This window comes from Paeniglutamicibacter cryotolerans (genome assembly GCF_014190875.1).
Lineage (GTDB): Bacteria > Actinomycetota > Actinomycetes > Actinomycetales > Micrococcaceae > Paeniglutamicibacter > Paeniglutamicibacter cryotolerans.
Window position 1 is genome coordinate 2,694,122 of record NZ_JACHVS010000001.1, and the last position, 57,671, is coordinate 2,751,792.

The 57,671-nt window shown below is 64.8% G+C and carries 53 protein-coding genes and 1 tRNA gene (1 of these 54 cut by a window edge); 39 read left to right on the plus strand and 15 right to left on the minus strand.

The annotated features are described in order from the left end of the window. Nucleotides 1-10: 10 nt before the first annotated feature. The 3 genes from E9229_RS20090 to E9229_RS12405 all read right to left on the minus strand — a co-directional run bounded on the left by E9229_RS20090 (nt 11) and on the right by E9229_RS12405 (nt 4,672). The gene (locus tag E9229_RS20090; RefSeq protein WP_372342882.1) at nt 11-85 is read right to left on the minus strand and encodes a 50S ribosomal protein bL37; all 75 of its coding nucleotides are present in this window, start codon (nt 83-85) and stop codon (nt 11-13) included. Between the two features lie 109 nt (nt 86-194). Beyond that, nucleotides 195-797: a GDSL-type esterase/lipase family protein gene (locus E9229_RS12400; RefSeq protein ID WP_183511615.1), complete on the minus strand. Its 603-nt coding sequence runs from the start codon at nt 795-797 to the stop codon at nt 195-197. 122 nt (nt 798-919) lie between these two features. Continuing rightward, nucleotides 920-4,672, minus strand: coding sequence for a multifunctional oxoglutarate decarboxylase/oxoglutarate dehydrogenase thiamine pyrophosphate-binding subunit/dihydrolipoyllysine-residue succinyltransferase subunit (locus E9229_RS12405; protein ID WP_183511616.1), 3,753 nt, complete (start codon nt 4,670-4,672; stop codon nt 920-922). A 458-nt stretch (nt 4,673-5,130) separates the two neighbouring features. Here E9229_RS12405 and E9229_RS12410 point away from each other — a divergent pair, with 458 nt between their 5' ends. Genes E9229_RS12410 through E9229_RS12430 form a run of 5 tightly spaced genes read left to right on the plus strand, consistent with a single transcriptional unit; the run spans nt 5,131 to nt 10,272 of the window. Next, complete coding sequence (locus E9229_RS12410) at nt 5,131-6,459, plus strand: hemolysin family protein (protein ID WP_183511618.1); 1,329 nt, start codon at nt 5,131-5,133, stop codon at nt 6,457-6,459. Beyond that, on the plus strand, nt 6,456-7,547 hold the full coding sequence (locus E9229_RS12415; protein WP_183511619.1) for a hemolysin family protein: 1,092 nt from the start codon (nt 6,456-6,458) through the stop codon (nt 7,545-7,547). The genes E9229_RS12410 and E9229_RS12415 overlap by 4 nt, the downstream gene beginning before the upstream one ends. 40 nt (nt 7,548-7,587) lie before the next feature. Then, the gene (locus E9229_RS12420) at nt 7,588-8,547 is read left to right on the plus strand and encodes a metal ABC transporter solute-binding protein, Zn/Mn family (RefSeq protein ID WP_183511620.1); all 960 of its coding nucleotides are present in this window, start codon (nt 7,588-7,590) and stop codon (nt 8,545-8,547) included. Between the two features lie 34 nt (nt 8,548-8,581). Next, the gene (locus E9229_RS12425; RefSeq protein ID WP_183512043.1) at nt 8,582-9,379 is read left to right on the plus strand and encodes a metal ABC transporter ATP-binding protein; all 798 of its coding nucleotides are present in this window, start codon (nt 8,582-8,584) and stop codon (nt 9,377-9,379) included. Between the two features lie 5 nt (nt 9,380-9,384). Further along, complete coding sequence (locus E9229_RS12430) at nt 9,385-10,272, plus strand: metal ABC transporter permease (protein WP_183511622.1); 888 nt, start codon at nt 9,385-9,387, stop codon at nt 10,270-10,272. Nucleotides 10,273-11,286: 1,014 nt separating this feature from the next. On the opposite strand, the gene E9229_RS12435 is transcribed toward E9229_RS12430, so the two are convergent. Then, nucleotides 11,287-11,724, minus strand: coding sequence for a Fur family transcriptional regulator (locus tag E9229_RS12435; protein ID WP_183511623.1), 438 nt, complete (start codon nt 11,722-11,724; stop codon nt 11,287-11,289). Nucleotides 11,725-11,884: 160 nt separating this feature from the next. Between E9229_RS12435 and E9229_RS12440 the strand changes: the two genes are divergently transcribed. Continuing rightward, nucleotides 11,885-12,541: an MBL fold metallo-hydrolase gene (locus E9229_RS12440; protein WP_183511624.1), complete on the plus strand. Its 657-nt coding sequence runs from the start codon at nt 11,885-11,887 to the stop codon at nt 12,539-12,541. Here the strand turns inward: E9229_RS12440 and E9229_RS12445 are convergent. After that, a complete protein-coding gene (locus E9229_RS12445; RefSeq protein WP_183512044.1) occupies nt 12,538-13,635 on the minus strand; it encodes a PLP-dependent cysteine synthase family protein in 1,098 nt (365 codons plus the stop codon). The two genes, E9229_RS12440 and E9229_RS12445, sit on opposite strands and share 4 nt — an antisense overlap. Nucleotides 13,636-13,748: 113 nt before the next feature. Between E9229_RS12445 and E9229_RS12450 the strand changes: the two genes are divergently transcribed. The 3 genes from E9229_RS12450 to E9229_RS12460 are packed head-to-tail and all read left to right on the plus strand — an operon-like array spanning nt 13,749 to nt 16,184. After that, the gene (locus tag E9229_RS12450) at nt 13,749-14,630 is read left to right on the plus strand and encodes a sulfurtransferase (protein WP_221184452.1); all 882 of its coding nucleotides are present in this window, start codon (nt 13,749-13,751) and stop codon (nt 14,628-14,630) included. A 6-nt stretch (nt 14,631-14,636) separates the two neighbouring features. After that, nucleotides 14,637-15,749 (plus strand): NAD(P)-dependent alcohol dehydrogenase, encoded by a 1,113-nt coding sequence (locus tag E9229_RS12455; protein WP_407671364.1) that lies wholly within the window; start codon nt 14,637-14,639, stop codon nt 15,747-15,749. 9 nt (nt 15,750-15,758) lie between these two features. Beyond that, the gene (locus E9229_RS12460) at nt 15,759-16,184 is read left to right on the plus strand and encodes an HIT family protein (RefSeq protein ID WP_183511627.1); all 426 of its coding nucleotides are present in this window, start codon (nt 15,759-15,761) and stop codon (nt 16,182-16,184) included. Here the strand turns inward: E9229_RS12460 and hrpA are convergent. Beyond that, nucleotides 16,181-20,146: an ATP-dependent RNA helicase HrpA gene (gene hrpA, locus E9229_RS12465; protein WP_183511628.1), complete on the minus strand. Its 3,966-nt coding sequence runs from the start codon at nt 20,144-20,146 to the stop codon at nt 16,181-16,183. The two genes, E9229_RS12460 and hrpA, sit on opposite strands and share 4 nt — an antisense overlap. 409 nt (nt 20,147-20,555) lie before the next feature. Here hrpA and E9229_RS12470 point away from each other — a divergent pair, with 409 nt between their 5' ends. The 3 genes from E9229_RS12470 (at nt 20,556) to E9229_RS12480 (ending at nt 23,382) form a co-directional block, all read left to right on the plus strand. After that, on the plus strand, nt 20,556-21,554 hold the full coding sequence (locus E9229_RS12470; RefSeq protein ID WP_183511630.1) for an ABC transporter substrate-binding protein: 999 nt from the start codon (nt 20,556-20,558) through the stop codon (nt 21,552-21,554). Between the two features lie 104 nt (nt 21,555-21,658). Beyond that, the gene (locus E9229_RS12475) at nt 21,659-22,588 is read left to right on the plus strand and encodes an ABC transporter permease (protein ID WP_183511631.1); all 930 of its coding nucleotides are present in this window, start codon (nt 21,659-21,661) and stop codon (nt 22,586-22,588) included. A 2-nt stretch (nt 22,589-22,590) separates the two neighbouring features. Continuing rightward, on the plus strand, nt 22,591-23,382 hold the full coding sequence (locus tag E9229_RS12480; protein ID WP_183511633.1) for an ABC transporter ATP-binding protein: 792 nt from the start codon (nt 22,591-22,593) through the stop codon (nt 23,380-23,382). Nucleotides 23,383-23,567: 185 nt separating this feature from the next. Here the strand turns inward: E9229_RS12480 and E9229_RS12485 are convergent, their stop codons facing one another. The 3 genes from E9229_RS12485 to E9229_RS12495 form a co-directional block, all read right to left on the minus strand. Next, the gene (locus E9229_RS12485) at nt 23,568-23,936 is read right to left on the minus strand and encodes a hypothetical protein (RefSeq protein ID WP_183511634.1); all 369 of its coding nucleotides are present in this window, start codon (nt 23,934-23,936) and stop codon (nt 23,568-23,570) included. A gap of 166 nt (nt 23,937-24,102) precedes the next feature. Beyond that, on the minus strand, nt 24,103-25,605 hold the full coding sequence (gene cls, locus E9229_RS12490; RefSeq protein WP_312855679.1) for a cardiolipin synthase: 1,503 nt from the start codon (nt 25,603-25,605) through the stop codon (nt 24,103-24,105). A gap of 101 nt (nt 25,606-25,706) precedes the next feature. Beyond that, nucleotides 25,707-27,191 carry a carboxylesterase/lipase family protein gene (locus E9229_RS12495; protein WP_183511635.1) on the minus strand — a complete coding sequence of 495 codons (1,485 nt, stop codon included), beginning with the start codon at nt 27,189-27,191 and terminating at the stop codon, nt 25,707-25,709. A gap of 175 nt (nt 27,192-27,366) precedes the next feature. On the opposite strand from E9229_RS12495, the gene E9229_RS12500 reads away from it, so the two are divergent. Further along, nucleotides 27,367-27,729 carry a response regulator transcription factor gene (locus E9229_RS12500; protein ID WP_183511636.1) on the plus strand — a complete coding sequence of 121 codons (363 nt, stop codon included), beginning with the start codon at nt 27,367-27,369 and terminating at the stop codon, nt 27,727-27,729. A gap of 157 nt (nt 27,730-27,886) precedes the next feature. Here the strand turns inward: E9229_RS12500 and E9229_RS12505 are convergent, their stop codons facing one another. After that, nucleotides 27,887-28,315, minus strand: a complete 429-nt coding sequence (locus E9229_RS12505; RefSeq protein WP_183511637.1) for a hypothetical protein — start codon at nt 28,313-28,315, stop codon at nt 27,887-27,889. A 154-nt stretch (nt 28,316-28,469) separates the two neighbouring features. Then, a tRNA-Arg gene (locus E9229_RS12510) sits at nt 28,470-28,545 on the minus strand. A gap of 219 nt (nt 28,546-28,764) precedes the next feature. On the opposite strand from E9229_RS12510, the gene argS reads away from it, so the two are divergent. The 22 genes from argS to E9229_RS12620 all read left to right on the plus strand — a co-directional run bounded on the left by argS (nt 28,765) and on the right by E9229_RS12620 (nt 51,929). Continuing rightward, complete coding sequence (gene argS, locus E9229_RS12515; RefSeq protein WP_183511639.1) at nt 28,765-30,405, plus strand: arginine--tRNA ligase; 1,641 nt, start codon at nt 28,765-28,767, stop codon at nt 30,403-30,405. A 4-nt stretch (nt 30,406-30,409) separates the two neighbouring features. Then, the gene (lysA, locus tag E9229_RS12520) at nt 30,410-31,828 is read left to right on the plus strand and encodes a diaminopimelate decarboxylase (protein ID WP_183511640.1); all 1,419 of its coding nucleotides are present in this window, start codon (nt 30,410-30,412) and stop codon (nt 31,826-31,828) included. Nucleotides 31,829-31,834: 6 nt separating this feature from the next. Continuing rightward, entirely contained in the window at nt 31,835-33,121 is a 1,287-nt protein-coding gene (locus tag E9229_RS12525; RefSeq protein WP_183511641.1) for a homoserine dehydrogenase, read from the plus strand. Then, nucleotides 33,122-34,222: a threonine synthase gene (thrC, locus tag E9229_RS12530; RefSeq protein WP_183511642.1), complete on the plus strand. Its 1,101-nt coding sequence runs from the start codon at nt 33,122-33,124 to the stop codon at nt 34,220-34,222. Nucleotides 34,223-34,236: 14 nt separating this feature from the next. Beyond that, complete coding sequence (gene thrB / locus E9229_RS12535; RefSeq protein ID WP_183511643.1) at nt 34,237-35,172, plus strand: homoserine kinase; 936 nt, start codon at nt 34,237-34,239, stop codon at nt 35,170-35,172. 330 nt (nt 35,173-35,502) lie between these two features. Further along, nucleotides 35,503-37,629, plus strand: a complete 2,127-nt coding sequence (gene rho / locus E9229_RS12540; RefSeq protein WP_183511645.1) for a transcription termination factor Rho — start codon at nt 35,503-35,505, stop codon at nt 37,627-37,629. A gap of 121 nt (nt 37,630-37,750) precedes the next feature. Further along, nucleotides 37,751-38,833, plus strand: coding sequence for a peptide chain release factor 1 (prfA, locus tag E9229_RS12545; protein WP_183511646.1), 1,083 nt, complete (start codon nt 37,751-37,753; stop codon nt 38,831-38,833). A gap of 15 nt (nt 38,834-38,848) precedes the next feature. Beyond that, nucleotides 38,849-39,700 (plus strand): peptide chain release factor N(5)-glutamine methyltransferase, encoded by an 852-nt coding sequence (prmC, locus tag E9229_RS12550; protein WP_183511647.1) that lies wholly within the window; start codon nt 38,849-38,851, stop codon nt 39,698-39,700. Between the two features lie 21 nt (nt 39,701-39,721). Then, nucleotides 39,722-40,414: an L-threonylcarbamoyladenylate synthase gene (locus E9229_RS12555; protein ID WP_183511648.1), complete on the plus strand. Its 693-nt coding sequence runs from the start codon at nt 39,722-39,724 to the stop codon at nt 40,412-40,414. A gap of 157 nt (nt 40,415-40,571) precedes the next feature. After that, the gene (locus E9229_RS12560; protein WP_312855681.1) at nt 40,572-42,458 is read left to right on the plus strand and encodes a polysaccharide biosynthesis protein; all 1,887 of its coding nucleotides are present in this window, start codon (nt 40,572-40,574) and stop codon (nt 42,456-42,458) included. Continuing rightward, a complete protein-coding gene (locus E9229_RS12565) occupies nt 42,455-43,486 on the plus strand; it encodes an MraY family glycosyltransferase (RefSeq protein WP_183511650.1) in 1,032 nt (343 codons plus the stop codon). Before E9229_RS12560 ends, E9229_RS12565 begins: the two co-directional genes overlap by 4 nt. Nucleotides 43,487-43,627: 141 nt before the next feature. Next, nucleotides 43,628-44,119, plus strand: a complete 492-nt coding sequence (locus E9229_RS12570) for a hypothetical protein (RefSeq protein ID WP_183511651.1) — start codon at nt 43,628-43,630, stop codon at nt 44,117-44,119. After that, nucleotides 44,112-44,342: an AtpZ/AtpI family protein gene (locus tag E9229_RS12575; protein ID WP_183511652.1), complete on the plus strand. Its 231-nt coding sequence runs from the start codon at nt 44,112-44,114 to the stop codon at nt 44,340-44,342. The genes E9229_RS12570 and E9229_RS12575 overlap by 8 nt, the downstream gene beginning before the upstream one ends. Nucleotides 44,343-44,430: 88 nt before the next feature. Further along, the gene (gene atpB / locus E9229_RS12580; protein ID WP_183511653.1) at nt 44,431-45,237 is read left to right on the plus strand and encodes a F0F1 ATP synthase subunit A; all 807 of its coding nucleotides are present in this window, start codon (nt 44,431-44,433) and stop codon (nt 45,235-45,237) included. A gap of 92 nt (nt 45,238-45,329) precedes the next feature. Then, the gene (locus E9229_RS12585; protein ID WP_183511654.1) at nt 45,330-45,545 is read left to right on the plus strand and encodes an ATP synthase F0 subunit C; all 216 of its coding nucleotides are present in this window, start codon (nt 45,330-45,332) and stop codon (nt 45,543-45,545) included. Between the two features lie 63 nt (nt 45,546-45,608). Then, the gene (locus E9229_RS12590) at nt 45,609-46,163 is read left to right on the plus strand and encodes a F0F1 ATP synthase subunit B (RefSeq protein WP_183511655.1); all 555 of its coding nucleotides are present in this window, start codon (nt 45,609-45,611) and stop codon (nt 46,161-46,163) included. Then, complete coding sequence (locus E9229_RS12595; protein WP_183511656.1) at nt 46,163-46,975, plus strand: F0F1 ATP synthase subunit delta; 813 nt, start codon at nt 46,163-46,165, stop codon at nt 46,973-46,975. The genes E9229_RS12590 and E9229_RS12595 overlap by 1 nt, the downstream gene beginning before the upstream one ends. A gap of 117 nt (nt 46,976-47,092) precedes the next feature. Next, on the plus strand, nt 47,093-48,730 hold the full coding sequence (gene atpA / locus E9229_RS12600; protein ID WP_183511657.1) for a F0F1 ATP synthase subunit alpha: 1,638 nt from the start codon (nt 47,093-47,095) through the stop codon (nt 48,728-48,730). Nucleotides 48,731-48,799: 69 nt separating this feature from the next. After that, a complete protein-coding gene (locus tag E9229_RS12605; protein WP_183511658.1) occupies nt 48,800-49,693 on the plus strand; it encodes a F0F1 ATP synthase subunit gamma in 894 nt (297 codons plus the stop codon). Between the two features lie 52 nt (nt 49,694-49,745). Next, complete coding sequence (atpD, locus tag E9229_RS12610) at nt 49,746-51,203, plus strand: F0F1 ATP synthase subunit beta (RefSeq protein ID WP_183511660.1); 1,458 nt, start codon at nt 49,746-49,748, stop codon at nt 51,201-51,203. A gap of 2 nt (nt 51,204-51,205) precedes the next feature. After that, complete coding sequence (locus E9229_RS12615) at nt 51,206-51,490, plus strand: F0F1 ATP synthase subunit epsilon (RefSeq protein ID WP_183511661.1); 285 nt, start codon at nt 51,206-51,208, stop codon at nt 51,488-51,490. 22 nt (nt 51,491-51,512) lie between these two features. Continuing rightward, nucleotides 51,513-51,929, plus strand: coding sequence for a DUF2550 domain-containing protein (locus tag E9229_RS12620; protein WP_183511662.1), 417 nt, complete (start codon nt 51,513-51,515; stop codon nt 51,927-51,929). Nucleotides 51,930-52,027: 98 nt separating this feature from the next. Here the strand turns inward: E9229_RS12620 and E9229_RS12625 are convergent, their stop codons facing one another. From E9229_RS12625 to nucS, 3 genes are all read right to left on the minus strand, one after another. Further along, entirely contained in the window at nt 52,028-52,231 is a 204-nt protein-coding gene (locus tag E9229_RS12625) for a cold-shock protein (protein WP_183511663.1), read from the minus strand. Nucleotides 52,232-52,424: 193 nt separating this feature from the next. Beyond that, nucleotides 52,425-53,669 (minus strand): N-acetylglucosamine-6-phosphate deacetylase, encoded by a 1,245-nt coding sequence (locus E9229_RS12630; RefSeq protein ID WP_183511665.1) that lies wholly within the window; start codon nt 53,667-53,669, stop codon nt 52,425-52,427. 24 nt (nt 53,670-53,693) lie between these two features. Then, nucleotides 53,694-54,389, minus strand: a complete 696-nt coding sequence (nucS, locus tag E9229_RS12635) for an endonuclease NucS (RefSeq protein WP_183511666.1) — start codon at nt 54,387-54,389, stop codon at nt 53,694-53,696. Between the two features lie 92 nt (nt 54,390-54,481). Between nucS and E9229_RS12640 the strand changes: the two genes are divergently transcribed. From E9229_RS12640 to E9229_RS12650, 3 genes are all read left to right on the plus strand, one after another. Continuing rightward, entirely contained in the window at nt 54,482-54,826 is a 345-nt protein-coding gene (locus E9229_RS12640; protein ID WP_183511667.1) for a hypothetical protein, read from the plus strand. A 325-nt stretch (nt 54,827-55,151) separates the two neighbouring features. Then, a complete protein-coding gene (locus E9229_RS12645; RefSeq protein WP_183511669.1) occupies nt 55,152-55,319 on the plus strand; it encodes a hypothetical protein in 168 nt (55 codons plus the stop codon). Nucleotides 55,320-55,594: 275 nt separating this feature from the next. Continuing rightward, complete coding sequence (locus E9229_RS12650) at nt 55,595-55,795, plus strand: hypothetical protein (RefSeq protein WP_183511670.1); 201 nt, start codon at nt 55,595-55,597, stop codon at nt 55,793-55,795. Between the two features lie 224 nt (nt 55,796-56,019). Here the strand turns inward: E9229_RS12650 and E9229_RS12655 are convergent, their stop codons facing one another. After that, a complete protein-coding gene (locus tag E9229_RS12655) occupies nt 56,020-57,309 on the minus strand; it encodes an AI-2E family transporter (protein WP_312855682.1) in 1,290 nt (429 codons plus the stop codon). A 210-nt stretch (nt 57,310-57,519) separates the two neighbouring features. Between E9229_RS12655 and E9229_RS12660 the strand changes: the two genes are divergently transcribed. Continuing rightward, nucleotides 57,520-57,671: the 5' portion of a hypothetical protein gene (locus tag E9229_RS12660; protein WP_183511671.1), read on the plus strand. Its footprint extends 1,525 nt past the window's final position; only the first 152 of its 1,677 coding nucleotides appear in the window; the start codon lies at nt 57,520-57,522; the stop codon falls past the right edge of the window.

The following is a 57,671-nucleotide window of genomic DNA, read 5'->3' on the forward strand; positions in this document are numbered from 1 at the left end:
ATGGGGATGCTTAGGTGTTGGGGCGCTTACCGTGGTTGGCTCCGCCGCGCTTGCGGTCCTTGCGCTTGCGTGATCGCTTGCTCATGGTTGCTCCTTTTCATGGATGCCTTTTAGGTCGGATCCAGTCTCGCACAGGAGCACATGTGATTCCTAACACGTCAGTCGTGTGGCGTCGTGTCGTGAGCGGCCCGTCATCAGGGACGTGGTTCGGGCAGGCCCAACCAGGAATACCAGCCGCGGTGCAGAACAAGCCAAGCCATGAGCCCGTATCCGGCCTGGCCCGGCAAGCCGCCGTTGGCTGCGAGGTCAGTTCGCCATTGGGCATGATTAAGCAGGGGAGTGAACGTATCGACGTAGTGGTGGTGCCTGCGTGTGGCGACATCCGCGAAAACGGTGGAGAGCTCACCCAGGCGGCGGTTGCGCTCATCGTCCAATCCGGGAGCGGGGCCAACAACGATGGCCTTGATGCTCATCTGAGAAGCGGAATCGAGGATGTTTGCCAGGTTCAGCCTGCTGCGAGCGGTGGAAAGCCCTAGGTCAAGGTCGCGGTCCGACAATGCGACAACGAGACGGTTTTCGCAGTTATCTCCGAAACGCCGGGATGCCTCATCGAACCACCGCGAGGCAAGAGCCTCGGAACCTTCTCCCGGAGCGGCCAACGAATAACTCTCGAAGCGGGTCTCGTCGCTGGTTGTCCGGGCCAAAACACGGCCGTACCAGCCAAGAGCCCGCGGGTCGCCATGGCCGGCGAGTAGTTCGTCGCCAATGGCGGTAAGGCGGATGGTGCGGTGTTCCACAAATGACCTTTCTAGGGGTTCTACGCCCACCTTAGCAGTCAGCCAAGTGAGGAAGGGACGGAACACATTGTGTTCCGTCCCTTCCGTCACGCGTTTATTCGTCTTGCTGTGGTACCCGGCGCTTAGCGCTGGAAAGCCTGCTGCAGCAGGATGGACTGCTCAACCTCATGTCGCTTGTGCGTACCGGTGGAGGTGGCTGCAGAGGCCGGGCGCGAGGCGACCCGTACGGTGCGGTCCAGTTCCGGAAGCAGATTCAGCGCAATGAACGGCCACGGGCCCTGGTTCTCGGGCTCGTCCTGTGCCCAAACGATTTCCGCGTTCGGATACTTGGCCAGCTCGGCGCGGATCTCCTCGAGGGGCAGCGGGTAAAGCTGCTCGACACGGATGATAGCGGTCTTCGTGTCATTGGCCTTCGTCCGGGCCGCGGCCAGGTCGTAATACAGGCGGCCAGAGACCAGAAGCACTCGATCGACATCGGCCGGGTTCAGGTTACCCTGATCGGCGATGACCGACTGGAACGTGCCCTGCGTGAAATCCTCGACCGACGAAGCGGCGGCCTTAAGGCGCAGCAGCTGCTTCGGGGTGAAGATGACCAAGGGCTTGCGCGGACGGGCATAGGCCTGGCGACGCAGCAGGTGGAAGTGGTTCGCTCCCGTGGACGGGTTGGCAACGACCATGTTTTCCTCGGCGCACATCTGCAGGAAGCGTTCGATGCGTGCGGAGGAGTGGTCCGGGCCCTGGCCCTCGTATCCGTGCGGCAGCATGAGCACCAGCGAGGAACGCTGGCCCCACTTCTGCTCGGCGGAGGAGAGGAACTCGTCGATGACCGTCTGGGCGCCGTTGACGAAGTCGCCGAACTGGGCCTCCCAGAGCACCAGGGCGTCCGGACGCTCGACCGAGTAGCCGTATTCGAAGCCCATGGCCGCGTATTCGGACAGCAGGGAATCGTAGATCCACAGTTTTGCCTGGTCGTCGGACAGGTGCAGCAGAGGGGTCCACTCTTCGCCGTTGAGGCGGTCGTGGAAGACCGCATGGCGCTGCACGAAGGTACCACGGCGCGAATCCTGGCCGGCAAGCCGGACCGGCACGCCTTCCATGGACAACGAACCAAAGGCGGCCAGCTCGGCGAAGCCCCAGTCGATGCCGCCTTCGCGGGACATCTTCTCGCGGCGTTCCAGCAGGACCTTGAGCTTCGGGTGGACGGTGAAGTCCTCCGGGACGGCCAAGTGTGCTGCTCCGATGTGGGCCAGCGTCGCCGGGGAGATCGCCGTGGGGTTCTCCGTCGGCAGCGCAGCCTCGTCGTTACGCTGTGCGGTGGGCAGTTCCAGGTCGTGCACCGAGGTGGCGCCGGTGGGAATGACCGGGATGGGCGAGGTCTGTGCGGCGTGGGTCTCGGCGAAGACCCGCTCCAGGCGTTCCTGGTAGTCGCGCAGAGCCTGGTCGGCTTCGTCCTGCGTGATGTCGCCGCGGCCAACCAGGGCCTCGGTGTACAGCTTGCGGGTGGAGCGCTTGGCCTCGATCAGGTTGTACATCATCGGCTGGGTCATTGAGGGATCGTCGCCCTCGTTGTGGCCGCGTCGACGGTAGCAAACCATGTCGATGACGACGTCCTTGTTGAACAGCTGGCGGTATTTGAACGCGAGCTGGGCAATGCGGACGACGGACTCGGGGTCATCGCCGTTGACGTGGAAGACCGGCGCCTGGACCATCTTCGCGACGTCGGTGGAGTACACCGAGGATCGCGAATTGGACGGCGAGGTGGTGAATCCGACCTGGTTGTTCACGACAACGTGGATGGTGCCGCCGGTGCGGTAGCCCTCCAGCTGCGAGAGGGTCAGGGTTTCGGCTACGACGCCTTGGCCGGCGAATGCGGCATCACCGTGTACCAGGATCGGCAGCACGTTGAAGTTGCCTTCGCCCTGGTCCATGCGGTCCTGCTTGGCGCGCACGATGCCCTCGAGGACCGAGTCGACGGCCTCCAAGTGCGACGGGTTGGCGGCCAGGTAGACCTTGGTCTGGTTGCCCTGGTCCGAGGTGAATTCACCCTCGGTGCCCAGGTGGTACTTCACGTCGCCCGATCCCTGGACGGAACCGGGGATCTGGGTGCCTTCGAATTCGCGGAAGACCTGTGCATAGGTCTTGCCGGCGATGTTGGTCAGCACGTTCAGGCGGCCGCGGTGGGCCATGCCGATGGCAACCTCGTCCATGCCCTGGTCGGCAGCGTCGGAGATGATGCCGTCGAGCAGCGGAATCAGCGATTCTCCGCCCTCGAGGGAGAAGCGCTTCTGGCCGACGAACTTGGTCTGCAGGAAGGTCTCGAAGGCCTCCGCGGAGTTCAGTTTCGACAGGATGCGCAGCTGCTCTTCGCGGGTCGGCTTGGAGTACTTGTGCTCCAGCTCGTCCTGGAACCAGTGGCGCTCGACCGGGTCCTGGATATGCATGTATTCGATGCCGGTGGTGCGGCAATAGGCATCGCGAAGCACACCGAGGATATCGCGCAGCAACAGGCGGTCCTTGCCGCCGAAACCGCCGGTGACCCACTCGCGGTCCAGGTCCCACAGCGTCAGGCCGTAGGTCTGGATGTCAAGGTCCGGGTGGCGTCGCTGGACGTATTCCAGCGGGTTGGTGTCGGCCATGAGGTGGCCGCGCACGCGGTAGGAGTGGATCATCTGCTGGATCCGGGCGATCTTGTTGATCTGCAGGTCGATGTCGACCTGGTTGTCGACGGACCAGCGCACCGGTTCGTACGGGATCCGCAGCGCTTCGAAGATCTCGTCGTAGAAGCCCTGCTCGCCGAGCAGCAGGGACTCGATCAGGCGCAGGAACTCGCCCGAACCGGCACCCTGGATGACGCGGTGGTCATAGGTGGAGGTCAGCGTGATGACCTTGCCGATGCCCTGCAGGGCGACGGTCTTCGGGCTGGCGCCGCGGAATTCGGCCGGGTACTCCAGCGCGCCGACGCCCACGATGGTGGCCTGGCCCTTGGACAGGCGCGGCACCGAGTGCACCGTGCCGATGCCACCAGGGTTGGTCAGCGAAACCGTGGTGCCGGCGTAGTCGTCGGCCGTCAGCTTATTGTTGCGGGCGCGCTTGATCAGTTCCTCGTAGGTGTTCCAGAACTCGGAGAAGGAGAGCGTCTCTGCCTTCTTGATATTCGGAACGGCCAGCATGCGGCTGCCATCGGGCTTTGGCATATCGATCGCGATGCCGAAGTTCACGTTGGCTGGCTGGACGGCCATGGGCTTGCCGTCGATTTCCTCGAACGTGACGTTCTGCGAGGGGAAGAGCTTCAGCGCACGGATCACGGCGAAGCCGATGATGTGGGTGAAGGAGACCTTGCCGCCGCGGGCGCGGGCCAGGTGGTTGTTGATGACCACGCGGTTGTCGATCAGTGCCTTGGCCGGAACGGCGCGGACGGTGGTGGCTGTCGGAACCGTGAGGCTGGCTTCCATGTTGGTAACGATGGCCTTGGCCGGACCGCGCAGCGGGGTCTTCTTGGACTCGCCCGCGGTGGCGTTGACGGCCGCGCTCTTGGGCAGCTGTGCCGGAATGGCCTGGGCCTTGGTGATGGGCGCCGGGTTTGCCGGTGCCTTTGCGGCTATCGGGGCGGCCGGAAACGCCGGGGTTTCTGCCGGGCGTGCCGAGGTGGCGGCATTGGCGGCGCGAGGGGCTCCGGTGACCGGAGCGGCGGGTGCCGGTGCGACAGGTGCGGCGGGAGCGGCAGCTGCGGGTGCGCCGTCGAGGGATTCGAAGATCTCCCACCACTTCTTGTCTACTGAATTCTTGTCCTTGAGGAACTGCTGGTACAGCTCATCGACGAGCCATTCGTTCCCACCAAACTCTTCGGTCAGTCGGTGGTGCGATTGATCTGGCACGGTTTTACGCCTCTTCCCTGATTGCCGATTTGTCTTCCATGGTCCTGCGTCGCGATGGGGTGTGCGCAGACGCGGGCATGGTCCTAGACCTGCCGTCCAGTCTAGTGACTAACCGGGCCCCGGTGTTAATTTATGCGGCGCGCATCACAATTGAAATTAGTCAGGGGTTCCCGATCCGGGACCCGTAGGCAGCGCAGTGCCCTGCCGGGGGTGCCTGTGCAGGTCATCCGGAGGACACCATCAAAGTGTTCCGATAGACTGTGATCCTTATGGACAGTCACTCTCGGTGCCGGCCAGCCGCGTCACAGCGCAGCGCCGGCAAATCACGTCTCTGCTTGCCCAGCTCATCCGCTTCCGCCTTGGAGCCTTCCAGATCAGGTCATCCCCGATGCCGTCAGCTTTCGAAGTCCAGGCCGTCGCGCATGCCCTACCCCGTTGCACCGGGGGTGGGACGCTAAATGGAATGGCTCCTACTCCTACTCGGCCTGCTGCTGATTCTCGGCACCGGCTTCTTCGTCGCAGTCGAATTCTCACTTGTTGCACTGGACCAATCCACCGTGCAACGTGCGGTGGACGAGGGTGATGCGAAGTCCGCCGCCCTGCTGCGCTGCCTCAAATCGCTATCCACCCAGCTTTCCTCATGCCAGCTGGGCATCACCCTGACTACCTTGTTGACCGGCTATGTAATCGAACCGTCCGTCGGAAAACTGCTGCAGGTACCGCTACGGGCGCTGGGGCTGGGTGACAGCGCCGTACCGGTCAGCCTGATCGTCGCGATGCTGTTGGCCACCCTGCTTTCAATGGTCATCGGCGAACTGGTGCCCAAGAACCTGGCCATTGCCAAGGCCTTCGAGATCGGGCGCGCCGTCGCCGGACCCCAACTGATCTTCACCGCCGTGTTCAGGCCCGCGATCGTCGTGCTGAACGGCTTTTCCAACAAGGTGCTTCACCTGTTCGGGCTGGAGGCCAAGGAGGAGATCTCCGGGGCCCGCAGCCCGGCCGAGCTTGCATCGCTGGTGCGCCGCTCCGCCGAAATGGGAACGCTCGATGCCGACACGGCAAATTTCGTGAACCGCACGCTGCGCTTCTCGGAGCGTTCGGCCGCCGATGTCATGACGCCGCGGATCAGGATGCAGACGGTACACAAGGACGCCTCGGTCAATGATGTCATCGAGCTGGCCCGACGCACCGGCTATTCACGCTTCCCCGTGGTCGATGACTCTGCCGACGACATCCAGGGCGTGTGCCATGTGAAAAAGGCCATCGGCATTCCCCGCGGCAAGCGTGACAGGCTGGTGGCCGCCAACATCCTTTCAGACATCATTTTCGTTCCCGAAACCGTCCATCTGGACACGTTGATCCAGGAGCTGCGCGAGGCGAACCTCCAAGTTGCCGTGGTCCTGGATGAATACGGGGGGACGGCCGGCATGGTCACGTTGGAGGACCTGATCGAGGAAATCGTCGGTGAGGTGTCCGACGAGCATGACCGGGCGCTGGTTGGCGTGTTGCAATCGGCGTCGGGCAATTGGACCTTCCCGGGCCTGCTGCGCCCCGACGAGCTGGTGGAAAAGGTGCCTGGGCTGCAGATCCCGGACGACGCCGCCTATGAAACGGTCGGCGGGTTCCTGATGTCCGAGCTGGGGCGCTTGCCCGAGGCCGGGGACCGGATCGAGATCCCTTCCGGGGTCCTCGTCGTTGAATCCCTTGATGGACGCCGCGTGGACCGGGTCCGCTACGAACCGACCCCCGAGCCGCAAGACTCCGAGCACGAGGGGGAGTCCAAGTGAACGACTTCATGGGACTCTTCTGGCTCGTCGTGCTCCTGCTCGGCAACGCCTTCTTCGTTGCTGCCGAATTCGCCGTGATGAGCGCCCGGCGCAGTCAGATCGAACCGTTGGCCGATGCCGGCAACAAGCGCGCCAAGACCGCGCTCAAGGCCATGGAATCCGTGTCGCTGATGCTGGCAGTCTGCCAGCTCGGCATCACCGTGTGTTCGCTGCTGATCCTGAATGTCGCCGAGCCGGCGATCCACCACCTGCTGGCGGCCCCGCTGCATCTGTTGGGTATGCCGGAGGCACTGGCCGGGAGCGTAGCTTTTGTGCTTGCCCTGCTGACCGTCACGTTCCTGCATGTGACCTTCGGTGAAATGGTGCCCAAGAACATCTCGGTCTCCCTGGCCGACAAGGCGGTCATGCTGTTGGCGACACCACTGTTGTGGCTGTCCAAGGCGGTGTATCCGGTAGTGGTGTCCCTGAACTGGATGGCCAACCGTTTCCTGCACCTGCTCGGCGTCCAGCCGAAGGACGAGGTCAACTCCAGCTTCACCCGCCAGGAGGTGGCCACCATTGTTGCCGAATCGACCCGCAGTGGGCTGGTCGAAGACGATAGCGGGCTGCTCTCCGGTGCCCTGGAATTTTCGCAGTACACCGCCGAAATGACCATGGTGCCGCTGGGGGAGCTAGTGACTCTGCCGCTGGGAACCACCGTGGCGCAATTCGAAAAGGCGGTCAGTCGAACCGGATTCTCACGCTTCGTGATGGAGGGACCGGACGGCACGCTGGCCGGTTACCTGCATATGAAGGACGTGATGAACCTTCCGGACTCTCGTTACCACGACCCGATTTCGGTCTCGAAATTGCGTGCGCTGGGCAATATGCGCGCCGCAGAGGAGATCGAGGACGCGTTGGTGGTCATGCAGCGCAACGGATCGCACCTCTCCCGGGTGATCAGCCCGGACGGGGTGACGCTCGGCGTGCTGTTCCTGGAAGATGTACTTGAACAGCTGGTCGGGGAGATCCGCGATGCGACGCAGTCCCAGGGGCTGCGTCGGCAGAACGAATCCGGTGATAATGAAAATGACTCGCATTTGAGTTAGAATGGAAGCAATGATTCGACAGCTTCCGAAGGGTCCGCAGATGGCCCGCTCCCTCCGCACCGTCGCAGCCCTGGCCGCACTGCTCCTGGTGAGTGGCTGCGGCGGCGGTGCCGTAGCATCCCCGCCCACCCCGGAAGCCGGGGTGGGCGGGATCCGCGTGGTGGCTTCCACCAGTGTGTATGCGGATGTGGCCCGGGCTGTCGGCGGTGACCGGGTCGATGCCACTGCGATCATCGACAAGACCTCCCAAGACCCGCACTCCTATGAGGCGACGGTCCGCGACAAACTCGCCGTCTCCAGGGCGGATCTGGTCATTGCCAATGGCGGTGGATACGACGTGTTCATCGACGCCTTGGCAGGGTCGCTGAAGCTCGCACCCGACACCATCATCTCGGTCGTGGGGCTCGATTCCGAGGCGCATGACACCCATGCGGAAGGATCCTCGGCTGAGGCCGCGTCCGGCCACGACCACGGGGGAGCCAATGAACACGTCTGGTATGACCCCCATGTCGTGGCCGAGCTTGCCGACACCCTGGCCGCGCGATTCTCCGCCCTGGAGCCGGAATTTTCAGAGCGCTTTGCCGCGAACGCCCGGAAATTCTCTGCGGGCACGGAAAAAATCGAGCGCCGGCTCGAAAACCTGACCGCCGGAGGCGGCTCGAAGAGCTTCGCGATGACCGAACCCGTCCCTTATTACCTGCTGACCGAGGCTGGCATGAAGGACGCCACCCCGGAGGGGCTGGGCGAGGCCATGGAATCTGGCGGAGACGTGCCACCGCTGCTGCTCAAGCGGCTCTCGGACGGACTGCGGTCAGGGGCCTACGACGTGTTTGCCTACAACTCGCAGACCTCCGGCCCGCAGACCGAGGCGGCGCGCAAGGTCGCTGAACAATATGGGGTCCCCATCTTGGACTTCACCGAAACGCTTCCCGCCGGCGACAGCTACCTGTCCTGGATGAACGACAACGTTAACCACTTGGAGGCCGCACTTGAACACTGAGACCAACCCGAGGCCCACAGTGGCGAAGACGGGCGTGGAACCGGTGGTGCGGCTGCGTAATGCGGGGCTTCGCTTTGGAGAACGCGTGCTCTGGTCCGGGCTCGACCTTGATATCGCACCCGGAGAATTCCTTGCGGTGCTCGGGCCCAACGGCTCGGGAAAGTCGTCCATGGTGAAGACCCTGCTGGGCCTGCAACCGCTGACCAGCGGCACGGTGGAAATCTGTGGCAAGCCGGTCACCCGCGGTTCACGGCTGGTCGGGTCCATCCCGCAGCAGCAGCATTTCGCCCCCGACACTCCGCTGCGTGCCAGGGACCTGGTCGCCTTGGGCATCGACGGACACAAATGGGGTCCACGCATCTTCCATAAGAAGCTGAACCGCAAGGTCGATGAGCTGCTCGAGCGGGTCGGGGCCACCAGCTACGCCGACCGTCCGGTAGGCGTGCTCTCCGGCGGCGAACAGCAGCGGCTACGCGCGGCCCAGGCCCTGAGCGATGATCCGCGGCTGCTCCTGTGCGACGAACCGCTGCTCTCGCTGGACCTGCACCATCAGCAGGCAGTGTCCTCGCTGATTCACTCCGAGGCCTGCGACAAGGGTGCCGCCGTCGTCTTCATCACCCATGAGATCAATCCGATTCTGCAATATGTGGACCGCGTGTTGTACCTGGCCGGAGGCCGATTCCACATCGGTGCTCCGAGCGAAGTCATGACCTCCAAGGTGCTCTCCGAGCTTTACCAGTCACCCATTGAGGTCTTCGAGTCCCACGGTCGCATTGTGGTCGTCGGGATGCCTGATGCCGTCACCCACCAGCACCCGGTCGAAGGGGAATAAGTCCAGTGGACTTCAACGAAATCCTGAAAACCGTCTTCAGTTTCGAGGACTACGCTGAACTGCTGCCGCTGGTGGTCAATTCGTTGCTGGCCGGTGCCCTGCTGGGGCTGGTCGGTGGGCTGGTCGGCGTGTTCGTGATGATGCGCGACATGGCCTTCGCCGTGCACGGCATCGCCGAACTCAGTTTTGCCGGTGCCGCCTTCGCGCTGCTGATCGGCGCCAACGTGGTTGTCGGTTCCCTAGTGGGTTCCATTGCCGCATCGCTGGTGCTGGGACTGATGGGTGCGGCGGCCAAGGACCGTAACTCGATCATCGGGGTACTCATGCCCTTCGGCCTGGGCCTGGGCATCCTGTTCCTCGCACTCTACGAGGGCCGCAGCGCGAATAAGTTCGGCTTGCTGACCGGTCAGATCGTTGCCGTGGACCAGGTCCAGCTCGGACTGTTGGCCCTATGCGCCGTGGTGGTGATCGTCGGGCTGGTCGCCATCTGGCGGCCGCTGATGTTCGTTTCTGTCGACCCGCAGGTGGCAGCGGCCCGAGGCGTGCCCGCGGCCAAGCTGTCCGTGGCGTTCATGCTGCTCCTGGGCCTGGCAGTCGCCCTGTCGATCCAGATCGTCGGTGCGCTGCTGGTGCTTTCGCTGCTGATCACTCCCGCCGCCGCTGCCGTCCGAGTGACGGCTCGCCCGGCGCTGACCATCGTGCTCTCGGTGGTCTTTGCGATGGTTTCGGTCGTTGGTGGCATTCTGCTGGCCTTGGCCGGACGGTTGCCGATCAGTCCCTACGTGACGACGATTTCGTTCCTGATCTACGTGGTCTGCCGGGTGATCGCTTGGCGCCGGGAGGTGGCCGGCAGGCGTGAAAAGCAGCCCGCCGCGCTTCCGGTCGCGGTGTAGCGTAGCCGGGACCAAGGGCAGTGCCGTTGTCGTAGTTGCACCCAGCCACACCGGGTGCATTCCTCGCCTGACATGTGGTTTACCCGTTCGGGCATAGGCTCGTCCACAAGGATTCGCCGTACAAAAATACCCGCCGTTGCCATGGCCAGCTTGCTGGTAATGGTGGGAGCGGAAGTCGTCGCCCTGTGCAACACTCTGGGCACACGCAAGGGCCGGCTGCAGCAGTACCGCGGTGGCAAGTGCAAGACCGTTCAAACGGTGTCCCCGAAAAGGGGAAATGCGGCCAATCAACCGGGTGGCTCACGACGCCCACGGAGCTAGCCACCGCTACGGTGAAGTATCGGGCCATATACCTGCCACGGCCATTGAAAAGACCTGAACATGCCCATCGGCCACGATCAGGCAGGTGAATCCCAAACAATACACCGGATACATCCAGGCCTCCTGCGACGAGATGAAGGCGCATTATCCGAACCAGGTAATTGTCTATGGACACCGGGAAACCATGGGGTGCACCATTCTTCGAAGCAGTGCCCGCTTTCCCCTTTTCGGATTGAAATGCCGCCTAACTATCCGCGGGCTCCGGCATGAAGTTCGTTGTACTCCATGAAGGTGCACATATCAGGACCTTCAAAGTCAGCGCCAAGAAGCATGGAAGAGGTTACATCAACAAGGGCGAGCGCCGGCTGGACAAGGTCTACCGGACGCGTAGCGGACAAGGCATCGAGCATCTTGCCGACCCCATGGCGTGGGCCATGGGCGGGGGAGAGGCTATAGCCAGAGTTGTTCCGGAGTCCGAGGAACGACAGCGAAGCGGGTCCTTGCGGGGAAAATGCATTAGCAGTATTGCGGCCCGGCGAACGGGGTACTCACTGGAACCTGACGTTCAAATTCCCGGGTCGCCACCTTCCCAGCGCTAGTGAGCCGCCATGCAGCCGGCCTGTCGGCAGCGGACGGGACCGCACTACTTACGATACGGCGTAGGGCCGGCCAACGGGTCGGTTCAGCCAACGACTATGCTGCACCGGCGGCTGCCGTGGCCGTGCAGGCTGGGCACAAACCGTAGATCTCCACCGTGTGCGAGGGATCGGAGAACCCGTTTTCCCGGGCCACTCGCGTCGCCCAGGCCTCAACCGCCGGAGCCTCGATCTCGACGGCCTTGCCGCACTTGCGGCAGACCAGGTGGTGGTGGTGGTGCTCGGCCCGGCACTGGCGGTACATCGCCTCACCCTCCAGGCCACGCAAGACGTCGACCAGGCCGTCTTCGGCGAGGGACTGGAGCAGCCGGTAGACGGTTGCCAGCGAGACCTTCGCTCCGTCGTCCATCAACCAGCGGTGCAGTTCCTGGGCACTGACGAAATCATCGACCATGCCCAGCGCGGCTGTCACTGCCAAACGCTGTTTAGTGACACGCTGTTCGCTGCCACGACGTTCGGGAGCCGGTGTGCTCATCGGTGCGATACTCCTTGGAACGGGGCGGGATTGCCTGGGCTGGTGCGGGGACGGAGCCGGGGACAAACCCGGTTGCCGCTGCCTCCAGCCTACCAGCGGGCCATGTGGGAACCGGGTTGCGACGGTAGCCCCAGGCCGTGCCCGCCAGTACGCTGATGCCATGAACATCACGAAATTTGGGCATGCCTGCGTTCGCATCGAACAGGCCGGCAGGGTATTGGTGATCGATCCCGGGAGCTGGAGCGATGCGGCTGCGGCGCTTGCCGACGTTGAGGCCATCCTCATCACCCACGAACACGCCGACCACCTGGACCGGGAAACCGTGCTGCCCCTGCTTGCAGCCACCCCGGACATGGCGCTGTACGCGCCGGCAGGACTTGCCGCTACGCTGCGATCCGCCGAGCCGCGGGCCGCGGAACGGATCATTGACGTGGTTCCCGGCACAGAACTTCGGGTGGCGGGCCTGTCGGTACGGACCTATGGCGGACAGCACGCGGTGATTCACGGGCTGCTGCCGGTGGTTGACAACATCGGCTACCTGATCGATGGCAAGCTCTTCCACCCCGGCGACAGTTTCGTGGTGCCCGACGGCGTTGCCCCGACGACACTGTTGATCCCGCTGCATGCGCCTTGGGCCGACGTCGGATCGACCATCGACTACCTGATTGCCATGCGCGCCGCACTGGTGTTGCCGATTCACGACGCGCTGCTCAATGAGCGCGGGCTGGCGTTGGTGTCAGGGCTCCTGGAACGCTTCGGCCAGCGCTATGGCAGCCGGTTCGAGACCTGGTCAACAGGAGACAACCGCGAGATCTAGTGCCCGCCCCAGACCCCGGTTTCGAGAAAGGCGTCGATGACTCCGGTGTAGGGTGCCGGATCGATGCCACCGGCGGCGAGCCATGAGTCTTGGCCGTAGGTATCGGCGTAGCGTTCGGATCCGTCGCAGATCAGCGAGACGACCGAGCCGGTGCGGCCCTCGGCGCGCATCGAGGCGATCAGCTGCCAGGTCAGCCACAGGTTGGTTCCGGTCGATGGGCCAGCGCCGAGCCCGGCCCATTCCTGCAGATGGCGCATGGCTGCCACTGCGGCACCGTCGGGCACCGTGTGGATGGCGTCGATTACCGAGGGGATGAAGCTGGGTTCCGGCCGGGCCCGGCCGATGCCCTCAATGCGGCTCGCGCGACCGGACACGGCGCGCGGATCGCCTCCGTCCGCCCAAGCATGCCAGGCGGTGGCGAAGACCGAGCCTTCGGGGTCCGCGACCGCCAGCCGGGCATCGAGGCGGTGGTAGCGCAGGTAGCGCCCGATGGTCGCCGAGGTACCGCCGGTGCCGGCGCCCACGATAACCCAGGCCGGGACCGGATGCTCCTCCATGCGCAGCTGCTCGAAGATCGATTCGGCGATGTTGTTGTTACCGCGCCAGTCCGTGGCACGCTCGGCGTAGGTGAACTGGTCCATGTAGTGTCCGTTGGTTTCGGATGCCAGCCGTTCGGCCTCCGCATAGACGGCGGACGGATCCGAGACCAGGTGGCAGCGGCCTCCGAAGCCCTCGATCAGTTTGATTTTTTCGGGGCTGGTGGTGGCCGCCATGACGGCGATGAACGGCAGGCCCAGCAGCCGGGCGTAATACGCCTCGGAGACCGCGGTGGAGCCTGAAGAGGCCTCCACGATCGTGGTCCCCCCGGTGATCCAACCGTTGACCAGTCCGTAAAGGAAGAGCGAGCGGGCCAGCCGGTGCTTCAGGCTTCCGGTCAGGTGTGTCGACTCGTCCTTGAGATAGAGGTCGATGCCCCAATGCGCGGGTAGCGGGAGACGGTGCAGGTGGGTGTCGGCGGAGCGGGCGTTGTCGGCGTCGATCAAGCGCACCGCACGGTCGACCCAGGCCCGGGTCGCTGTATTTGAAGCTGAAATGTTGTCCACCCCCACCACACTAGTCGCGCCCGGGGGTCCCTTCAGCCAGCGCCGGGCGGCGTGGTGCACAATGGGTGGCAAGCGGATCACCCGGCATGAGGGAGAAACTGATAATGAAGCAGGACCAACTGATCGGGGCCGGGGAACTGGCCCGGCTGCTCGAAACACCGGCCCGCATCGTGCTGCTGGACGTGCGCTGGGCGCTCGGGGATCCGAACGGGTTCGAGCACTATGTGGCCGGGCACCTGCCCGGTGCCGTGTTCGTGGACCTGGACACGGAGCTCGCCGGATGCGCATCAGCGGCTGCCGGGAGGCATCCGCTGCCCGATCCCGGGGACTTCGGTCGGGCCGTGGCCCGGTGGGGCATCGGCTGCGGTGACGTGGTGGTGGCCTACGACGATTGGGGTTCGATGGCTGCGGCCAGGGCCTGGTGGCTCTTGCGCCATGCCGGGATCATCGGGATACGGGTGCTCGATGGAGGACTCGGCGCCTGGAAACGCGCCGGCCTCCCGCTGGAGGCCGGCAAACCCGGGCCTGTTTCTCCGCCGGCTGACCCGGTGGACGTCGGATGGGGGCAGCTGCCGGTTCTGGATATCGAGGCTGCCGCTGCCTTCCCGGGACAGGGTGTGCTGCTCGACGCCCGGCCTGCGGAGCGCTTCAGGGGAGAGGCCGAGGTCCTTGACCCGCGCCCGGGGCACATCCCGGGGGCACGTAATGCGCCAGCCCTGGCCAACTTGGATGCCGAGGGGCGCTTCCTGCCGGCTGCCGTGCTGCGCGATCGCTACGCCGGGCTGGGCATCACCCCCGAAACCGGCCCGGTGGGCTCCTATTGCGGCTCCGGGATCACCGCGTCCCACCAGCTGTTGGCGCTGGGCATCGCCGGGATCCAGGGCGTGCTCTATCCCGGATCCTGGTCGCAGTATGCGGCTGACCCCGGGCGTCCGGCCGAGCTGGGCGATCCGGGCGGGCTGGCCAGTACCGGCACCAAGGCGTAGGTTCGAATCATGATTGGTCGACCCGTCCCGCCGCCGCGCGGTTCCCAGCCCCGTTCCTCCCGACCCTCGAGCGTCGGGGCCATGGGCATTGCCGAACCCGGGGGGCCGCTGGTTCCGCTGCGCGTCGAGCGCCGGGCGGCCGGGCCCCGCGATGTGCTGATCGACATCGAATTCTGCGGCTTGTGCCATTCGGATGTACATGCCGGTCGCGGGGAGTGGGGAGCGCGGACGCTGCCGCTGGTGCCAGGGCATGAGATAGTCGGCATCGTGCGGACCGTCGGGCCGGAGGCCGACGATTTCCGGGTGGGGGACCGCGTGGGCGTGGGGTGCCTCGTGGATTCCTGTCGCGACTGCGAACAATGCGATGCGGGGCTGGAGCAGTTCTGCGGCGCATCGGTGGGGACCTACGGGGCCCGGAATACGCGCACCGGCGAGTATACCCAGGGCGGCTATGCCAGTTCCATCGTGGTCGATTGCGCCTACGTACTGCGGATTCCGGACGGGCTTGACCCGGCTGCCGCCGCCCCGCTGCTCTGCGCCGGGATCACCACCTATTCGCCGATGCGCCACTACGGAGTGGCGGCGGGGGACCGGATCGGCGTATTGGGCCTGGGCGGGCTGGGGCACACGGCGGTGAAGATCGGGGCCGCGATGGGCGCCGATGTCACGGTGTTCACCTCCAAGGAATCCAAGCGGGCAGCCGCCTTGGAGCTGGGAGCCGCGAGGGTGGTGGTGACCGGCGACCAGGAAGCCATGGCCGAGGCATCTGACACGCTGTCGCTGCTCATCGATACCGTGGCGGCGCCGCACGACCTGGGTCCCTTCCTGGCCACGCTGCGCAGGGACGGGGCGCTGATCCAGCTGGGCCTTCCCTCCGGCCCGATGCCGCCGGTGGACGTGGGGCGGCTGATCTCGCGCCGTCTGCGCTACGGTGGTTCGCTGATCGGCGGGATAGCCGAAACCCAGGAGATGTTGGACTTCTGCGCCGAGCACGGGGTGGTCTGCGACGTCGAGGTGGTGGGCGCGGATGCGCTGAACACTGCGTGGGACAGGATGGTTGCCGGTGATGTGCAATATCGTTTTGTGTTGGACGCCGGAACCCTCCGCGCGACGAACTAAGGAGCATCAGTGAGCACGTTGTTCACCAAGATCATCAACGGGGAGATCCCCGGCCGCTTCATCTGGAAGGACCCCGAGCTGGTCGCCTTCCTGACCATCGGCCCGATCACCGACGGACACACGCTGGTGGTGCCCCGCGCCGAGGTCAACGAATGGACCGACGCCCCCGAACTCATGGCCAAGCTCACGGTCGTAGCCGGACACATCGGCCGCGCGCAAAAGCGGGCCTTCGGTGCCGAGCGCGCCGGGCTGATGGTCGCCGGATTCGAGGTCCCGCATCTACACGTGCATGTGTGGCCGACCAATTCGCTGGCCGACTTCGACATCTCGCGGGCCGATGCCAACCCGGATCCCGCGAAGCTCGATGCCAACGCAGAAGCGCTGCGCGCTGCCCTGCGCGAGGACGGCTTCGACGAGGTCGTCCCGACGGCCTAGGACAGCGCGCCGCCGTCCCTGATGGCGGCGCGGATGCGCTTCTCGGAGACCGAGTAGGCGGTACCCAGTTCCTGGGCGAACTGGCTGACCCGGAACTCCTCGATCATCCACTTCACCTTCGCCAGTGCAGGGGGCGTCCCGGTGCCGGGAACCAGCTTCTCCAGCGCGGCGTCGTAGTCGTCCTCGAGGGCCTGGACGGCAAGCATTGCCGCGTTGTCGCGGTTCACGTTGCCGGCCTCCAGCTTGTCCAGCCGCTTTTCGATGGCCAGCACATAGCGCGGCAGCTGGGCGAGCTGGGCGTAGCCGGTGCGCGCCACGAATCCGGCGTAGACCAGTTGCGAGAGCTGCATCCGGATATCGCCCAGCGCGTTGACCAGCGCCAGCGACGAGGCCTTCTTGATCCGCTTTTCGATGCGGCGCACGCTCGAGAGGATCTTCTCCACGATGGCGGTGACCGTGAAGACGGTGTCGATCAGCTCGGCGCGCACCTGCTCGTAGATGGACTGGAAGGACGCCGGGTTCCAGGGCAGCTCCTCGGGCAGTAGTTTGTCCACCGCCGCCATCGTGCAGTCCTGGATCAGCGATGCCACCGAACCATGCGGGTTCTGCGTGAAGACCAGTTTTTCCTGGTTGCTCAGATGGTCCAGCACGTAGCGCTCGGGGGAAGGGACCTTGAGCAGCAGCAAGCGGATGACGCCGGCCCGGTGGGCGGCGAGCTGCTCGTCGGTGTTCCGGAAGACGGTGAGCCGCACGGAATCCCCGGCGTCTGCCAGCCCCGGGTAGGCAGTGACCTGCTGCCCGGAGATCGTCGTGACGACCTTGCGTTCGATGACGCCGTCGTTCCCGAACCCGGTATCCCAGTCCCTGAGCCCGTCGCGCTCCCAAGGCGAGGGGCCCCCCGGTCCGTGGGGAGCCTTGGACTTGGCCTTGCCGGTGGCGGCCTTGAACGCCGCGGCCTTCGAAGGACGGGCCTCCTTCGGGGTGGCCGGCACCTCGGAGAGGCCGAGCGATGCGGCAAGCGCCGCGCGGTTCGCCGCGGCCAGGGACTGCTGCAGGTAGCCCAGGTCCTTGGACTCATCCAGGATCCGCGCCGAGGAATCGATCACCTGGAAGGAAGGCTTCAGGTGCGCCGGGACCGCATCCCAGTTCCACGAGCGGGGCGGTATGACCACGCCCTTGAGCCGGCGCAGGACGAGCTCGAGGGATGCCTCCAGCTCGTCGGTGGCCGGGTCGAAATCTGATTCCAACGTGGCAACCGCCAGGCGCGCCACATCGGGGGCCGGCACGAAGTTCTTGCGCACGGCCTTGGGCAGGGACTTGATCAGTGCCGTGACCAGCTCCGTGCGCAATCCCGGGATCAGCCAGCGGAAGCGTGCCGGATCGAGCTGGTTCAAGAAGAGCACCGGTACGCGGACGGTGACCCCGTCCGATTCCCCGGCCCCGGCAACCGGGTTGAAGTCGTAGGACAGGTCAAGGTCCAGCGAGCCGTGCTTCCACGTGCGCGGGTAGGCGGTGGTGTCCAGTTCTTCGGCGTCTGCCTGCAGCAGGGCATCGGCGTCGAAATCGAGCAGTGTCGGATGCTCTCGCCGGGCCTCCTTCCACCAGGTATCGAAGTGCCGCTCGGAGACCACCTCGGCGCCGATGCGCGCGTCGTAGAACTCGAACAGGTCCTCGTCCGAGGCGCGCAGGTCGCGCCGGCGCATCCGGGTTTCGAGTTCCTCGATGTCTTCGAGCAGTGCCCGGTTGCGGTGGAAGAACTTGTGGTGGGTTTTCCAGTCGCCCTCCACCAGGGCGTGCCTGATGAACAGTTCGCGGCTCAGCACCGGGTCCACGCGCCCGTATTGGATGCGCCGGGTCGGGATGACGGGCAGCCCGAACAAGGTGACCTTCTCGTAGCCCATCACGGTGCCCATCTTGCGCGACCAATGGGGTTCCGAGTAGCTGCGCTTGACCAGGTGCGGCGCGACGGACTCGACCCATAGCGGGTCGAAGCGCGCGGCGGTGCGGGCCCAGAGCCGGCTGGTTTCCACCAATTCGGCAGCCATCACCCAGTCCGGGGACTTCTTGAACAGCGCCGAACCGGGGAACACGGAGAAGCGGGTGCCGCGCGCGCCCAGGTAGTCGCGCTTGCGCTCGTCCCAGGAACCGATGTGGCCCAGCAGCCCGGAGAGCAGCGAGATGTGCACCGGCTCGTGCTTCGCCACCGGATCCACCGGATCGGGGGAAAGCACGATGCCCAGCGGCTTGGCCAGCTGGCGCAGCTGGGAGAACAGGTCCTGCCATTCGCGCACGCGCAGGTAGTTGATGAACTCGTTCTTACACAATCGGCGGAACGCGGAGGAGGAGAGCTCCTTCTGCTGTTCCTGCAGGTATCCCCAGAGGTTCAGCAGCCCGGTGAAGTCGGATTTGTCGTCGCTGAAGCGCTTGTGCAGCTCGTTGGCGCGCTGGCGCTTGCCGGTCTCTTCGGAGGGGCGCTCACGCGGGTCTTGGATACTCAGGGCGGCGGCGAGCACCATGACCTCCTTGGCGCAGTCGCGCTTGCCGGCCTCCACGATCATCCGGCCCAGGCGCACGTCCACCGGCAGCTGGGCGAGCTTGCGCCCGACGATGGTGATGCCCGCGTCGCGGCCCTCCTGGACGGCTCCGAGTTCGCGCAGCAGGGAGACGCCATCGGTGACGGCTTTCGCGTCAGGGGCCTCGACGAACGGGAAGTCGGCGATGTCCCGGGCGCTTTTGACCACGCCCATCGCGCTCATCTGCAGGATCACCGCTGCCAGGTTGGTGCGCAGGATCTCCGGATCGGTGAACTCCGGACGCGAGGCGAAGTCCTCCTCCGAATACAGCCGGATGGCGATTCCGTCGCTGACGCGCCCGCAGCGTCCCGAGCGCTGGTTGGCGCTGGCCTGCGAGACCCGTTCGATGGGAAGGCGCTGGACCTTGGTGCGGTGGGAATAGCGCGAGATGCGGGCTGTGCCGGTATCGATCACATACTTGATGCCCGGCACCGTCAGCGAGGTTTCGGCGACATTCGTTGCCAACACGATGCGTCGCTTGGAACCGGGGTGGAAGACGGCATGCTGTTCGGCCAGCGAGAGCCGGGCGAACAACGGCAGGATCTCGGTACCGGTCAGGCGCTTGTTGGTCTGTACCCGGGCCCGCAGGGCCTCGGCCGCATCGCGGATCTCGCGTTCACCGGAGAAGAAGATCAGGATGTCGCCCGGGGCCTCGGTGGCCAGTTCGTCCACCGCATCGCAGATGGCATCGAGCGGGTCTCGGTCCTCGACGGCGTCATCGGGATCCAGTTCGTCATCGTCCATGCCCTCGGCAGGGTTCAGCGGGCGGTAGCGCAGCTCCACCGGGAAGGTGCGCCCGGAGACCTCGATGATCGGGGCCGGAACGGGCTCGCGGGACTCGGCGCCAATCGCGGCGGGGGAGGCAAAGTGCTGCGCAAAGCGCTCGGGGTCGATGGTCGCGGAGGTGATGACCAGCTTCAGGTCGGGGCGTTGGGGCAGCAGCTGGCTGAGGTAGCCGAGCAGGAAGTCGATGTTCAGGCTGCGCTCGTGGGCCTCATCGATGATGATGGCACCGTACTTCTTGAGCATCTTGTCGTGCTGGATCTCGGCCAGCAGGATGCCGTCGGTCATCACCTTGACCCGGGTTCCACGGGAGACCTCGCCGGTGAAGCGGACATGGAAGCCGACCTCTTCGCCGATGGTGGTGCCCAGTTCCTCGGCGATGCGCTCGGCCACTGTGCGCGCGGCCAGGCGGCGCGGCTGGGTGTGGCCGATCATGGCCTTGGTGCCGTAGCCGAGCTCGAGCAGCATCTTGGGCAGCTGGGTGGTCTTGCCGGATCCGGTTTCACCGGCGACGATCACGACCTGATTGTCGCGGATCGCCTCCATGATGTCGTCGCGACGACCGGAGACGGGAAGGGATTCGGGGTAGGAAATGGTGATCGCCATGGTTCTCCCAGTCTAGCGAGGTGCCGGCCAGCACCGATGCACCGGGGGTTGGCGGGAGCTGTCCCCTGCCCCTCCGGGGATCAAACTGATCCGGTGGTCACCGGCACGCCGAGATGATTGGTCAAGTCGATGTCAAACGAACAGCCGTTAGCCCCCGTGAAACGCGTACAAAAACCGACAAATAGCCAGATTTTAATCAAAACCGTCCATGAGATGTAGTCATTTTCGAACAAAGGATCTGGATATTGCCGAAGCATGGACACAATGTGAGATGCTTCACAGGTAGGATCTAAAGCGTTCGTGGTGCGACGTCCGGCAACGGATTTCGTTTGACTGAGATCGCGAACAAGCCCGGCCCAACGTCGTTGAAAACGGGCGGAACTCGCACGTCGTGAAAGGTATTTCTTTAATGAAATTTGCAAAAACTGCCAAGCTGTCCGCCGGCCTCTTCGCCGTCGCCCTCCTGGCAACCGCATGCGGAGGTGCCGGGGATAGCCCGGCAGCGACCCCGGATGCAACCAAGCCGGTCAAGATCGGCATTTCGCAGATCACCAAGCACCCGTCCCTTGACCAGGTGCGCGAGGGCTTCATCAAGGGCCTGGCCGACGCCGGTTACAGTGGCGACAAGGTTGCCCTGGACATCCAGAACGCCCAGGGCGACCAGGCAACCAATGCCTCCATCATGGGCAAGTTCGCCGCCGACAAGCTGGACCTGGTCATGGCCATCGCCACGCCGACCGCCCAGGCTGCAGCTTCTGCCATGCAGGACACACCGATCGTCTTCTCCGCAGTCACCGATGCAGTGGCGGCCAAGCTGGTCAAATCCGACGCGGAGCCGGGCGGCAACGTCACCGGCACTTCGGACAAGAACCCGGTGAAGGAGCAGCTGGAGCTGCTCAAGGCGCTGAGGCCCGAGGCCAAGACCGTTGGCATCGTCTACTCCTCGGCCGAGGTGAACTCCGAAGTCCAGGTAAAGATGGCCAAGGAAGCCGGCGCTGAGCTCGGCCTCGAAATCAAGGAAGCCGCGATTTCTTCCTCCACCGAGGTCCAGCAGGCAGCCCAGTCGCTGAACGTCGACGCCTTCTATGTGCCGACCGACAACGCTGTCGTTTCGGCCCTCGAAGCACTGCTCCAGGTCTCCTACGACAAGAAGATCCCGGTCATCTCCGCCGATGGTGAGTCCGTCGAACGTGGCGCCACCGCCACCTATGGCATCAACTACGAGAAGCTCGGTGAGCAGACCGCCGCCATGGCAGTGAAGATCCTCAAGGGCGAGGCCACACCGGCAACAATGCCGGTCGAAACCCTCGACGATGTGGAGCTGTACCTGAACGTCGACGCCGCGGCAAAAGTTGGAATCACTTTCCCGGCCGACATGCTTGACAAGGCAGTCAACCTCAAGAAGTAGCACTACCTCTGCAGTATCTGGCCCCATAGGGCCGACAACGGTGGCCGGCCGGAAATCTCGACCGGCCACCGTCCCAATTCATTTCGAGAAACGCAAGGATCCCCATGATCACCGCGGTTGAATTAGGCCTGATCTACGCGATCATGGCACTCGGGGTCTATCTGACCTTCCGCATCCTGGACTTCCCCGACCTGACGGTTGATGGAAGCTTCACCACCGGCGCGGCAGTCGCCGCCGTCGGCATCGTCAACGGCATCAACCCGCTGGTGGCCACGCTGCTGGCGTTCTTCGCCGGAGCCGCAGCCGGTACCGTCACCGGACTGCTGCACACCAAGGGCAAGATCAACGGTCTGCTGGCCGGCATCCTGACGATGATTGCCCTCTATTCGATCAACCTGCGCATCATGGGCAAGGCCAACGTGCCGCTACTTGGCGAAACCACGTTGATCACCCCGCTGCGTGACGGGAAGATGCTTGGCACGGTCTTCTCCGTGGCGATCTTCTTCGCCCTCGCGCTGCTGGTGAAGTTCGCCATCGACTGGTTCCTGCGCACCGATGTCGGGCTGGCCATGCAGGCCACCGGCGACAACGAGGAAATGATCCGCAGCTTCGGCGTCAGCACCGACAACCAGAAGATCCTGGGCCTGGCCCTGTCCAACGGACTGGTGGCCCTCTGTGGTGCCTTCATCGCGCAGTACCAGGGTTTCGCAGACGTCGGCATGGGCATCGGCCTGATCCTGATTGGACTGGCATCGGTCATCATCGGGCAGGCGATCTTCGGTTCGAAGTACATCTGGATCGCCACGCTCGCAGTGATCCTCGGCGCCGTACTCTACCGCCTGGTCATCCAGCTGGCGCTGAGCGCCGGCCTGGAGCCAAACGACATGAAGATGATCTCCGCCATCTTGGTGGTCATCGCGCTGGTGTTGCCGCAGTGGAAGGGCTTCTCGAAGATATCTGCCCGCATGAAGGGGTCCTCCGCCGCTACGAACAAGACGGATAGTGCCTCGGCACAGAAGGAACCGGTGGCCTGATCATGCTTGAAGTCAACAACATCTCCAAGACCTTCTTCCCCGGAACCGTCAATGAGCGCAAGGCGCTGCGCGAGGTCAACCTGAACCTCGGTGCCGGCGAATTCGTGACCGTGATCGGCTCCAATGGCGCCGGCAAGTCAACGATCCTGAACATGGTCGGCGGCAAGCTGCGCCCGGACACCGGCTCGGTGATCATCGACGGCAAGGACGTCACCAAGCTGCCGGACCACGTGCGGGCACGCTTCATTGGGCGGGTCTTCCAGGACCCGATGGCGGGCACGGCGCCGAACATGACCATCGAGGAGAACATGTCCCTCGCCCTGGGCCGCGGAACGAACCGCGGGCTGGGCTTGGGCGTGACCAAGGCGAAGCGGGTACGCTTCGCCGAGGAACTTCGGTCCCTGGAACTCGGCCTCGAGAATCGGATGAAGTCCAAGGTCGGCCTGCTCTCCGGCGGCCAGCGCCAGGCGCTGTCACTGCTGATGGCGACGTTCAGCGGACCCAAGATCCTGCTGCTCGACGAGCACACGGCGGCACTTGATCCGCAGCGTGCCGCGCTGGTGGCCCGTCTGACCGAGGAAATCGTGGAGCGTCACCAGTTGACCACGCTGATGGTCACACACAATATGGAGCAGGCGCTGCGGTTGGGCACCAGGCTGATCATGATGCATGACGGCCAGATCATCCTGGACCTGGACCAGGAACAGAAGTCCAGGATGCAGGTATCGGACCTGCTGCACGAATTCGAGAAGATCAAGGGCGCACAGCTCGACGATCGCACGATGCTGCAGTAGTCACCGGCCACCCACGGCAGGATAGGGGAGTCGCCTTCAGGGCGGCTCCCCTTCTGTTTGTCCGGGTGGCGGCCGGTTATGGCTCCGACGGCCGGGAAGGGCGCGGCATTGCACCAGGAAATACCGCTTGCCCCGGTGCGTCCCAGTACTCCCGCGCGTAACCCTTGCAGGGACAGATGCTGAACCTATCCACGATTGTGATCAGGCCGAAGCCGACGTCCGCGCGCGGGAACATAGTTCCGGGTGGGTAGGAAGATCTCAACGAGCAGCCACAGGTCCCGCGAATCGGCCGGCAGGTGTCCGTCAAGTGCGACGGTGAGATGCCGCGAACTGGACGGGGCGTCGAGGACCTTATCCTCCTCCAGCCGGCGGTCCTGAACGGCATCGGCGCGGATCCAGGACGCATGCTCGATGACCCGGTGGCCGTCGAGCAGGTCGAACCACGCCGACACCGGCCCCTTGGGAAGCAAGACGTTGCCGCCCCGAGGGGGACCGGCGGAGGGCTGGAGCAGATCGGTGCGTACATGCTCAGGGGCGTAGGCGTATCCCGGCACCGGGAAGTCGCCTTCCCCCAAACAATCAGGGGCGTGCGGGTGTCGACCCTGGCAGTGTCGCCCGACACGCCCCGCACCCAACGTCCACTGGATTGCAGCCGCAGCAGCCGCAGCAGCCGCAGCATCCGCGCCTCGGTTCATCGGGGTCGGCCGGGTTGATGGGGGTTTACTGCAGGGCGGAGGTGAGCCGGGCCAGGTTGTCCAGCACGGTGGATCGCAGCGGCTGGCGCATCCATTCCTCGAGGGTCAGCTCGCGGCTGATCGAACGGTAGCCGTCCTCGACGGCGCGCATGTCGCGCACGAACGACTCTCCGCGGATCAGCATCGAGACCTCCATGTTCAGTCCGAAGGAACGCATGTCCATGTTGGATGAACCGATCAGCGCCACGTCGGAATCGATGGTGAAGTGCTTGGCGTGCAGGATATAGGGGGCCGGGTAGAGGTAGATCCGCACTCCGGCGCGCAGCAGCTGCTCGTAGTAGGACCGTTGCGCGTGGTAGACCAGCGCCTGGTCGCCGATCTCCGAGACGAACAGGTCGACCGGCACACCGCGCTGCACTGCGGTGGTCACCGCGAACATCAGCGACTCGTCGGGCACGAAGTAGGGCGAGGTGATGACGATGCGTTCCTGGGCACTGTAGAGCATGCCCAGGAAAAGGCGCAGGTTGTTCTCGCCCTCGAAGCCGGGGCCCGAGGGGACGATCTGAGCCTGCAGGTCGCCGCGCACGTCGTGGGGATCGATGAACGCCGGGCCCAGTTCGCTGAAGCTGGTGGCGGAGTCGGCGTACTCGGCGCGCTTGACGCCGTCGCGGATCACCTGACCGGTCTCCGAAAACCAGTCGGAAATGAAAATCGCGTCCAGCGCCGCGACGACCGGCCCTTCGACCCGGGCGACCAGCTCCTTCCACTTCAGCCCGCGCTTGATGTTGGACTTCATGTTGTAGGTCCGGTCGATGAGGTTCAGTGAGCCCATGTAGCCGACGCGGCCGTCGATGATCAGGATCTTGCGGTGGTTGCGCAGATCCGGGCGCTGCAGCTTGCCCTTCAGCGGCTGCAACGGCAGCATCAACTCCCAACTGGCACCCATCGCGGTCAAGCGCTCCCGGGTTTCCCGCGAGTACGGCTTGCGCATCGAGGCCCAGTGGTCGAGCAGCACGTTCACGTGCACGCCGCGGGCCACAGCGCGCTCCAGGGCGTCGAAGAACGGTTCGGTGGTGGCATCGAGGGAGAGGATGTAGAACTGCACGTGAACGTATGCGGTGGCCGTTTCGACCTCCGCCGTCATGGCGTCCAGCGTTTCCTGGTAGCCGCCGAGCAGCGTCGCGCCGTTGCCCTCGAGCAGGGGCAGCGCGCCCAGGTTCGAGTTCAGTTCGGTCAGCGAGTTGAACCACTGCGGAGCATCGGGATCGTCGTGGTGGTCGTTCTCGGTGACCGACTTGATGAATTCGTTGATTTCGGCCTGGACCTTGCGGCGCTTGCGCGGAAGCTTCGGGCTGCCGATGATCAGGAACAGGACCACGCCCAGGGAAGGCAGGAAGAAGATCGCCAACAACCAGGCCATGCCCGATGTGGGGCGGCGGTTGCGTGGCACGATGATGACGGCCAGGGCGCGAATCAGGATATCGATGACGAGGACTGTGATGACCCACCAGGTGGCATTATCGAACACGGGTATTTTCCTCTGCTGTGGATGGGACTCAGCCCCACGCTATAGGAAAAGCGGTTCCCGGCGGGGGTATTGCCGGTGTCAAAGTGAATTGTGCCGCGTCGTCATCCATGGTCGCCCCGGAGCAGGGCCAGCCGTTCGGATTCGCGCGGGGACTGGATGACGGAATTGCCGGCTCCGTCGAAGGTCTTCACCGGGCGCATCGCATCCCAGGGCCGCCAGCCCGGATTTCCCGTCGTGGCGAAGGAGACCCAGGCGCCATGCATCGCATCGGCCAGCGCCTGCGGGGCATCGGGCCCGACCAGTGCCACGGCATCGGCACCCCCCAGATGGTCGAACACGAAACCGAGTTCCACGGCGTGTGCCGCGCCCAGCCGTTGCACCGGGCTGGGCCAGCCGAACTCGTAGACATACGTCGAACCACCGTTGGCCAGGCGCGCATCGGCCAGCCGGTGCGCGGGAATCCGCAGCAACTGTTCCGTGAAAACGGCTCCGAGCACCTCCCCGTTCGAGGCCCCGGGCCGGTTAGACCGGAAGAGCCGCAGCGTCTCGGCTGGGATGTGCAGGCGGTGCCGGGCCAGTGCCAGGGCCAGCCGGTCGACCCGGTCCGCCAGCCCGGTGGGTACAAGCCAGAGCCGGGCTTCCTCGGAAGTGGTGCCGATGAGCAGGTCGATGCCGCCGCCGGCAACGTGCTCCAGCGCCTCGTCCGGGCTGCGCGGGATCAGTGGCAGGCCGATGCTCAAGGAGAACCCCGGCGCCCGGGATAGCGGTCCGCCGCCCGGGGCCACACGGGTCTGGGCCGCCAGGATGTCCGCGGCCGGGACCTCGGAAAAAGCCGGCCGGGTGGTGTCGATGCCGAGGTCGTGGGCGATCGCATGGGTTGCCCGCGCACTCTGATTGGACGGGAGCGCGTTCAGCGGCGCACTTTGGATGATGGCCCGCTGGATCAGGGACGCCGCCCGTTGGTGGGCCAGCAACGCGGCAACAGTATTGCCTCCGGCCGAATGGCCCACCACGGTGACCCGCGCCGGATCACCGCCGAAGGCCCTGATATTCCTGGCCACCCAGTCCAGCGCGGCCAACTGGTCCGCCAGGCCCCGATTCAGCGGGGCACCGTCGAGCACGCCGAAGCCCTCGGCACCGAGACGGTAATTGGGGGCGACGAAGATCAATCCGTCGCGGGCGAACGCGCCGCCATCGTAACCCTCGATGGCATTCGACCCGCGGGTGAGGCCGCCGCCGTGAAAGAAGACCAGAACCGGGCGCAGGTATTTGCCGGGTTCGGCCGGGACGCAGATGTTCAGATTCAGGTATCCGTCACCGGGGACCCGGACGGAAGGCAGCAACCGGCCAAGTGCCCCTGGATAGGGGACCTGAGGCGCGGTGGGGCCCGGGGTCGAGGCGTCGAACTCGGTAACCCATTCGGGGGCGCGGGCCGGCGGGCCGAAGCGGTGCATGCCCACGGGCGCCGCCGCATAGGGGATGCCCAGGAACCGGTGGATTCCCCCGGCGGCGATGCCGCGGACCGGACCGCTGGCCGTATAGACAAGCAGGCGCTCGCCGGCATCGGAGCGGTGGGTGAGGCTCATCGCATCGGTCTCCTGCCGGCTGAGGGGGCAACCCCCGGGATGGCTCCACGATAACCCCGCTTCGGGCGCCGTGGAAGAGCTGCTCAGTTGCGCCTCCGGGTTGGGCGTGCGCAACTAGTGGGGTGGAAGCCACCGAGGGGCATCATGCTGCCCGCCCGGCTGGGACCGGCACGCGGTGGACGCGGTGCGCTACGGGGCCAGCAGCTTCCTGCCCCAGGGCAGCACCCCGGAGTTCGCCTGTGAATTGATCAGGACTGTGCGCGCCGGGCATGCGGTGATCGCGCCGCAGGCCCTGGGAGCGCTGCGCACCGCGGAGCCGGACCCTGCACCCCCGACGCCGGAGCTGTACGTCACGCTGGGCGAACGCGAGGTGCTGGCTGCCGTGGCACGCGGACTGGCTAACCCGGAGATCTGCGCCAAGCTGTTCCTGGGCAAATCGACTGTCAAGACGCGCATCGGCGCGATCCTGCGCAAGCTTGAACTGCGCGACAGGGTCCAGTTCGTCGTGTACCCATACGAAAACCGCGTCGGACGCTGAGCCGAAGGTGAGCTGCGGCACCGAATGAGGTCAAAGCGTGGGACATGCCGTACTGTTCATGGAAGCCAATACGCTTCTTCTCGAGGTTAGTTGCGGTTAGGCCCGTACAATGATCGCCATCGTTGTGCGGGTCGACTTATTTAACCGCCCCGGTGCCTCAGTAGTCGATGTTCTTCGCCAGGTCGGGGTTCTCGCGTTCCCACTGCTCGCGGATGCGGGCGGTCAGGAAGCCGACCCAGGACATGAAGTGGAAGAACCCGGCCATGGCGATGGTCATCCATCCGCTCAACGGCTCACGGCCTGTCGACAGTAGCCATACGCCGTAAATCGCGATCACCACGGCGAAGGCGGTCGGGATGGAGCTCTGGATCCTGATGTTGCGTGGTTTCATCGGCGTTTTGGAGCCGTTGACGTACATGCCCTTGACGTACATGCCCTTGGCGTAGGAGTAGGGGCCGTACTGGTCCCGGAGCCGCTTGCGGTCCCGAATGTAGTTTTCCGGGGGTGGTTCATTGGGTGCCGGCTGCTGTGCCGGTGGTGGTGGGCCCGAAGGCGTCTGCCGCGGGGGCTTCTGGCGCTGATCCACCCAGCGATTTTATCCACAAGAGCGTGGCGAAGGAGCTTGACCAGGCGGGTGGAACTGCCCATGGCCCGCGGCGGGCGCCCAATGCCGGAAGGGCAGGGCAGGGCAAGACAAAAGGAAAAGGCCCCCGGCGCAAGCCAGGGACCTTAGTCCAGTGTGGTGCCCTCGGAGGGATTCGAACCCCCGACCTACGGTACCGGAAACCGACGCTCTATCCCCTGAGCTACGAAGGCATGCCGGAATTTACTGAGCAGCAACACGTGCAACTTTTCATTCCCGGCGTGGGAACATCAACGAGCTTAGCAGTAGTTGGGCGGGCATTGACAAATCGGCTGCCGCGCCGTGCGTTGAATCCGCATCGGAACCCGGCGCAAAAGCATGTGGGGCAGGGAACGTTGCCGCTCCCACGTCATAACGCAAATCCCGGTCCTTCGCCCGGTTATCCTTGAGGGGTGACTCCAGAAGAACTCTCCTCAGCCATTTCCGCCTGCCTCCGCGATGCCGTCGCCGATGGCCAGATTTCCGTCGAGGTCCCCGACGAGGTGCGGGTGGACCGACCGAAGAGCCGGGAGCACGGTGACTGGGCCACCAACATCGCCCTGCAGCTGGGCAAGAAGGCCGGCATGAACCCGCGCGACTTCGCCATGATCCTGCAGGAGCGACTGCTCGGCATCGACGGCGTGACCAAGGTCGACATCGCCGGACCAGGATTCCTGAACATCACCCTCGATGCCGCGGCCGCCGGCGAACTCGCCAAGGTCATCGTCGAGGCCGGTCCCGCCTATGGCAAGAACGACGCACTGGCAGGGCACATCATCAACATGGAATTCGTCTCGGCGAACCCGACCGGCCCGCTGCACATCGGCCATACCCGCTGGGCCGCCCTGGGCGATTCGATCGCCCGCGTGCTCAAGGCCAGCGGCGCCGAGGTGACCAGCGAGTACTACATCAACGACGCCGGCAACCAGATGAACGTCTTCGCGCGCTCCGTCTACAACCGCATGCACTCTCTTCCGGTCCCCGATGGAGGCTACCCGGGCGAGTACATCAAGGAACTCGCCGACATCGTCGCCGCCGCGCACCCGGATGTGCGCACGCTGACCGAGGCCGCCGCGCTGCCGATCATCCGCCACGCCGCGTACACAGCGCAGATGGCAGACATCAAGGACACGCTGAAGGACTTCGGCGTCGAATTCGACGTGTATTTCTCCGAGAGTGGGCTGCACGACGGCGGTGCCGTCGAAAAGGCCGTCGAGCGCCTGCGCGAACAGGGCCACATCGACGACACCGACGGCGCCGTCTGGCTGCGCACCACAGACTTCGGCGATGACAAGGACCGCGTGCTGATCCGCGCCAACGGCGAGCCGACCTACTTCGCCGCCGACGCCGCGTATTACCTGTCCAAGAAGGACCGCGGTTTCGAAGAGAAGATCTACCTGCTCGGAGCCGACCACCACGGCTATGTCTCGCGGCTGAAGGCCATCGCGGCCTGCGCCGGAGATGACCCGGAAAAGAACATCCAGGTGCTCATCGGCCAGCTGATCTCGGTCAACGGCGCCCGCCTGTCCAAGCGTGCCGGCAACATCATTGAGCTGCGCGATCTGATCAACTGGCTCGGCGCCGACGCGCTGCGCTACTCGCTGGGCCGCTACCCGGCCGATTCGCCGATGGCCATCGACCCGGAACTGCTGAAGAAGAACACCAACGACAACCCGGTGTTCTACGTGCAGTACGCCCACGCACGCTCCTGCGCAGCAGCCCGCAACGCGGTGGCCAAGGGTGTCGAGCGCACCGTGTTCGACGCCTCGCTGCTGACCCACGAGACTGAAAACGACCTGCTCGCAGCCCTGGGCAGGTTCCCGTCGGTGGTTGCCGCAGCAGCATCCTTCCGCGAACCGCACCGCATCGCCCGCCACATTGAGACCGTTGCCGGCGCCTACCACAGCTGGTACGCCGCCTGCCGCGTCACCCCGGTGAACGACGGAGCCGTCCAAGACATCCACCGCACCCGACTATGGCTCAACGACGCCACCACCCAGGTCCTGGCCAACGGGCTGGATCTGCTGGGTGTCGGCGCGCCGGAAAAGATGTAACTCCATGGCTCGTTCACCGCTCGCCCCCGAATGGTTGTCCTTCCCCGCCGATGCCAACACGCTGCGCCCGATCGAATGGGCCGCCGGTGTTTCCCGGTCCGCTTCCGGTGCGCTGTCCGTCCAGGGCATCGATGTCGCCGCGCTGGCACAGGAGTTCGGCACGCCGCTCTTCGTGCTCGACGAGGACGACTTCCGCGCCCGGGCCCGGGACTTCAAGACGGCGTTCGACGCCGCCTTTTCCGAGCTCTGCGGTGGGGTCGACGTGTACTACGCCGGCAAGGCGTTCCTGAGCGTCGAGGTGGCCCGCTGGGTGACGGCGGACGGCCTGCGCCTGGACACCTGCTCCGGCGGCGAGCTGGCGGTGGCCCGTGCCGCCGGTGTTCCGGCGGCGAACCTCTCGCTGCACGGCAACAACAAGTCGGTCACCGAGCTGCGCACCGCCCTGGAGATGGACCTGGGCCGCATCGTCGTGGACTCGATGGACGAGCTGGCGCGCGTGGCAAAGCTGGCCGCGGAGGCCGGTGTGAAGGCCAACGTCATGTTGCGCCTGACCCCCGGCGTGCACGCGAGCACCCACGAATTCATCGCCACGGCGCACGAGGACCAGAAGTTCGGCCTCTCCATGCTGCCCGATGCCTCCGGCACGGCCCCGGCCGTGGCTGCCGCCGCCTACGCGCTGGCGCACGGCTCCATCGAGCTGCTGGGCCTGCACGCGCACATCGGTTCGCAGATCTTCGAGCCCGAGGGATTCGCCCTGGCCGCGCAGAAGCTGCTCGGTTTCCTGGCCGGGATCAAACAGCGCCACGGCGTCGAGCTGCCCGAGCTGGATTTGGGCGGCGGCTACGGCATCGCCTACACCGAGACCGATACCCCGCGCCCGCCGGCGGAGCTGGCCGCCGCGATGGCGGCCGTGGTGGGGGAGTCCTGCCTTGAGCTGGGAATTTCGGTCCCGCGGATCTCGATCGAGCCCGGCCGAGCCATTGCCGGACCCTCGACCTTCACGCTCTACGAAGTCGGTGTGCGCAAGAGCGTCCTCGTCGAACACGAGGGTGAGCTGCTGGAGCGCCGCTACGTCTCGGTGGACGGCGGGATGAGCGACAATGCCCGCCCGGTGCTCTACGACGCCGACTACAGCGCCGTGTTGGCAAGCCGTGTGACGGCCGCGGAGCCGATTATTTCCCGCGTGGTTGGCAAACACTGCGAGTCCGGTGACATAGTCGTGAGGAACGTTTACCTGCCCGGGGACATCGCCGCGGGGGACCTGCTTGCCGTCCCCGCCACCGGCGCCTACTGCTGGGCGATGGCCAGCAACTACAACTACCTGGCCCGTCCCGGTGTTGTGGCGGTCCGCGGCGGCGAAGTCCGCCAGCTGATCCGCAGGGAAAACGAATCTGACCTATTGGCCCGTGATTTGGGAGTGTAGTACCCCGTGAAGACACTGAAGGTGGCCCTGCTCGGCTGTGGCAATGTGGGGGCGCAGGTCGCCCGCATCCTGCTCGAGGACGCAAGCGAGCTGGCAGCCCGCGCCGGAGCGAAGCTGGAACTTTCCGGCATCGCGGTGCGCAACATCGAAGCCAAGCGCGACGTCGAACTGCCGCGCGAACTGTTCACCACCGACGCGTTGGCCCTGATTGCCGACGCCGACGTGGTCATTGAACTGCTTGGCGGGATGGAACCTGCGGGCGAGCTGATCTCGGCCGCGCTGGCTTCCGGCGCGTCCGTGGTGACCGGGAACAAGGCCCTGCTGGCCGTCCGCGGCGCGGAACTCGGTGCCCTGGCGGCCGCCAACGGCGCCCAGCTGCGCTACGAGGCGGCCGTGGCCGGAGCGATCCCGATCCTGCGCCCGATCACCGACAGCCTCTCTGGTGACCGCATCACCAAGGTGATGGGCATCGTCAACGGCACCACGAACTTCATCCTGGACGCCATGGACACCACTGGTGCCCAGTTCGCCGACGTGCTCGCCGAGGCACAGGCACTGGGCTACGCCGAGGCCGACCCGACGGCCGACGTCGAGGGGCACGATGCCGCTGCGAAGGCCGCGATCCTGGCCTCGCTGGCCTTCCACACCGACTTCGACCTGGCCGACGTTCACTGCGAGGGCATCAGTTCGGTGTCGGCGGCTGACGTCGCAGCAGCAGCGGACGCAGGCATGGTCATCAAGCTGTTGGCCATCGCCGAACGCCTTGAAGCGGGGATCGCGGTGCGCGTGCACCCGACCCTGCTGCCCCGCAAGCACCCGCTGGCATCAGTACACGGCGCGTATAACGCCGTGTTCGTCGAGGCCGAAAACGCCGGCGAGCTGATGTTCTACGGCGCCGGCGCCGGCGGGGCGCCGACGGCTTCGGCCATCATGGGCGACACCGTTGCCATCGCCCGACGTCTGGTGGCCGATGCCCCGGTCATTGCCTCCGGGGTCCGGGGATCCCAGCCGGCGCTGCGCTTCGACCAGATCGCCACCAGCTATTGGATCTCGCTGCGCGTGGCCGACGAGTCAGGCGTGCTCTCGCGCATCGCCGCCCTCTTCGCCGAGCACGGGGTCTCCATCGAGCTGCTGCGCCAGTCGGTCGTTGACTCGGCGGACGGCGGATCGGCGTTGCTGCGCATCGTCACCCACAAGTCGACCGAGGCTGCGCTTGCCGCCACCGTCGCCGCCGTCGGGAAGCTCGACGTCGTCAAGGAAGTAACCTCCGTACTTCGAGTTGAAGGAAACTAAGTGGCCCACCAGTGGCGCGGAGTCATCCGCGAATATGCCGAACGCCTGCCCGTAACCGAGTCCACGAAGGTGATCACCCTCGGCGAGGGCGGGACCCCGCTGGTCTTCGCGCCGGCGCTGTCCGAGCTCACCGGCTCGAGCGTCTACCTCAAGGTCGAGGGCATGAACCCGACCGGTTCGTTCAAGGACCGGGGCATGACCATGGCCATGACCGCCGCCGTCGCCGCGGGCGCCCAGGCCGTGGTGTGCGCCTCGACCGGCAACACCTCCGCCTCGGCGGCCGCCTACGCGACCCAGGCCGGGCTCAGGTGCGCCGTGCTGGTGCCGGACGGGAAGATCTCCATGGGCAAGATGTCCCAGGCGATCGCCCACGGGGCCGACATCCTGCAGATTGACGGCAACTTCGATAACTGCCTCGAGGTGGCCCGCAAGCTTTCCGAGAACTATCCGGTGTTCCTGGTGAACTCCGTGAACCCGGCCCGCATCGAGGGCCAGAAGACCGGTGCGTTCGAAGTGGTCGATTCCCTGGGCGACGCCCCGGACTACCATGTGTTGCCCGTGGGCAATGCCGGCAACATCACTGCCTACTGGAAGGGCTACAAGGAGTACGCCTCCGAGTACACCAACGCTGCCGGCAAGACGCTGGCACCGGTATCGACCAAGACGCCGATCATGTGGGGCTTCCAGGCCGCAGGCGCCGCACCGATCGTGCTGGGCCACCCGGTCACCGAGCCGGACACCATCGCCACCGCCATCCGCATCGGCAACCCTGCTTCCTGGACGCAGGCCGAGGAAGCCCGCGACGAGTCCGGCGGACTCATCGACTCGGTCACGGACGACGAAATCCTTGCCGCGCACCGCTGGCTCTCCTCCCGCGAGGGCGTCTTCGTGGAGCCCGGCTCCGCGGCTGGCGTTGCCGGGCTGATCAAGCACCACGGTGCGGGCCACGTCCCGGCGGGCAAGACCATCGTGATCACGGTGACCGGTCACGGGCTCAAGGACCCGGACTGGGCGCTGAAGGGCGCCGACGGCACACCGGTTGAGCCGACGAAGGTCGCCTTCGACGTGCTAGCCGTCGCGCAGTCCCTCGACCTGGCCTAGGGGAAACGCGCACCATGAAGAAGATCGCGGCCGGACAGCGCATCAGCGTGAGGGTTCCGGCAACCACGGCCAACCTGGGCCCGGGCTACGACTGCCTCGGGTTGGCCCTGGGCATTGCCGACACCCTCGAGGTCGAAACGACGGCCGATGCCGCGGTCACGGTCCGGGTCACCGGTGAGGGAGCTGCAACGCTCCCCACCGATGCCTCGCACCTGATTGCCCGCACCATCCTGGAACGCTGGGCCGAACTCAGCCTGGAGGCTTCGGGGCTGCTGATCCGGGCGACAAACCTCATCCCGCACGGACGCGGCATGGGCTCCTCCGCCGCCGCCATCGTCTCCGCGCTGATGGCGGCCGATGCCTTGGCTCCGGAGGAGCTGCGCTGCGGCACCGAGGGCATTTTCCAGGCCTCGGCGCGCTGGGAGGGACACCCGGACAACGTCGCCCCGGCCGTCTATGGAGGGCTGACCATTTCGTGGGAGGAACGCGGCGTCTTCCGCACGGCACCGGCCCCGATCCACGCCGACATCGTCCCGGTCATCGCCATCCCCGAAATTGAACTCTCCACCCATGAGGCGCGCGGGCTGCTACCTAGCGCCGTGCCGCATGCCGTCGCCGCGGCAAACGGCGCCCGGGCCGCCTTGCTGATGCATGCGCTGGCCAACGATCCGGCGCTGCTGCTCGATGGTACCGTCGACTACCTGCACCAGGACTTCCGCGCCCCGGCGATGGCTCAAAGCGCGGCGCTCATCGCCGCTTTGCGCGCCGCTGGTTTCCCCGCTGTGGTCTCCGGTGCCGGTCCCACGGTTCTGGTGCTCGCCCCCGACGCCGCGGCGGCCGCCGCCGCCCAGGTGCTGATCAGCGCGCATGTCGCCGCCGATCCGTCGGTTTCGTGGCGTGTCCTGATGCCCGGCGTTGACAATGCTGGTGTTAGAGTGGAAGTGCACTAGCGGCCAGAATGGTTCCTGCCCCCTTTAGTTAGGGCGGACGCCGCGGATCGTGCCCCTGGGGAAACCTCTTTTCTCGGTTTATCCCCAAGCAACGATTTCCGTTCCTAGTCGCAGGCATGTCTCCACGTTTCCTTGCGTTGCCCCAGTCTCCAAGCCTTGATCCGGACCTGTGGGATATTGCAAAGAAGGCAGTGGGGGGATTACTCCGAGAGCCCTTTCCAACACCATGGGAATCGCGATCGACCGGCACCGCATCTGACGCGGTGCCCGGAAAACCAATACCGTGGACCGTTCCGATACGGTTTGCCCGACGAGGGGGAAGGAACCTTCGTGACCGAAACCACCAGCCTTACTGCAGGCGTGGACAGCAATACCCCACCCAAGACCACCGGCCTAGCCGGCCTGAAGCTTGCACAGTTGCAGGCTCTGGCTTCACAGCTGGGCATCACCGGCGGATCGCGGATGCGCAAGGGCGACCTGGTGACCGCCATTACGGCGCACCAGCGTGGCGGCTCCGTCGCGGATCGCGCCCCCAAGGCCAAGGCTGTCGAGCCCGTGGAGGCGGCAGCCGAAAAGGCCCCGGCCAAGCGCGCCAACAGCCGTGCCAAGGCAACTGAGGAAGCCCCCGCAGCAGCGGAAACAGCACCTGCCGAGGAAGTAGCCGAGCCGCGGGCAACCCGTGGACGCGGCCGTAGCCGCCGTGCCGAGTCCGCCCAGGGCTCGAACGAGGAAGCCCCGGCCCCGGCCCCGGCCCCGGCCGTTGCCGCAGCTGCCGAAGAAGCAGCCGAGCCGCGGGCAACCCGTGGACGCGGCCGCAGCCGCCGCGCCGAGTCGGCGCAGGGATCGAACGAGGAAGCATCGGCCCCGGCTGCTGCACTCGAGGCCCCGGCCGAGTCCGAGGAGAAGTCCTCGGATGATTCGGGCAATGAGCCGCGCAACGAGCGTGGCAACCGCAACCGCCGTGAACGCGGACGCAACCGCCGCGAGGACCGCAACGAGAACGAGGCAGCCGCCGAGCAGGCGCCGAAGGCCGAAGCCGTCAAGGCCGAATCCACCGACTCGAACGAGGCTCCGGCCCGTGGCGAACGCGAAGGCAACCGCCGCGAAACCGCCGAGGAGCGCAACAACAACCGACGTGAGCGCAACCGTGAGCGCAACGAGCGCAACCGCGACCGCAACGCCGGCCCGGAGCGCAACCGCGAGCGCAACGACCGCACTGATCGCAACGACCGCAATGTGGATCGCAACAACCGCCGCGGCCGCAACCGCAACCAGCCCGAGGTCGATGACACCGAGCTGAACGACTCAGACGTGCTGCTGCCCGTTGCAGGCATCCTGGACGTGCTGGAGAACTACGCGTTCATCCGCACCACCGGCTACCTGGCCGGCCCGAACGACGTGTACGTGACCCTGAACCAGGTCAAGAAGTACAACCTGCGCAAGGGCGATGCGGTCGTTGGTGCAATTCGAGCCCCCCGTGAGAACGAGAACCAGGGCCAGCGATCCAAGTTCAACGCACTGGTCAAGCTGACCACGATCAACGGCAAGCCGGCCGATGAGAACACCGACCGCGTCGAATTCGGCAAGCTCGTTCCGCTGTACCCGACCGAGCGCCTGCGCCTGGAAACCGACCCGAAGCTGGTCGGTCCGCGCGTCATCGACCTGGTCGCCCCGATCGGCAAGGGCCAGCGCGGCCTGATCGTCTCCCCGCCCAAGGCCGGCAAGACGCTGATCCTGCAGTCCATCGCGAACGCCATCACCATCAATAATCCCGAGGTCCACCTCATGATGGTGCTGGTCGATGAGCGTCCCGAGGAAGTCACCGACATGCAGCGCACGGTGAAGGGCGAGGTCATCGCCTCGACCTTCGACCGTCCGGCAGACGACCACACCACCGTGGCCGAACTGGCCATCGAGCGTGCCAAGCGCCTGGTGGAAATGGGTATGGATGTCGTGGTCCTGCTGGACTCGATGACCCGACTGGGCCGTGCCTACAACCTGGCCGCACCGGCCTCCGGCCGCATCCTTTCCGGCGGCGTGGACTCCTCGGCACTGTACCCGCCGAAGCGCTTCTTCGGTGCCGCACGCAACATCGAGAACGGCGGCTCGCTGACCATCCTCGCCACGGCGCTGGTGGAGACCGGGTCCAAGATGGACGAGGTCATCTTCGAAGAGTTCAAGGGCACCGGCAACATGGAGCTTCGCCTGTCCCGCAAGCTCGCGGACAAGCGCATCTTCCCGGCCGTCGACGTCAACGAGTCGGGCACCCGCCGCGAAGAGAACCTGCTCTCCCCGGACGAGGTCAAGATCATGTGGCGCCTGCGCCGCGTGCTCTCGGGCCTCGACACCCAGCAGGCGCTGGAACTGCTCACGAACAAGATCCGTGAGACCCAGTCCAACGCCGAGTTCCTGATGCTGGTCAACAAGACGACGTTGGGTTCCAAGAACGACGGCTAGCTGCCCCGACGCCCGGTTCCCTCCTGCTGACAGGAGGGAACCGGGCGTTGCCCGTTAAGCACGAACCGAGCATCATTCCCTACACTGGGAACCTAGCCGCAGCGAAAGAAGTGGGAAAAACATGTTTGAATCCGTCAAGGGCCTGCTCGAGGAGCATGCCGCCCTCCAGGCCCAGCTCTCGGACCCCGCCGTCTACCAGGACCAGGCCCTTGCCCGGAAACTGGGACGCCGAAGCGCCCAGCTCAACGGCATCGTCGAGGCGCACAAGCGCTGGAAGCAGATGGACGAAGACCTTGAGGCCGCCCGCGAAATGGCGGCCGAGGACCCGGACTTCGCCGAGGAGGTCGTCGAACTCGAAGAGCAGCTGCCCGTGCTGGAGGAAAAGCTGCGTCGCCTGCTGATCCCGCGCGACCCCAACGACGCACGCGATGTCATCCTCGAGGTCAAGGGCGGTGAGGGCGGCGACGAGGCCGCCTTGTTTGCCGCGGACCTGCTGCGCATGTACACCCGCTACGCGGAGAGCAAGGGCTGGAAAACGGAGCTGATCTCCTTCAACGAGTCGGATCTGGGCGGCTACAAGGATGCCCAGATGGCCATCAAGGGCAAGTCGAACGACCCGGCCCAGGGCGTCTACGCACACCTGAAGTTCGAGGGTGGGGTGCATCGTGTCCAGCGCGTGCCGATGACCGAATCCCAGGGCCGCATCCACACCTCGGCCGCCGGCGTGCTGGTACTGCCCGAGGTCGACGAACCAGAAGAGGTCGACATCCACCAGAACGACCTGAAGATCGACGTCTACCGTTCCTCGGGCCCCGGTGGCCAGTCAGTGAACACCACCGACTCCGCCGTGCGCATCACCCACATCCCCACGGGCATCGTGGTGGCCATGCAGAACGAAAAGTCGCAGCTGCAGAACCGCGAGGCCGGCATGCGCGTGCTGCGTTCGCGGCTGCTGGCTCACCAGCAGGCGATCATCGATGCGGAGAACTCCGACATTCGCAAGTCGCAGGTGCGCACGATGGACCGCTCCGAGCGGATCCGCACCTACAACTACCCGGAAAACCGCATTGCGGATCACCGCACCGGCTACAAGGCCTACAACCTTGACCACGTGATGAACGGCGAACTGGAACCGCTGATCCAGTCGTGCATCGAGATGGACGAACAGTCCCGCCTCGATGCACTGGCCGACAACCAGAAGTAGGGGACACCGGCACCGATGCAGCTTGAGCAGCAGGAACTGGGCGATGCGTTGCGCGCCGCCACGGCGCAACTGGCCGCCGCCGGCGTGCCCACCCCGCGGGTGGACGCCGAGCTTCTGGCCGCCCATCTGCTGGGGGCCTCCCGCGGCGAGGTGGCGGCAATGGCCCTCGGCGGGGCCCCGGCCCCGGAGGGCTTGGCTGGTCTGGTCGAGCGGCGGGCGCAACGCGTCCCGCTACAGCACCTGACCGGCGTGGCCTACTTCCGGTATATCGAACTGGCGGTGGGCCCCGGCGTTTTCATTCCACGCCCGGAGACCGAATCGGTGGCCCAATGGGCGATCGACCAGGCGAAGCTGCTCGAACACGCCCGCGTCGCGGACCTGGGTACCGGTTCCGGTGCCATCGCCGGCTCGATCGCCTTCGAGGTGCCCGGGGCAGAGGTCTTCGCGGTCGAACTCTCCGACGAGGCGCTTCCCTATGCTCGGGCAAACCTCGAACCGCTGGGCGTCAAGCTCATCCAGGGCGACCTGGCCACGGCGCTGGGGGAGTACGACGGGAGATTCGACGTCATCGCCTCGAACCCTCCGTACATTCCGGCCAATGCCGTACCGCGTGAACCCGAGGTCCGCGACCACGATCCGCAGATGGCCCTGTACGGGGGAGGCGAGGACGGGATGGTGCTGCCCAGGGCCGCCGAACGCAGCGCGGCCCGGCTGCTGAAGCCCGGGGGGTTCTTCATCATGGAGCACGCCGAGGTCCAGGCCCCGGCGATGGCCGCCCTGCTGGCGGGCACCGGCGACTGGGATTCGGTCACCACCCACATCGACCTGAACGGGTCGGACCGCGCAACCTCCGGCATCCGCCGGTAACGGCGTCCGGTCCATGGAAGAATGGAAATCGTGACTTCACGCATTAATACCCAAGACCCGGACGGCCGCGAAGCGGGGCTGGCGGCCGCCGCCGCGGCCATCATCGCGCAGCACTGCATCGTCCTTCCCACGGACACCGTGTACGGAATCGGCGCCGACGCCTTCTCGCCGCAGGCAGTGGCAACGCTGCTGGCCGCCAAGGGGCGCGGCCGCACCATGCCACCGCCGGTGCTGATCGGCTCGGCCGCCACCATGGCGGGGCTGGCGCTCGACGTTCCCGCCGGCGCGCAGGACCTGGCCGATGCCTTTTGGCCCGGCGCGCTGACCCTGATCGTCCATTCGCAGCCGTCGCTGACCTGGGACCTGGGCGAAACGATGGGCACCGTAGCGCTGCGCGTGCCGGACGACGAGCTGGCCCTTGAACTGTTGGACAAGACCGGTCCGCTAGCTGTCTCCTCGGCCAACCGCACCGGACACCCGGCGGCCACTACCGCGCAAGAGGCCTTCGAGCAGCTCGCCGAATCGGTCGAGGTGTATCTGGAGGACGGGGTGCGCCCGGTCACGGGCGAGCCGTTGTCCTCGACCATCGTCGACTACACCAGTGAACCCCCGCGCGTGGTCCGGGCCGGTGGCATCGGCATCGACGCGCTGCGCTCGATCGTCCCCGGCATGCTCGATGCCGACGGATCGGCTGCCGGCGAAGCCGCCTCCTAGCCCGGGGTGCGGCCGATCCGGATCGGTCCCCCGCGCCACTACTATCGTAAATAGCTTCCGCCCTACTAACAGCCCCAAACCAACAGACTGTTGACTTGATGTGCCGCAGATGGCGGCCCACAGGGTGGACCGGGCAGAAAATGGATTTAACGACACGGTGAATAACTCAACACGTTCCACTGAATCAGGGGCCAAGGCCCCTGCCCAGACGTCGGAGAAGAAGCCCGCCATCTGGCTCTGGTCGCAGGCGATCCTCGATTCCTTCGCATGGGCCGTGGCGCTGCTTCTCGCCGTCCTGCTTCGCTATGAACTCGATGTGCGGCTGATCAACGCCCCCGGCCTGACGGTGCTGATCCTCGTGGCCATAGCGACCCAGCTGATCGCCGGATGGATGCTCTCGCTCTACCGGGGGGCCTACTCCTTCGGCAGCATCCAGGAGGCCCGGGTACTGATAGTGGCCACCGTCATCGTTTCGGCAGTGGTTTTCTGCGTCTCCTTCATCTTCATCAACGAGCTGCACGTGGCGCGCTCGATCAGCGCCATCGCCTTCCCGTTCGCCGCGCTGTTCATGGCAGCCGTGCGCTATGCCAAGCGGCTGTATGTCGAGGGAAAGCCGGTCTTCGGCGACGAGGCCCAGAAGACGCTGATCTACGGCGCCGGTTTCCTGGGCAACTCGCTGGTCACCCGCATGGTGCAGGATCCGGTGTCCCCGTACGTGCCCGTCGGGCTCGTCGATGACGACCAGTCCAAGAAGCACTTGCGGCTGAGTTCGGTCCCGGTCATCGGCCGCGGCGACGAGCTGCCTGAACTGATCAAGCGCACCAAGGCCACCGTGATCGTGCTGGCCATGGCCGATGTCGATGCCGAGCAGGTCCGCCGGATCTCCGACTCGGTCTCCGGGCTCGGGGTCAAGGTGCTGATCCTGCCGCCGCTGCAGGAAATGCTGACGGTGAACTCGGAAAACGACAACCATCGCGGCGGGCTCACCGATTTCCGCGAGATCGACGTCGAGGACCTGATCGGGCGCCGCCCGGTGGACATCCACGTCGAACAGATCGCCGGCTACATCACCGGCAAGCGCGTGCTGGTCACGGGTGCCGGCGGATCCATCGGCTCCGAGCTCTGCCGCCAGCTGCATGGGTTCGACCCGGCCGAGCTGATCATGCTCGACCGCGATGAATCGGGCCTGCAGCACACCCAGTTCTCCATCTTCGGACACGGCCTGCTCAACGACGAGACCACAGTCCTGGCCGACATCCGCGACAGCGAATCACTGCTGCGCATCTTCGAACAGCGCCGCCCCGAGGTCGTCTTCCACGCCGCGGCGCTGAAGCACGCCCCGCTGCTGCAGCAGTACCCCTCCGAGGCCTGGCAGACCAACGTGCTCGGATCGTTGAATGTGCTCAATGCGGCCCGCTCGGTCGACGTCGAAACGTTCGTGAACGTGTCCACGGACAAGGCAGCCAGCCCCACCACGGCGCTGGGCCACTCCAAGCGCGCCGCGGAAAAGCTGACCGCCTGGATGGCCGAGGCCACCGCTCGGGCCTATGTATCGGTGCGGTTCGGAAACGTGATCGGCTCCCGCGGCTCGATGCTGCCGCTGTTCACCGACCAGATCAACAAGGGCGGGCCCGTGACTGTCACGCACCCCGATGTCACCCGCTTCTTCATGACCATTCCCGAGGCCTGCCAGCTGGTGATCCAGGCGGGCGCCATCGGCGACGGGGGAGACGTGTTGATCCTGGACATGGGCGAACCGGTGCGCATCCTTGATGTGGCGAAGCGGATGATCCAGATGTCCGGCCGCAAGATCGAGATCACGTTCACCGGACTGCGTCCCTCGGAGAAGCTGCACGAGCAGCTGGTCGGCGACGATGAGAAGAAGGATATCGACCTCCACCCGAAGATCTCCCACACCCGCGCCCGCTCGTTGAGCCCGGAGGCCCTGGACTTCGAACTGTGGCTGCGGCGCTGCAGGGAGGAAGCTGGGGAATCGAACCCGAGCATCGACGATTCCGACGGCGACGTGGCGGCCGGGGCATGATCGGCCCCTCGCCGGCCGTTGCCGTCGGGGCAGTGGCCCTGGCCCTGGCCCTGGCCCTGCCGCTCGCTGCGCGTCCGCTGCTCCTGCGCGCCGGCGTGATCGACGTGCCCAACGCCCGCTCATCGCACCAGCGTCCGACGATTCGCGGAATGGGCATCACCACCGCGGTGGCCCTCATCGGCGCCCTGGTAGTTGCGCTGTTCATGCCCCAGGGCAGCGGTCAGGGAGCTCCTGGGGCCACCCTGCTGATGGTCATCCTGCTCTCCTGCGCAGCGGCTGCCGCCGTAGGCTGGGTCGAGGACATCCGTGGCCTGGGCATCAAGGTCCGCGCGGGTCTGCAGCTGGGCATCGGTGCCATCGCCACGGGGGCCGTCGCCTTGGCTGACACTGCAGGAAACCAGCTCTGGTGGATCCCCGCTGGCGCCGTGGCGGTAGCAGCCTTCGTCAACGTAGCCAACTTCATGGACGGGCTAAACGGAATCTCCGGGTTCCAGGGCCTGATCATCGGGGGATTCTATGCCTATGCCGGTTACCTGACCGGCCACAACTGGCTGATCTATGCCGGTGTTGCCATCGGGCTCGCTTTCGCCGGTTTCCTTCCCTGGAACCTGGGGCCGGACAACGTTTTCCTCGGTGACGTGGGAAGTTACCTGTTGGGTGCCTCGATTTCGGTGACTGCCATGACTGCTTTCCTCTCGGGAGTGCCGGCAGAATACGTCTTTTCGCCAGTGTTAATTTACCTGGCTGATACCTTCGTCACATTCCTGCGCCGGCTGAAGTCGGGGGAGCCGGTCTACCTGGCTCACCGCCAACACGCATACCAGAGGCTGACCGATGCTCCCATGAGCCACCTGCGGGCTACGGCGGTGGTATCGACCGCTACGGTGCTCGTCAGTGCGCTGGGCGTGATTGCCGCTAGCGAAGGCGGTCTGATTCAGGTGGTCGCCAGCAGCCTGTGCCTCGTTGTGGTGTACGCCTACCTGCGCTCTCCGGAGTTCTTTGCACGTCTGGCGCCGTCTCGCAAATAGGTACCCCGGGTCCACGTCACAGTTCTATCTCGTGTAGAATCCAAGGGTGCTCCTTACGAGGTGTGCCACCACCCCAAACACCACATCAGGGCCATCCGCGGCGTTGCCGCAGATGATCCATTAGACGGGATTCCCATGAATATGAGCCGCAGACGTGCGGAGGCCTCCGGCGCAATTGCCGCCTCCGACGCCCCTGCTGGACCGTGGCTCGGGATCCTTAAAACCTGTCTATCCTGGACCGTTGCCGCTTGCGCGGCGGCTGCACTGGCGGCCTTGTTTGTCGCCGGCCCGTTCGCGGCAGCCAGCGTCGGCCTCGCGGCCCTGCTGGTCATCGTCTTCTTCGGGATCAGCCTGCTGATAGCCGAGGTGGTTGGCCGGATCAGTCCCGGTGCGGCACTGGGTGCCTTCATAATCACCTACATGGTGAAGGTCTTTGCCGTGGGGTTCACCCTGCTGGCCATTGGCCTGCCCGGATGGGTCGACCAGCCATGGTTCCTCTGGAGTGCACTGGGTGCTGTGGTGCTGTGGCAGGCCGGTGAAATCCGAGCCTTCTCCAAGGCCCGGATGCCGGTCTTCGACTCCGAGGCCGCGTCGGCGACCACGCTGAAAGCGGGGGAGCCAGACCATGGATAAACCACAGGACTCCCCGGAGCCGGTAAAGCGTCGTGGACATGACTTCCTGACCTACATTATTGGCGGAATCATCGCGTGGGGTTTGATAGGGTTGGCTCTGGATCATTTGTTGCATACCCGTGGGATTGTGATTGCTGGCGCCCTTCTGGGTGTGGTCGGCGGATATTACCTCGCACGGTTTCACCAGAGGCACCGCCGCCCGGATGAAGCCCCGCATCAATGAATAAAACCACGAGAACTTCACCTGGTGGACGTCTAGCGACGAGCCGCCATAACTGCCCCATGACCGAACCTGCAGAGAGGACAGCGCGTTGACCGCGTTTGCGCTTCCGACGGCCACTGACCAATACGTCCCGCCGACAATTTCCGACACCCACCTCCCCGAGGTGTTCCCTTGGATGGCCGAATACGGAACAGGCTTCGGCAAGCAGATGATCATGATCATCCTGTCGATCATCCTGATCACCGTCTTCTTCAAGATTGCCATCCGCAACCCGAAGCTGGTTCCCGGCAAGGTTCAGTACTTCGCTGAATTCTGCTACGGCTTCGTGCGAAACTCCATCGGCCGCGACATCGTGGGCGAAAAGAACTTCGCACCGTGGGTGCCCCTGCTGTTCGCGACCTTCTTCTTCGTCCTGCTGAACAACATCTTCGGTGCCATCCCGTTCCTGCAGCTGCCGTCGTTCTCACACGCGGGCAGCGCCTATGCGATCGCCATCATCATCTATGTGACGTGGATCGCCGTGGGTATCAAGAACCACGGGCTGCGCTACTTCAAGCTGGCCGTCGTCCCTAGCGGCGTCCCGGGCTGGATCATGCCGCTGATGGTGCCGCTGGAAGTCATCTCCAACTTCATCGTCCGCCCGCTGACGCACTCGTTGCGTTTGATGGCGACGATGCTTGCCGGCCACATGATCGTGATGCTTGCAGCATCCGGCGCGAGGTACCTGATCGTTGTGCAGGATTCATTCCTGCTCAACGCCACCGGCGTGCTGGTGATCGTCGGCTCGGTTGCCATGTACTTCTTGGAACTTCTCATCATGGTCCTGCAGGCCTTCGTCTTCACCCTGCTGACCGCCATCTACATCCAGGGTGCCCTGGATGCCGACGCGCACTAACATCAGCACGCGTCACACCCCCTAAGTTTTCCCGTCATCGGGAATGACCTCACAACCTGCCGGTAAAGTGCCGGTATCTTGAAAGGAACGAAATGGTACTCCACGGTTCGCTCAACATGATCGGCTACGGCCTGGCTGCAATCGGCTCGGCCATCGGCGTAGGCATGATCTTCGCTGCTTACATCAACGGCGTTGCCCGCCAGCCGGAAGCTGCCCGCATCCTGCAGCCCATCGCCCTGCTTGGCTTCGCTCTTGCCGAAGCCCTGGCCATCCTGGGCCTGGTCTTCGCCTTCGTCATCGGGGCCTAGTGCAGTCGCGGTCCTTTCGGGGGCCGTACCTGTCGGACACATTCAGATAAGGATGAGTGAGAAATGATCAGCTCAGATATGATCCTCGCTGCCGGAGAGGCGGCCAACCCGCTGCTGCCGAACTGGTGGGAAGTGCTCGTCACCGCAGTTGGATTCATCGTTTTGGTCTACGTGGTGACTAAGTTCATCGCACCGGCCTTCGAGAAGTCCTACCAGGACCGCGTGGCCGCCATTGAAGGCGGCCTGGAAAAGGCCGAGGCCGCGCAGAACGAAGCCAACGAACTTCTGGCCCAGTACAAGGCCCAGCTGCTCGAGGCACGCACCGAAGCCAACGGCATCCGCGAGGAAGCACGCAACGAAGGCGCAGCCATCCTTGCGGACCTCAAGGAGAAGGCAGCATCGGAATCCGCACGGATCACCGAGCAGGCCCACACGCAGATCGAAGCAGAGCGCGTTGCCGCTGTTGCCTCGCTGCGCAATGAAGTCGGCACGCTGGCTACCTCCCTGGCAAGCAAGATCGTTGGGGAAGCACTCAATGACGACGAGCGTTCAGCTCGGGTTGTCGACCGCTTCCTTGCCGACCTGGAAACTCAGCAGAACGCAGGTGCATCGAACTAATGGCAGGTGTATCGAGCGAGTCACTGGCCGCGGCACTGAAGTCGCTGGAACCCAAGCTTGCAACCGCGTCCCTCGCATTGGCCGAGGACCTCTTCGGCGTCCTGGATATCCTGGACAGCAATGCCGGCTTGCGCCGCGCCCTGACTGATCCGGCCCGCGAGAACAATGAAAAGGCCGGACTTGTTTCCCGCCTGCTGGACGGAAAGGTCTCGGCGGATGCCAAGGACCTGTTCGCCGGTCTTGTCTCGTCACGCTGGAGCTCGGCACGTGACATTGGAGATGCGCTGGAAACCCTGGCGGCAACCACGGCTATCGCCGTTGCCGAACAGGGCAGCGGCACTGCCGGATTGGATGGCCTCGAAGGAGAGCTGTTCCAGTTCATCCGTGTTGTTGGGTCCAGTCATGATCTGCAGCGTGCGCTCGATGACGCGCAGGCAACGGTAGAGGCAAAGAGCGCCCTGGCGCTCAAGCTTGTTCCGGGTGCCAGCGCTGCTGCGCAGCTGCTGATCCGCCAGGCCGTGGTTGCCCCTCGTGGGCTCAAGCCGGCGGCACTGGTGCAGCGTTTCGTGGAATTGGTTGCCCGACGGCAGCAACGGTGGATTGCCGAAGTCAGCGTCACCCGTGACCTGACCGAAGAGCAGCTCAGCCGTCTGCAGGCAGGCCTGAACAACCTCTATGGTCGCGAATTGAAGCTCAATGTCAACGTCGACCCGACATTAGTTGGCGGAATCCGCGTAGTGGTTGGTGACGAGGTTGTTGACGCAACCGCGGCCACCCGCCTTGCGGAACTCCGCCGCCGGTTGGCAGGCTAGGTAGACCCTTTACGGGTCTGCCTGCCAGCCAGTCCACCACAGACTGAATCAAACATCGGTTACCGATCCTTGGAACACCAAGAAGGTAATCACAACTTAGGAGAGCAGGGACTGCAGATGGCCGAATTGACCATCAACGCCGACGACGTCCGCAATGCCTTGAATGAGTTCGCGGCGTCCTATGAACCGGGCAATGCTGAGCGCGTCGAGGTTGGCCGCGTGACCACGGCAAGTGACGGCATCGCCAAGGTGGAGGGCCTTCCCTCCGTCATGGCAAACGAGCTTCTTCGTTTCGAAGACGGCACCCTGGGCCTTGCCCAGAACCTTGATACCCGCGAAATCGGCGTTGTCGTCCTGGGCGACTTCACCGGCATCGCCGAAGGCCAGGAAGTCCAGCGCACCGGAGAGATCCTCTCCGTTCCCGTTGGAGACAAGTTCCTCGGCCGCGTCGTCGATCCGCTCGGTGAGCCGATCGATGACCTGGGACCGATCGAGTCCGAAGGCCGTCGTGCCCTCGAGCTTCAGGCCCCGGGTGTCACCGAGCGCAAGTCGGTTCACGAACCGCTGCAGACCGGTATGAAGGCTATTGACGCCATGATCCCGATCGGCCGTGGCCAGCGTCAGCTGATCATTGGTGACCGCCAGACCGGCAAGACGGCCCTGGCCGTCGACGCCATCATCAACCAGAAGGCCAACTGGGCTTCGGGCGACACGACCAAGCAGGTTCGTTGTGTCTACGTGGCCATCGGCCAGAAGGCATCGACGATCGCCGCTGTTCGTCAGACCCTTGAAGACCACGGCGCGCTGGAATACACCACCATCGTGGCGTCCCCGGCATCCGACCCGGCTGGCTTCAAGTACCTGGCACCGTATGCCGGCTCGGCCATTGGCCAGCACTGGATGTACGGCGGCAAGCACGTTCTGATCGTGTTTGACGACCTGTCCAAGCAGGCTGAAGCGTACCGCGCCGTATCGCTGCTGCTGCGTCGTCCACCGGGACGCGAAGCCTACCCGGGTGACGTGTTCTACTTGCACTCCCGTCTGCTCGAGCGTTGTGCCAAGCTCTCCGACGCACTGGGTGCGGGTTCGATGACCGGTCTTCCGATCATCGAAACCAAGGCAAACGACGTCTCGGCCTTCATCCCGACCAACGTCATCTCCATCACCGATGGGCAGATCTTCCTGCAGTCGGACCTCTTCAACGCCAACCAGCGTCCCGCCGTGGACGTCGGCGTGTCGGTGTCCCGCGTTGGCGGTGCCGCACAGGTGAAGTCGATGAAGAAGGTCTCCGGTACGTTGAAGCTGGAACTGGCCCAGTACCGCGACATGCAGGCATTTGCCATGTTTGCCTCGGACCTGGACGCCGCTTCCAAGCAGCAGCTGACCCGTGGCGCACGCCTGATGGAACTCCTCAAGCAGGGACAGTACGCACCGTTCCCGGTTGAAGAGCAGGTTGTCTCCATCTGGATGGGCACCAACGGCTTCCTGGACGATGTTCCGGTTGAAGACGTTCGCCGCTTCGAAACCGAGTTCCTGGACCACCTGCGTCACCGCACTCAGGTCCTGACCACGTTGGCACAGACCAACAAGCTCGAGGACGATACGGTCGCAGCCCTGAAGTCGAACATCATCGACTTCAAGGCCGGATTCTTCAACGAGGGCGACGACCTGCTGGTCGCCGCCGGACACGAAGAATTCGATGCCCTGGCCGAATCGGCCGTAGACCAGGAAAAGATCGTCAAGCAAAAGCGCTGACATCTTCCATGACCGGGTTGCCGGCCGTACGCGGCCGGCAACCTAGTCAGGGATAAGGAAAGGACAAACATGGGAGCCCAGATCCGGGTCTACCGCCAGAAGATCGCTTCGACGTCGTCGATGCAAAAGATCTTCAAGGCGATGGAACTGATCGCTACTTCCCGTATTGGAAAGGCACGTGCACGTGTCTCGGCATCGTTGCCGTATTCCAATGCGATCACCCGTGCTGTTACCGCCGTCGCGTCCCAGGCCGAGGTCGACCACCCACTGACTACCGAGCCGGAGCAAATCCGTCGCGCGGCAGTCTTGGTGATGACTTCGGACCGCGGACTTGCCGGGTCCTACTCCGCCAGCGTCTTGAAGCAGGCAGAGCACCTCATCGAATTGCTTCGTGGAGAAGGCAAGGACGTCAAGACCTATCTGGTCGGCCGCAAGGCCCAGGCGTACTTCGACTTCCGCGGTCGCGATTACGCGAAGGTGTGGACCGGTGGAACCGACGCCCCGGAATTCAAAACGGCACATGAACTTCGCGAAGCCCTCCTCGAGGATTTCGCCACCGAGTTTGAAGAGGGTGGCGTGGAGGAAATCCACGTCGTATACACCCAGTTCAAGTCGATGGTCGTTCAGGAACCGACAGTCATTCGTTTGCTGCCGCTGGAAGTAGTTGAGGAAGAAGTCGAATCCTCAGCCGACCTGTTGCCGCTGTACGAATACGAGCCGGAACCTGAGCAGGTCTTGGATGCCCTGCTTCCGCGGTACATCGAGTCACGTATCTTCAATGCCATGCTGCAGGCGGCCGCTTCCGAGCTCGCCGCGCGCCAGCGTGCCATGAAGGCCGCCGGCGACAACGCCAGCGACCTGATCAAGAAGTACACGCGTCTTCGTAATAACGCCCGTCAGGCCGAAGTTACCCAGGAGCTTTCCGAGATCGTTGCGGGCGCCGACGCGCTCAACGCTTCTTAGCAGCCCGATCCATACTTACCCCCATGCCATCTACACAAGTGAAGTGAGAGAGATGACTGCCCAACTCAACGAGCAGGGTACCGCAGCGAAGGCCGGAGCCACCGGCCGCATCGCGCGCGTTATCGGCCCGGTTGTCGACGTCGAATTCCCCGCCGACGGCCTCCCCGCCATTTACAACGCTCTGACCACCGAGATTACTCTCAACGGTCGGACCACTACCATCACCTTCGAGACCTCCCAGCACCTGGGTGACGGCGTCATTCGCGCCATCGCCCTGCAGGCTACCGACGGCCTTGTCCGCGGTTCCATCGTGCAGGACCTCGGCGCCCCGATCACCGTGCCTGTTGGCGACGGCGTCAAGGGACACATCTTCAACGTACTGGGCGAGCCCCTGGACGTTCCGGCCTCGGAACTCACCGTTACCGAGCGCTGGCCCATCCACCGCAAGCCCCCTGCATTCGCAGCGCTTGAGGGCTCGACCGAAATGCTGGAAACCGGCATCAAGTCGATTGACCTTCTGACCCCCTACATCAAGGGTGGAAAGATCGGCCTGTTCGGCGGCGCCGGCGTCGGCAAGACCGTGCTGATCCAGGAAATGATCACCCGTGTTGCACGTAACTTCGGCGGTACCTCGGTATTCGCCGGTGTTGGCGAGCGTACCCGTGAAGGCAACGACCTCTGGGTTGAAATGGAAGAGGCAGGCGTTCTGAAGGACACCGCCCTTGTATTCGGCCAGATGGATGAGCCGCCGGGAACGCGTCTGCGCGTTGCACTCTCGGCCCTGACCATGGCGGAGTACTTCCGCGATGTGCAGAACCAGGACGTGCTGCTCTTCGTTGACAACATCTTCCGCTTCACCCAGGCCGGTTCCGAGGTGTCGACCCTTCTGGGCCGCATGCCTTCGGCCGTGGGCTACCAGCCGAACCTGGCCGATGAGATGGGACTCCTTCAGGAGCGCATCACCTCGACCAAGGGCCACTCGATCACGTCGATGCAGGCCGTTTACGTGCCCGCTGACGACTACACCGACCCGGCCCCGGCAGCTACCTTCGCCCACTTGGATGCGACCACGGAACTTTCCCGTGAAATCGCCTCCCGTGGCCTGTACCCGGCCATTGATCCGCTGACCTCCACGTCGCGAATCCTTGACCCGCAGTACGTCGGTAACGACCACTACAACACCGCCGTGCGCGTCAAGCAGATCCTTCAGAAGAACAAGGAACTGCAGGACATCATCGCGATCCTCGGTGTCGACGAACTGTCCGAAGAGGACAAGATCGTCGTGTCGCGTGCACGCCGCATCCAGCAGTTCCTGTCCCAGAACACCTACACTGCCAAGCAGTTCACCGGTGTCGAGGGTTCGACGGTTTCCATCCGCGACACCATCGAAGGCTTCACGGCCATCTGCGACGGCGACTTGGACCACATTGCGGAGCAGGCGTTCTTCAACATCGGCGGTCTTGACGACGTCGAGCGCCAGTGGGCCAAGATCCAGGAACAGACCAAGTAGCCATGGCTGAACTCGAAGTCGAAATCGTCGCGGCCGACCACTTCGTGTGGTCGGGAGCGGCGACCTTGGTCAAGGCACGCACGTCCAACGGCGAGATCGGCGTACTGCCGGGCCACAGCCCGCTTCTGGCCGTATTGGCCGCCGGCGAGCTGGAGATCGTGCCCGTGAGCGGCGCGCGCTTCACGGCCGAGGTCGACGGGGGATTCTTCTCCGTGGACCAGGACCGCGTGGTCATCGTCGCAGACAATGCGCAGCTGGCCGGTTCGGCCTCGGCAGGAACCCGATAGTCCTGCCTTGAAAGATGCCGGCATGCCACTTCTCATCTTGGCCGCGGCCCTGCTGCTGGTCCTGATGATGCTGGGTGCCATGGGGGTGCGCCGTTTTCAACTGCGGCGCACCCTCGGCACCTTCGACGCCTCCATCTCCACCGTCCCCGGGCGCTGGACGATGGGGGTTTGTCGTTATGGCGAGGGAGAGCTGGCCTTCCTGCGCCTCTTTTCCGTTTCCCCGATTCCGGTCCGGCGTTTTGTCCGTAGTTCGGTTGAACTACAGGGTTGGCGCAAGCCGGAGGAGGCGGAACACGGCAAGGTGCAGCCCGGCTGCGTCATCGTGAAGATGGAGTACGAGGGGCAGTCGGTGCTCGTGGCAATGGACTACGGAGCCTATAACGGTCTGAGCGCCTGGGTCGAGGCTGGCCCCGCAGTCGGCATCGGAGTCTGGCGCTGAGGTTCGAAAGCATAAAGGAAGGGCCCGTACCGTGAGGTACGGGCCCTTCCTTTTGCCATTTGGGGCCCTAGGGACCATCAAACAACGCTCGGGGTGTCTCAGAGACCGACGACGCCGGTGGCCTGGGGCCCTTTGGCGCCTTCGCCGATCTCAAACTCGACACGCTGGTTTTCTTCCAGGGTGCGGAAGCCATTGGTCTGGATTTCCGAGTAGTGGACGAAAACGTCCCCTTCGGCACCATCCGGAGTGATAAAGCCGAAGCCCTTTTCGGCGTTAAACCACTTCACGGTTCCCTGAGCCATGTATTTCTCCTCATTGCTGTGTAACTGAACGGCCGGCACACCGTGTGCCGGCCGTGGTGGTGCCGAGCGGGATGCCGCTTTCTTGCGAAAGGCCGAGATCCGCACCTGCAACCAGCTTTGCAGGTACGCTAAACACCAAAACAAAGACTGCGTCCAGCATCACATATGGCTGTGACCTAGGTCAACGTATGTGTCAAAGATTTCTTTCAGGGGGTTTCCCCAGCAAGACGCCCCGCCGGTAGGTGCGCTCGAGGCCGAGGTCCTCATTGAGGACCAGCAGGTCGGCGACGAAGCCCTGGTGCAGGCGGCCTGCCTCATCGGAGAGTCCGAGAACCGAGGCCGGAACGGCCGTTGCCGAGGCAATCGCATCGTGCAGCGGTACTCCTGCCGCAACGGTTCTCTGCACCACCTGCAGCATCGTTGCCGTGCCGCCGGCCAGGGCGCCGTTGGAGGTCAGGCGGGCCTCCCCGTTGAGCACTGTGACCTGGGCCGGTCCCAGCTCGTAGGACCCGTCGCGCAGGCCGGCTGCCGCCATCGAATCGGTGACCAGGGCGATGGAGCGGGCGCCGATGAGGCTGAAGAGGGTGCGGACCATGTCCGGCGCCAGATGGGTGCCGTCGGCGATGAGCTCCACGATGACGTGTCCAGCGACTGCGAGTTCCAGGCAGGCCCCCACTGGCCCGGGGGAGCGGTGGTGCAGCGGGGGCATGCCGTTGAAGAGGTGGGTGATGGTGGGGTTCTCGGTGAAGCCGTCGAAGCCGGCCGATGCCAGTTCCTCGCGGGCGAGGTTCAGCGAGTCCGTGACCGTCGCGGCATCGGCGTCGGTATGACCCAGCGACGGCACCACGCCCTGGGATGCCAACTGCTCCACCAGTGCCTCGGAACCGGCCAGCTCGGGGGCGTAGGTCATCGTACGCAGCTGGCCCTGAGCCGCACCGATGAGCTCATCGACGAAGTCCGGGTCCGGGTCCGAGAGGAACGCGGGATCCTGGGCCCCGCAGCGTGCGTGCGAAAGGAAGGGGCCCTCGGAATGGATGCCCGCCAGATCTCCGGATTCGCAGAAGCCGGCCAAAAGCGCCGCCTGTTCCAGCATTTTGCTGCGGTCCGCTGTGACCAGGGAGGCCAGCAGCGTGGTGGTTCCCGAGGCATGGAGGAAGTCGATGGCTGACCGGATCTCTTGGGCCGTTCCGCCGGGGAAGTCCCCGCCGACGGCGCCATGGCAATGCAGGTCGATCAGCCCGGGCACGATGGTGTACCCCTCGGGAAGCCGGGTCAGCTCGTAATCGCTGCGCTGATCCCAAAACGCGAATTCGGTGGGGTTTCCGGCGAAGGTAATGCGGTGCCCCTCGACGGCGATCACCGAGTCCTCCTTGAGTCTTCCGTCGCTGATGACGCGGCCGGCAAGGGCGAATCGGAGTGCTGGGGTGATGGAAGTCATGGTTCCATCTTATGGCGTGGCGGGCTAGAAGAGTCGGGAATCGCTGTCGTCCACGCCGCGCATGGCATCGTAGTCCAAGACCAGGCACTCGATGCCCCGGTCCGTGGCCAGTGTGCGCGCCTGCGGTTTGATCTGCTGTGCGGCGAAGACGCCACGGACCGGAGCCAGCAGTGGATCGCGGTTGAGCAGTTCCAAATAGCGGGTGAGCTGTTCCACGCCGTCGATGTCGCCTCGGCGCTTGAGCTCGATGGCCACGGCCGAGCCCTTGGCGTCGCGGGCCAGGATGTCCACCGGGCCGATGGCCGTCATGAATTCGCGGCGCACCAGCCGGAAGCCGTCGCCGAGCAGGTGGATCTGTTCGGCGAGCAGTCGCTGCAGGTCCGATTCCACGCCGTCCTTGATCAGTCCAGGGTCGATGCCCAGATTGTGCTGCGACTCGTGCTCGACCTCGTAGATCTGCACCACTAGGCGGTCGTCTGACTTCGAGTGCTGCACGTGCCATAGGGCGGTGATGCCGGCCTCGCGCTGTTCCTCGTCGGGCTCGACGACGCGCATGACGGCAGGGGGGCTCATCCAGTTCAGCGGCTTGTAGGATCCGCCGTCGGAGTGGATCAAGACCGAGCCGTCGGCCTTGACCATCAGCAGTCGGGTGGCAAGGGGCAGGTGGGCCCGCAGGCGGCCCTCGTAATCAACGGAGCAGCGGGCAATAACTAAACGCACAACGTGCACTCTACCGTTTCGGGCAGGGTCGTCCGGACCGGCTGTTGGATCGGCTGTCCTTGGCAGGTCGGGCAGTGGGGCAGAATTAAGGTATGTCCCGTTCGAATCGCCCGCGCCGTTCCGCCGCGCCAGCCACCCGTGGCGGCCGCGCCAACAAGTGGACCAAGCCCCCGGGGGAGGAGCTCCCGCTCGAGCGCACGCGCTTCGGTGTTCCCCAGTTACAGGATGCCCCGGATGGCCAGTGGCATGTGCGCAGGATCTCGCCTGTCAACGCCGCTAAGGCCTATAAGTGCCCGGGGTGCGGGCACCAGATCCCCTCCGGGGTGGAACACATTGTGGCCTGGCGCTCGGACCACTGGTCGGGCGAAGTGGCCTCGGCCAATGCACGTCGACATTGGCACTCGAACTGCTGGAAGTCACGCAGCTACCGCTACTGAGGCCCGGTGCTTGCTGTGCGGTTCCTCCACGGGCCAGCGTGCCGAGGCCCGAACCGCAATAATCCTGCGTCGATGTGCCGGACCGAGGGGGCAACGCAAGAGCAATCCGGCGGCTTTTCGGGTGTGCGGCAGAGGGGGAAAGCCAGCGTCATGCATGCATCGGGGAACCTGCCCCTCGGCAGCGTGGCTTTCGCACCGGCCGCGGCAGCGGCTCCGCCCAGGGCCCTACGGGTGGCGCTCCGTGGTTCCGCAGCCCACCCCAAGGTGCTGGCAATCATCGGTCAGGACGGAGAAATGCCGGAGCACCGATCCTGAAAATCCGGTCATGAGCATTAATTTTCCGGCCTTGAAGGACCCAGCGGCCTCGAACCGGAAGAAGGCCCTGGCCGCTGCCCAGGGCCTGGCGAAGGCGGAACGTGAAAACTTCGACTCCCACCCGAGGGGTATTTCCATCGGGCCAGTCGTGATCCGGTGTCCGACGCATCTGGGGTGAACTGCCCGGCGTACCAGTGCCGGTGCGCAGCGGTCGCCATGCGCTGATCCGTTCGGCGTCTGTGGCCTTCTGCGGGCTACTGACGCCAGGAGATTCACCGCGGAGCTGAAGACCGGCAAGGAAGCGGGCAGCTGCACGTTCCTTGGTCAGGATGAATTGACGACGAAGCCCGCCCTCCCGCAAGGGTGTGGTGCGGACCTGAATGGGTGCGTCCATGACGGGGCTGGTGCCGGGTGCCCGCCCGATAGCCCGGCTTGCTGCAGCCCCGGAACCAGATGGCAGCCCGCGTTGAGTTGCACCAGGAACGCCGCCACAGAACCAACGGACGGAAGCTGGCGCGCGGCAAGACCGGCAAAGACAACGCGGGACTGGTATTCAAGAGGCCGGACAAGGAAAGCAAGGCCACGCTTTTCGATGAGGGGGCAACGGCGAAGCGTTTAGCGCGGTGGACATCGGCCGGCTGCGGTGATCCCTGAGGCCTGGCCGAACACCGGGAAGACCAAGCTCCGGGACGCCACGGTAAACCTGCGCTTCGGTCTGACCAGCTACTCGGGCCAGGCGGGCACGTGGCAACGGCCAGGGCGCTGAAAGTACTGAGGCAGTGTAAAGGCGGATCGCTGCCCGCGGCCTCCTGGATCTGCTGCTGATGCGCTTGCGGTAGCGCAGCGGAGACCCGGTGGCACCGGGACGGACCGAGCGGTTAGCGCTGGTCCTGCCGGGTAATGAAAACCTCGCGCAGCAGGAGCATGACAGCCGCTGCCATCGGAATGGCCATCAGCGCACCGGCAATCCCCAGCAGCGTTCCACCGGCAATCACCGAGATCACTGCCACTGCACCAGGTACGGCCACGGCCTTCTGCATGACCCGTGGCGAAACGAAATAGGCCTCAAATTGCAGGTAGGCGAAGTAGCAGATCGCGTAAATGACAGCTGTCTGCCAACCCACCGTCAAGGCGATCAGCGAGACCAGGATGCCGGCTATGACCGCGCCGACCAGCGGCACGAAGGCCAGGAGCGCCACCACCAGTGACAGAAGCACCGAGAAGGGGACGCCGACGATGGTCATCACGATGAATGCGTACGTCGCATTGAGCAGTGCCACGAAGGCCTGGCCCATCACGTAGTTGCCCACCGAGTTGGTGATCTCCTCGGCCAGGACCTGGACCCGATGCCGTGAAGAACGCGGTGCCAGCCGGTAGGCGAAGGACTTGATCGAGGGCATCGAAGCCAAGAAATAAATGGCCAATACCGTGATGGTCAGTGTGCCGAACATGCTCTGGGCGATGACCGAGCCCACTCCCAGTACACCGCCGAAGATCCCGCCTACGGCCCCGGAATCGGAGAAGAACTTGCCTATCTCCGTTTGCAGGCGCTGGCTAACGTGGAATTGCTTATCGATATTCATGAAGAACTCGGAGTGCAGGAACGAATCCACGAAGCCCGGGGCCTTGTCAATGAACGAAGAAGTCTGCGAGGCGATCTGCGGGATGATCGTCGCGAAGAATCCGCCGAGTACTGCCAAAGCCAGCGCCATTGTAATCAGCACCCCGACCGCGCGTTTGGCCCCGCGGCGTTCGAAGAAGCGAACGATCGGGTCCAGGCCCAGCGCAATGAACAGGGCCACCGCTATCCATATCAACAATTGTCCGACGTTTGTCAGCAGGTAGTAGCCCAGTAGCGCCAATCCGACTCCGACGGCAAAGAGGAAGCCGAGCTGGACCGGGTGCATCGGTTGGCGGGCCATGGCTGCCACGGTCGTGGAGTCGGCATCGTCCGGTTCCGGGGGGAAGCCGAAGTTTGCCGGGGGACGGACCCGGGTGGTGAAGGCCGTGGGGAGACCGCCGGTGAGCCGTTGCCACAAACTACGGGTCCGAACCGGGGCAGAACCGGCTTGGTGATTCGAGTCCGGGCCGGTCTCGGGCGATTCCGAAGCCGGCTCGGAATCCGGGGCATCGTCGCCCGGCTTTGAACTTCCGCTGTTGGTACTCACTGTTCGAGCCTATTGCTTGGAGCCACGATCCCATAGCTGCCGCGCGGGGACACAGCGGTTTGGTGTGGCGATTGACTCCGGGTGTCGATGACCACATTCGGGAACGTCCTCCCGGGGCCCTTCGTTACTATGGAAGCATGACCTGCCGCCGTTTTTCGCGCGGCGGACATGCTCCAGGCCGTTTCACGACCCCCTCCGTTAGGTGTTTTTGTGCGTAAGTTCTTCTCCGCGATTGCAGTCGTCGTGGGCCTCGTCGCCCTACTGCTGGGCGTCGGGCAGCGAACCATCTGGGCGCCGCCCGAGACGTTGACCGCCTCGATTGCGCAGGCTCCGAAAGGATCCCCGCTCACGGTGATCGAGTC

Coding starts and splice junctions, on each gene's coding strand:
- E9229_RS12565 (WP_183511650.1), top strand. CDS start 42,455: ATGATCGGCCCCTCGCCGGCCGTTGCCGTCGGGGCAGTGGCCCTGGCC.
- E9229_RS12495 (WP_183511635.1), bottom strand. CDS start 27,191: ATGAGCCTCACCCACCGCTCCGATGCCGGCGAGCGCCTGCTTGTCTAT.
- E9229_RS12480 (WP_183511633.1), top strand. CDS start 22,591: ATGCTTGAAGTCAACAACATCTCCAAGACCTTCTTCCCCGGAACCGTC.
- prfA (WP_183511646.1), top strand. CDS start 37,751: ATGTTTGAATCCGTCAAGGGCCTGCTCGAGGAGCATGCCGCCCTCCAG.
- prmC (WP_183511647.1), top strand. CDS start 38,849: ATGCAGCTTGAGCAGCAGGAACTGGGCGATGCGTTGCGCGCCGCCACG.
- E9229_RS12470 (WP_183511630.1), top strand. CDS start 20,556: ATGAAATTTGCAAAAACTGCCAAGCTGTCCGCCGGCCTCTTCGCCGTC.
- lysA (WP_183511640.1), top strand. CDS start 30,410: ATGGCTCGTTCACCGCTCGCCCCCGAATGGTTGTCCTTCCCCGCCGAT.
- E9229_RS12625 (WP_183511663.1), bottom strand. CDS start 52,231: ATGGCTCAGGGAACCGTGAAGTGGTTTAACGCCGAAAAGGGCTTCGGC.
- E9229_RS12615 (WP_183511661.1), top strand. CDS start 51,206: ATGGCTGAACTCGAAGTCGAAATCGTCGCGGCCGACCACTTCGTGTGG.
- E9229_RS12420 (WP_183511620.1), top strand. CDS start 7,588: ATGGCCCGCTCCCTCCGCACCGTCGCAGCCCTGGCCGCACTGCTCCTG.
- E9229_RS12630 (WP_183511665.1), bottom strand. CDS start 53,669: ATGACTTCCATCACCCCAGCACTCCGATTCGCCCTTGCCGGCCGCGTC.
- E9229_RS12570 (WP_183511651.1), top strand. CDS start 43,628: ATGAGCCGCAGACGTGCGGAGGCCTCCGGCGCAATTGCCGCCTCCGAC.
- atpD (WP_183511660.1), top strand. CDS start 49,746: ATGACTGCCCAACTCAACGAGCAGGGTACCGCAGCGAAGGCCGGAGCC.
- E9229_RS12585 (WP_183511654.1), top strand. CDS start 45,330: ATGGTACTCCACGGTTCGCTCAACATGATCGGCTACGGCCTGGCTGCA.
- E9229_RS12575 (WP_183511652.1), top strand. CDS start 44,112: ATGGATAAACCACAGGACTCCCCGGAGCCGGTAAAGCGTCGTGGACAT.
- E9229_RS12645 (WP_183511669.1), top strand. CDS start 55,152: ATGAGCATTAATTTTCCGGCCTTGAAGGACCCAGCGGCCTCGAACCGG.
- E9229_RS12640 (WP_183511667.1), top strand. CDS start 54,482: ATGTCCCGTTCGAATCGCCCGCGCCGTTCCGCCGCGCCAGCCACCCGT.
- E9229_RS12590 (WP_183511655.1), top strand. CDS start 45,609: ATGATCAGCTCAGATATGATCCTCGCTGCCGGAGAGGCGGCCAACCCG.
- E9229_RS12475 (WP_183511631.1), top strand. CDS start 21,659: ATGATCACCGCGGTTGAATTAGGCCTGATCTACGCGATCATGGCACTC.
- hrpA (WP_183511628.1), bottom strand. CDS start 20,146: ATGGCGATCACCATTTCCTACCCCGAATCCCTTCCCGTCTCCGGTCGT.
- E9229_RS12650 (WP_183511670.1), top strand. CDS start 55,595: ATGGCAGCCCGCGTTGAGTTGCACCAGGAACGCCGCCACAGAACCAAC.
- E9229_RS12410 (WP_183511618.1), top strand. CDS start 5,131: ATGGAATGGCTCCTACTCCTACTCGGCCTGCTGCTGATTCTCGGCACC.
- E9229_RS12620 (WP_183511662.1), top strand. CDS start 51,513: ATGCCACTTCTCATCTTGGCCGCGGCCCTGCTGCTGGTCCTGATGATG.
- E9229_RS12555 (WP_183511648.1), top strand. CDS start 39,722: ATGGAAATCGTGACTTCACGCATTAATACCCAAGACCCGGACGGCCGC.
- E9229_RS12605 (WP_183511658.1), top strand. CDS start 48,800: ATGGGAGCCCAGATCCGGGTCTACCGCCAGAAGATCGCTTCGACGTCG.
- thrB (WP_183511643.1), top strand. CDS start 34,237: ATGAAGAAGATCGCGGCCGGACAGCGCATCAGCGTGAGGGTTCCGGCA.
- E9229_RS12450 (WP_221184452.1), top strand. CDS start 13,749: ATGAAGCAGGACCAACTGATCGGGGCCGGGGAACTGGCCCGGCTGCTC.
- E9229_RS12435 (WP_183511623.1), bottom strand. CDS start 11,724: ATGAGCACACCGGCTCCCGAACGTCGTGGCAGCGAACAGCGTGTCACT.
- E9229_RS12440 (WP_183511624.1), top strand. CDS start 11,885: ATGAACATCACGAAATTTGGGCATGCCTGCGTTCGCATCGAACAGGCC.
- E9229_RS12595 (WP_183511656.1), top strand. CDS start 46,163: ATGGCAGGTGTATCGAGCGAGTCACTGGCCGCGGCACTGAAGTCGCTG.
- atpA (WP_183511657.1), top strand. CDS start 47,093: ATGGCCGAATTGACCATCAACGCCGACGACGTCCGCAATGCCTTGAAT.